Below are 57,671 nucleotides of genomic sequence, written 5' to 3'. Positions count from 1 at the left end.
CCATTTTACGGCAATGAAGTGATTTTAATGTTGCATGCGACAACCATTGCATTTACAGCAACAGTTCCTGATATTTTAAAAATTGCGCGTGATGTGAATGCGGCAACCTATGACACTTTCAATGCTTTTGGAATTGCCGCGGTGTTGTATGCAATGCTGGCTTTTATTTTGATTGGGCTATTTCGTAAGCTTGAAAAACGTTGGTTGGCATTTTTAAAGCCATCGAATCATTAGGAGACATAAATGGAACAAGTTGCAAAACTAGTGATTCGCGATTTACATAAGAAATTCGGCGATCATGAAGTGCTTAAAGGGATATCACTTGATGCAAATGCCGGTGATGTGATTAGTATTATTGGTTCATCGGGTTCAGGTAAAAGTACCTTACTCCGCTGCATTAACTTTTTGGAACAACCGAGCAATGGCACCATTAAGCTCAATGGTGAAAAACTACGCACAGTCTTTGATAAAAAAGGCAATTTAAAAGTAGTTGAACCAAAGCAACTACAAAAAATGCGTACGCAGCTCATGATGGTATTTCAGCATTTTAATTTGTGGTCACACATGACAGTGCTAGAAAATGTCATTGAAGGGCCCATTCACGTACTTGGGGTAAAACGTGCTGAAGCTGAAGAGCGTGCACGCAAATATCTAGGCAAAGTTGGATTACCTGAAACTGTTGAAAGTAAATATCCGGCATTTTTATCTGGTGGTCAGCAGCAACGTGTAGCGATTGCTCGTGCTTTGGCTATGGAACCAGAAGTTATGTTGTTCGATGAACCAACCAGCGCGCTTGATCCAGAGTTGGTGGGTGAAGTACTAAAAGTAATGCAGGGCTTGGCTGAAGAAGGACGTACTATGATTGTGGTGACACATGAAATGGGCTTCGCACGTCATGTATCTAATCAAGTGATTTTCTTGCATCAAGGGAAAATTGAGGAACAGGGCCATCCTGATGAAGTACTCAATAACCCGAAAAGTGAGCGTCTAAAACAATTTTTGACGGGCAGTTTGAAATAAGCTGTTCATACCGAGTAAGATGAAATTTTTTATAAAAAGAGTTTCATCGTACTCGGTTTATTTTTATTTATATTTTATAAATGGGTATTTTTAGAAAACACATTAATAATGATAATACCTGCAATCATTAAAGTAAGACCAATACAGGCCGCCAAGTCTAAATGCTGTTTGTAAAATATCCAGCCAATTGCAGAAATTAAAATAATACCCGCACCCGACCAAATGGCATATGCAATCCCGATCGGAATTGTTTTTAGCGTCAGGGATAATAAATAAAAAGCAATTGCATAGCCCACAACAGTAACGATGGACGGAATGGGAACAGTAAAACCTTGAGATGCTTTTAAAGCTGAAGTTGCAATGACTTCACAAGCAATCGCAATTGCTAAATAAAGATAAGACATGGGGAGCTGCGCCAGAATGATTTTTGATCAATCTACATGAAATGTTGAAATGGTTTGGCAGTTTTAACGATTGTTTAATTTTTTTGGTACAAAATGACCATTAAATCAAACTGAACTGATAAATTGATTTTATCACTAGCAAAGTGTTCTCAGCTATTTTATTCATTTATTTAATCATTGAGCTGCATAGTCATAAAAAGAGGATCAGCAACTTTAGCCTGATCCTCGATAGTCTTTTTAAGAAATAGATTCGCCGAGTAAATTTAACCCTTTAAATTTCTCTAGCAGTTGCTCTTTATTCTCAATATGCGCAGGGTCTGGTTTTATGCAATCCATAGGGCAAACTGCCTTACACGTAGGCGCATCATAAAAGCCTACACATTCGGTACAACGAAGTGGATCAATTTCATAAACTTTGTTGCCTTCAAAAATAGCTGTATTGGGGCATTCCGGTAAGCACATATCACAATTGATGCAGTCACTTGTAATCAAAAGTGCCATGTTTAACTCGCTGAATAAGCTAATGTTGAGGCAGTAATGTTTTCCTTGGCATGCGGCAAATTGCGTATGAGTAGGGCATAACTAACATCAACATCTTGTGAAAGTGGAATCTCAACAAAATGCCCCGAACCTTTAGCATCGGTAATTGGGTTACCTTTTAAATCGCGCATTTCGGTTAAAGTAAAGGTGATATTACCTTGAGGCGTCATCAGCTCAAGTGAGTCGCCCACCACAAAACGGTTTTTAACTTCAATGCGAATATAATCGCCGTGACGTTCTAAAACCTCTCCGCAAAATTGTTGGTAGTCAAAATGTGATGAACCATCAGCATAGTTTTGATATTCGCTATGCACATGCCGTCTTAAAAAACCTTCGGTGTAACCACGGTTCGCCAATCCTTCAAGTTGGGTCATTAAGCTTGAGTCAAATGGTTTACCTGCTAATGCATCATCAATGGCCTTTCGATAAATTTGTGCGGTACGGGCACAATAAAAATAGGATTTAGTACGGCCTTCAATTTTCAGAGAGGCGATGCCCATTTTGGTTAAACGATCTACATGCTGTACCGCACGTAAATCTTTGGAGTTCATAAAATAGGTGCCGTGTTCATCTTCTTCGGCAGCAAACATTTCTTCATCATTGCGTTGTACCAGCAGCGTTTGAGCCGAGGTTGTTTCTAATTGTGCTGATGAGCAGCAAGGCTTTTCTGACTCATTGAGCTGAGTAACTGGAATCACATCACCGTTTGCATCTTCTTGGGCTTCATACAACTTATAGTCCCAACGACAAGCATTGGTACAAGCACCTTGGTTGGCATCACGTTTATTCATATATCCAGAAAGTAAGCAGCGGCCTGAGTAAGCCATGCATAGAGCACCATGTACAAAAACTTCAAGTTCAATATCGGGTACGTGTTGCTGGATTTCTTCTATTTCTTCTAAAGATAACTCACGCGATAAAATCACACGGCTTAGACCGTAGTCTTTCCAAAACTTAACAGTGGCCCAATTAATAGCGTTGGCTTGAACCGATAGATGAATTTGCATTTCTGGAAAATGCTCACGCACCATCATGATTAAGCCCGGATCAGACATAATGAGTGCATCTGGTTGCATCGCTACAATTGGTTCAAGATCACGAATAAAGTTTTTTAATTTGCTGTTATGCGGTTGAATGTTCACCACAACATAAAACTTTTTGCCCAAAGCGTGGGCTTCATCAATTCCGATTTTTAGGTTGTCATGATCAAAAGCATTATTACGCACACGTAAGCTATAACGTGGTTGTCCTGCATATACGGCATCTGCACCATAGGCAAAAGCATAGCGCATGTTTTTAAGTGAACCTGCGGGAGAGAGAAGCTCAGTTTTCATAAAATAAAAGGCATAAAAAATATATGGTTTTATTTTATTAACTCTATATTTTTGATTCAACCTACTGAATTAGTAGGGATTTGATCTATATCTTTTTATACAGGTAGCATATTTTTTGCTAACTCTCCTAAACGCATCAAAGCATTTAACATTTTAGGATTTAACTCAAAACAAGCTGCAATACGTAAACAATGACTAAAACGTTTATCAGCCGAGCACAAAATTCCCGGCATACATAAGATTTTTTCATCCATGGCCTGATGAAACAGTTCTAGGGTATCAATTGATTCGGGTAGTTCTAACCATAAAATAAATCCCGCTTGTGGACGACTGACTCGAGTACCGACTGGAAAATAACGACAAATATAAGATTTGATGGTGTCAATTTGTTGTTGATAGCGTTTTTTGAGCTGACGTAAATGCAGGTCATAACCACCATTCTCCAAGAAAAGTCCTAAAGTTTCTGTGAGTAAAGCTGGCTCTGCAACAGTGGTTGTAAATTTAAGCTGCTGCACAATATTACGAAAGCGCCCAGCTTCTAGCCAACCAATTCGATAGTCGGGTGCCACAGTTTTTGTGTAGCTGCCACAGACCAAAACCCATCCATTTTGGTCAAATGCCTTAATGTTGGGTAGTAGAGGTTCGGTGAGTTGTAATTCGGCATACATCGCATCTTCAATAACAGGAATTTGGAATTGATTAGCGAGCTCTGCTAAACGACGTCGGTTGTTTTCAGGCATGCTAAAACCAAGAGGATTGTGTCCTGTTGGAATGGTTAAAATGGCTTGTACACTTTGAGATTTTAAGAGTTCTTCAAGTGCGTCTAGACACATCCCTGTATGCGGCGAAGTAGGCACTTCTACAATTTTTCGTCCTAAATTATTAAGGAGTGGATAGAGGTTGTGAAATGTAGGAATCTCAAGCGCTATGCTGTCACCCGCTTGAGTTGTTGCCATAATCGCGAGACTTAAAGCCTCCATCGTGCCATGAGTGAGCACAATATCATCTGCTGAAAGAAACATACCTAACTGTAAGCTTCGCCTAGCAATTTGAGTACGTAAACGTATAGAACCGGGCGGCAAGGTATAGCTTTTAAAAATATCTGGCTGTGTCCGTAAAACTTGAGAAGTTAAGCGTTTTAAGCGTTCAATTGGATAAAAATTTTCCCCAGAAGGGCAAGCTAGGGCCAAATTGACATAGTCGGGGTCCATTTGTTTTTTAACAATTTGTGCTAGAAAACAGCTAATTCCTGAAAGAGATACTTTTTCTTCACTGACATAACGCTCTTCGAGTTCTAATAAGTTTGAAGGCGCATGACAAACATAGTAGCCAGACTGTGGGCGAACGGAAATTAAACCTTGATCTTCAAGCTGGCGATAAGCTTCTTTTACGGTATTAATACTAACCTGATAATGCTGGGCACAATCTCGAATTGATGGCAACCGAGAACCAATAGGCTGCCTGCCATTTTGAATTTGCAGGGTGAGGTCATCACTCACTTTTTTATATTTGTACATGTTAATTCATTAAAAAGCCAAAGCAATGGATACACTTTATAGTGATATTTTATTTAACTCAAATATTCTGATTACTTTAGATTTTTCGGTTTATTTATAATTTAAAATTAGAAACTGTGTCTGTTATTTTTCATATGAACTGATACTGTGACCATTAAAAGTAAATCAGTAAGATCAAGAAATGGTGAGGACTTAAAAACCATATTTTAAATTACAAAATCAGTAGGAGAGGTCTATGTCTGTTGTTGCATTTAAACAAGTTGATGTTTTTACTTCACAAGCATTTAAAGGAAATCCTGTTGCGGTCATTATGGACGCCAGCACCTTAACGTCTGAGCAGATGCAAGCCATTGCGAACTGGACCAATCTTTCTGAAACCACATTTGTACTCCCTGCGACCGATTCACAAGCTGACTATCAGGTTCGAATCTTTACTCCGCAAAATGAATTGCCATTTGCAGGCCATCCTACAATTGGTACTGCCTATGCTTTGCTTGAGGCGGGGCTAATTAAAGCGAAAGAAGGGAAGCTGGTACAGCAGTGCGGGCTGGTTTGGTGACTCTGACTGTGAGTGAATCAAGTCATATTTCATTTGAACTACCTAAGCCTAAAATTACTCCACTAGATGCTATGCATACTGAGAAATTAGCAGAAATTTTAAAATGTGAAATTAATACTCAATGGAACGCTGCATTGGTAGATGTAGGGGCGCGCTGGATTGTATTACAAGCTGTTAATGCTGGGGCTGTTCTAGATAGCCAACCAGACTTTGCCGCTTTAAAAGAACATGATTTAGAAATGAAAGTTACGGGTGCGACAGTTTTTGGTTTTCATGAAAATAATGATGAACAAAAACACATAGAAGTTCGTTCATTTGCCCCTTCATGTGGAATAAATGAAGATCCTGTTTGTGGTAGTGGTAATGGTAGCGTAGCTTCATTTATTCGTTATTATGGGATTCTTCCTGCACAAAATGATGTCGTAGTTTCTTCACAAGGTGGGGCGGTAGGTCGAGACGGACAACTTCAACTTGAATTGTATCAAGATAAAATTTTGGTGGGTGGAACCGCTGTCACCTGTATCGATGGCACAATTAAGTTATAAAAACAGAAATAAAAAAACCGAGGACTTTGCCTCGGTTTTTTTATTTCTAGAAAAAATTATTTTTCTACGAACGCACGTTCAATGACGTAGTCGCCCATTTCACCCATACGAGGTGATTCAACTAAACCGTGTTGGTCAAGTAATGCAGCCACGTCTTTTAGGAATGCAGGGCTACCGCAAAGCATTGCACGGTCAGTTTCACGGTTGAAGCGTGGTAAACCGATTTTTTCGAATAAAGCGCCAGTTTCAATTGCAGTTGTTACACGGCCTTGAGTGTGGAAAGGTTCACGAGTAACAGTAGGGTAGTAAACAAGCTTGTCTTTAATACCTAACTCTTCAAAGAATTCGTGGTTTGGTAATTCTTTCAAGATAAGGTCTTGATAAGCTAATTCAGAAATATAGCGTGTACCATGAACAACGATTACTTTTTCAAAGCGTTCGTAAGTTTCTGGATCACGAATAATTGATAAGAATGGAGCAAGACCAGTACCAGAAGATAAAAGGTATAAGTTTTTACCTGGTAAAAGGTCATCATGAACCAAAGTACCTGTTGGTTTTTTAGAAACTAAGATTTCATCACCAACTTGTACTTTTTGCAAAATCGAAGTTAAAGGACCGTCTTGTACTTTAATTGAGAAGAATTCTAACTCTTCTTCGTAGTTTGCACTTGCAATCGAATACGCACGCATTAACGGTTTGCCATTCACTTCAAGTCCGATCATTACGAACTGACCATTTTTAAAACGTAAGCTGGTATCGCGTGTAGTTTTAAAACTGAAAAGAGTGTCATTCCAGTGGTGAACATGAGTAATGCGTTCAACGTTAAAAGCAGCCATTAAAGGTCTCGATCACGATTAAAAGAAAACAGATTGCTATTCTAATCTAATTTCATTCCCGATAAACTGAATATATTTAATTGTGTTTATAAGAAAAAGTGATGATCAATTCTGTCACCTTCCCCATCATTGGCCGCATGTGCTCTCCCTATCGTGAAAAATTTGGTATTCCACGCCAGCCTAATTTGGTCAATATCGAGTCTTATATTGACATGGTAGAACCATATAATGACTTGTTAGCATTTGAGGGAATTGAGCAATTTAGTCATCTCTGGTTAGTTTGGCAGTTTCATGACAATAAAAATCAAGGCAGTGCAGATAAGTTCCGTCCACAGGTTCGTCCGCCACGTTTAGGTGGTAATGAAAAAATTGGAGTATTTGCTACACGAAGTATGTATAGACCTTCTCCAATCGGGCTTTCAGTCGTAAAACTTAATAAAGTCGAAAAAGTGGGGAAGTCTGTGCGTGTCTATGTCACTGGAAGTGATTTATTAAATGGCACCCCAATTTTAGATATCAAACCCTATATTCAATATTCTGATGCAATTGCGGAGGCTCAAAGTGGTTATGCGCATGCAGAACCAGAACGAAAGGCAGTTATTTGGAATGAAACTGCGTTAACAGCTCAAAAATATTTTCTGCAAAATAAAGAAATAGATTCGCAATACATTGATGAGCTTGAGCAAGTATTGGCTTTAGATCCTCGGCCTGCCTATCAAGAAGACCCTGAAAGAATTTATAAAATGAAATTTTCAGACTTTGATATTCATTTTAAGGTCGATCAATTTGTAGTTACCGTCATTGATGTGGTTAAGACTAAGACTTCTTCGCTTACACAATAGATATTTTAAAACCAGTGGATGTTAAGCCAAAGTAAAGTAATAAAAATAGCCATATGAATGAGCTGGGCGGGAACGAAAGCAAGGGCATAGCGTAGTCCGCCCGAAATTGCAGAGTTCACACTTTTAGCAAGAGCATGAACTGCAAAACCTCCTAAAAAGGCAATTAATAAAGGTGTCATATGTGCGCTATCAGGTTCACCTTGCACAATGACCGCCGCTATAGCTGCATGTATTTCAAATAATGAAGCAAGTAAAGTCCCCGCGATTAATCCCGCATCGCCTAAAGATAGACTTAAACCATAAACACCTGCCTGAATGAGGGTGAGTGTGCCTGCAATAATAATGGCTTCTTTTAAGCTGAACATTCTTGAGTCAAGCTCGGGCGAAGCCGTACTAGGCTCGGCTTTACGTAATAAAATAAAGGCCCATACTGCTAAAACTACTAAGGCAATAAGTGTAGGAAATATAATCAGCTTGAACCAAGCAAAGCTAATACCGATCACAATAATTAAGGTTTGAATCAGTGTTGAAACGCAAGACATCAATGCAGCACCTGCATTTGTTGTTGCGTTGGCTTTGCCAGAGCGTACTTCTAAACCTAAACTGGCAATAGTTGCTGTACTAGACACAAATCCGGAAGCTAAAGAAGAAAGCAATAAAGCATTTTTAGATGACAAAAGTCGCTTTGCTATATGGGCGAGAGCTTGTACAAATAAGATTAAAGTCAGTAATTTTAAAATCACATGTGGATTTAAAACCGGCCCCCAAAAAGGCTTATTAGGTACTAAAGGCTGAGCAATTAATAGTAAGGCAAGTAGAAAAATACCATCACGTAATTCAGATTCAGTAATCCACTGACTGGCAATACCATGCATAGACTGCTTAGCTATTAAGATAGTTGTCATGATCACAGCTAGGCCAGCAGCGAGCGAAATATTCCAAATACAAAGTGCCCCAATGAAATAAGTCATAATAAAGGCGAGTTCGGTGGTCACGCCCGGGTCATTGGGTTGATTTTTGAGGGAAACAATACTAATGGCACCAATGAGTAAAGCACCCACAATTCCAATTTCAATGCCAAATAAAAAACAGACCGCTCCTAATAAAGCACTAATTGCAAAAGAACGGAAACCCGCAAAGGTTTTATATTCATGTTTAAGCTTGCTTCGTTCTCGTTCTAAACCAATTAATAAGCCACAACCAAGCGCCGCAGCAATCACTGTAATGAATTCTTCAAATGATGCTGTTTGTAATGACATTGTCATTGGAAGTTCCATATTACTTCCTCTTCGCTTATTGTTATATGTGGATTTGAATCATTTTAAAATCATGTATTCATATTCAGTTTATGCTTTTTATTATAGTGAGCATAGTGTCTTTTTTAGACAAAACTATGTAGAAAATATTTCTATAAATATGACCTGTGACACAAAAAAATATTAAGATGAGAATTGGTTTAATTAACTGATGTTAAAGGATATTTAAATATAAAACATCTCTGCTATATTATAAAAATATATTGGGGATAACGCATGAATGCACATGTAGAAATAGATACGTATTGGTGTCTAGAACAATTATTACAAGAAGGCCGTATAACAGAACGAGATAAATTACTGGTACAGACAAGTCACCGCCAAAAAGACCAGTTAAAGTGGCATCCATTACAGTGGATAGCACATTTTAATTTAAAAGATCAGCAACACACGCATGCCCATTTGAGTTTAAACCGCTTATGTTTATGGTTTGCAGATCGGGTTCAGCTACCTCTATTTGTGATCGATCCTTTAAAGGCAGATGTCAGTGCTTTAACGCAGGTCATGTCACAAGAGTTTGCCATTCGTAACCATATTTTAGCTGTTGAAATTCATGCTGACCGAATCGTGATTGGAACAGATCAACCATTTCAAACAGATTGGCTTAATAACCTTGAACGTAGTCTAGCGCCTAAAAAAATTGAACGGGTACTGCTTAATCCCGAACAGTTACAACGCTATTTGCGCGAATATTATCAGGTGAGTCGCGCGGTAAACTCTGCTCAAAAAGATGCAGCTCATGACCGTGACAGTAAAAATGTTGAAGCACTTTTGCAGCTTGGCGATAGTCAAAACCCAGATGCTAATGATCAGCATATTGTGAAATTAGTCGACTGGATTTTACAGTTTGCATTTGAGCAGAGTGCCAGTGACATTCACATGGAACCGCGTAAAGATAATGGTAAAGTCAGGTTTAGGATTGATGGCGTTTTACACACTATTTATAACATGCCTTCAAATACACTGACCGCCGTGATTTCTCGGATTAAAATTTTAGGACGTTTGAATGTAGCGGAAAAACGTAAACCACAAGATGGCCGGTTAAAAACACGGACACCTAAAGGGCAAGAAACCGAATTACGTTTATCAACCTTACCAACAGCATTTGGTGAGAAACTGGTCATGCGAATTTTTGATCCTGATGTGCTGGTGCGTTCTTTTCAGCAATTGGGTTTTGAAGAGCGTTTATTACAACAGTGGCAACAATTAACAAAAAATAGCCACGGTATTATTTTAGTCACGGGACCCACAGGCTCTGGTAAAACGACCACGCTATATTCATCTTTAAAGCAGCTTGCAACCGAGCAGGTCAATGTATGTACCATTGAAGATCCGATTGAAATGCTAGAGCCTAGTTTTAACCAAATGCAGGTCAATAATGCAATTGAATTAGGCTTTGCAGACGGTGTACGTGCACTGATGCGTCAAGACCCTGACATTATTATGATTGGGGAAATTCGTGATCAAGATACAGCGAATATGGCCATTCAGGCAGCATTAACAGGTCATTTGGTTTTATCAACTTTACATACCAATGATGCACCGTCTAGTTTGACTCGGTTGCATGATTTAGGTGTACAGCCATTTCTGACAGCTGCAACAATTTTGGGTGTTCTCGCGCAGCGCTTAGTCCGCCAACTTTGTCCACACTGTAAGAAAAAAACTCACATTAATGAGGATGAGTGGGAACACTTAACCTTTGACTACATTATGGAAATGCCTGAAACGGTTTATCAAGCGGTAGGCTGTGAAGAATGTCGTCATACAGGCTATAAAGGGCGAGTCGGTATTTACGAATTTATGCCGGTCAGTCTTGAGCTTAAACACCTTATTAGTAGTCATGTGACATTAAATGATTTAAGAACTCAAACTAAAAAAGAAGGTATAGAACCTTTAAGAATTGCAGGAGCCCGTAAAGTGATTGAAGGACTTACGACATTAGAAGAGGTCTTGAGGGTTGTGCCATTAAATTAAGTTTTTCTTAAGATTCACCTCATTTATGGTTGATTTAATTGCTTTATCCCAAGAGGGAACCATAAACAGAGGGTAATAATATGAATATGCTTAAAGTAATGTTGATGACTGCTGGTATGACTGCTGCTGGCGTAGTTGTGGCGAATACACCAGTGAATCAAGCTGCAATTGCTCCGGCAACTGTCACCACAGTAAAACAGGCATTAACCTCAAAAGATAATACACCGATCAAATTACATGGTCAGGTTGTAAAGTCTTTAGGTGATGAAAAATATCAATTCCGTGACAAAACAGGTAGCATTACAATTGATGTAGATGATGAACTTTGGCAAGGTCGCCCTATTTCAGCCAATACAAATGTAACTTTAATTGGTGAAGTAGACATTGACTATAAACCTTTAAAACGTGTAGAAATTGATGTGGATCAAGTTCAGTTCTAATGAATAAGGTCTATAGATCTACTACTTTTAGCCGCATTTAAATCATGCGGCTTTGCTTTTTTTATGAAGGCTTGGCAAGATCAAATCAGGATGTAACAGGAAAAATAGATGAGAATTTTGCTTGCAGAAGATGATCGCTCTCAAGCTGAAAGCATTCAATCATGGTTAGAATTAGACGGTTATCAGGTAGATTGGGTCGAAAGAGGTGATTATGCATTGACGGCAATCGAACAGCATGATTATGACTGTATTTTACTTGATCGGGGACTACCTCAACTGGCTGGTGAAAAGGTTCTCACTACCATCCGCCATAAACAAAAAAATGTTCCTGTTATTTTTATCACTGCACGTGACAGCATTCATGATCGGGTAGAGGGGCTAGATTTAGGCGCAAATGATTATTTGGTTAAGCCTTTTAGTTTAGAAGAGTTATCGGCTCGCATCCGCGCTCAATTACGCAAACAAACTTTGAGTCAGCAATCGGTTTTAACATGGGGTGACCTACAACTTGATACACAAGCGAAAGTCGTATTAAGCGCTGGCAAGTCTATCGATTTAACGGCAAAAGAATTCCAAATATTGCGTAAGCTTATGGTGCATCCCGAGCATATTATTACCCGTGATCAATTAGAAGAAGCACTGTATGCATGGGGCGAAGAAATTGAAAGTAACGCGATCGAAGTATTTATTTATCAACTTCGAAAAAAAATCGGAAGCAGCAGTATTAAAACCATACGGGGGCTCGGCTACCGTATGGGAGATTTAAAATGAAATCGAATCGCTCATCTTTGCAGTCGCAACTGGTTAAAACCACGATGTGGAGTAGTATCGTGGTGGGATTACTGGCTTTAAGCTTACTCACCATATTTTCTATCTATCACAACATGTCAGTGCAAGATGAAATCATGGATGAAATTTCAGATACTTTGCTGGTTTCTGATCTTTCTGAACATTCCATGAAACAGTTTGATGAGCTGAGTGATGAATTTGATATTCAGTATGAGTTATTAAACACAGGCCAAGTACTTACCCATTCTCATACCTATCAGCATGAACTTTTTGAACAAGGTAACTTATCAGAAGGTTTTTCGTATTTTTGGTTTGATGGCCAATTATGGCGTAGTCTGGCTGCACAACAAGAAGACTCTCAGCTACAAGTTGAAGTTTTTCAACCAATGAGTACACGTGTTGAAGAGGTACTCAAAGCACTTGCTGGATATAGCGGTCTTATGGTGTTGTTTTGGTTACTGCAATGGGTCATTGTAAGTTGGCGTACCGAGCATCAATTGGCTGCACTCAATTTACTTTCTAGACGAATTGCTCAAAAAACTGCATCAAATTTAGAGCCAATTCAAGAACCAGATGTCATTACAGAAATTCAACCTGTTATAGATGCATTAAATCAATTGCTTGCGAGATTGCAAAGGGCTCTTGTTGCTGAACAGCGTTTTACCGCGGATGCTTCGCATGAGCTACGTTCTCCCTTGTCTGCTATACAAATGCGTCTTCAGGTCTTGCAGCGTAAATACCAACATCTTCCTGAACTTCATCAAGATTTTGAACGCATACAAGAAGACGTTTCTAGAAGTACAAAAATACTTGAGAATTTACTTCTTCTGGCCCGCTTAGAACCTAATGAAGCTGAACAGCCCGAACTTCCTAAGACAGTTATCGATTTAAATTACTTACTGGCTAGAGTGATTGAAACTGTAGATTTAGATGCGAAAGCTAAACAGATGTTGATAGAGACCAATACTTTATCGACAGAAACTAAAACATATGCGAATGAAGAATTACTGTTTATTGCTTTTAGAAATTTATTTGATAACGCCATTCGTTATAGCCCGACACTAGGCTCTATTCATGTTGAGATTAGTCAGCATGAACAGCAAATTAAGGTGTCTATTGAAGACACGGGAAATGGAGTAGATGATGAAGTGCTATTACGGTTAGGGCAGCGTTTTTTTCGGGTGCTTGGTACTCAGCAGCAAGGTTCTGGCTTAGGAATTTCAATTACTCGAAAAATTATTGAATTGCATAATGGCAAATTACGTTTTATGCATGCTGACCAAGGTGGTCTGAGGGCGGAGATTATTCTTCCTTCATAAAAAATAGCATGGTTACCCATGCTATCCATTTTTTGTTTTCCCACGAATATTATTGAAACGCGAGTATGTTTTTTATTTAGTTAAAATTAGGCGATTGTTGCGAGTGAGGCGTAAACGATATTCCTCGCCAGCATGCATAATGCGAATTTCACGGCCTAATGCAAAGAGGTTATTAGAATGTAACATTGGTAAGGCGTGAGCTGTGTCATTGTTACGGGTAAATAAGCTAAAAGGTGCGTTCATTTGTTGTGCTCCGTGGTATGTTCTTGAACGATTTAAATGATAATCATTATCGAATAGATCTGTCAATGAGATTTTTAAGATTTTATAAAATGATAAAATTTGCTTACACTTGAGAAAAGTTTTAGAGAGTAAAAAGATGCCCAAACCAATAGTCGATGTCGCTATAGCAATCTTGATCCATCGTGGAAAAATCTTAGTTGGATGGCGCGAAGAGCAGCAACATCAAGGTGGAAAGCATGAGTTCCCTGGAGGAAAGGTTGAGCAGGGTGAAACACCAGAAGAAGCCTGCCGCCGTGAAATTTATGAAGAAGTGGGTATTGGTTTAAAAGATTGGCACCAGTTTGATTATATTCACCATGAGTATGACGACATTATTGTTAATTTACATTTATTCCATAGTTATGTACCTGACGAGTTATTAAATCTTATTCATCAACCATGGGCATGGTATACACGTGAACAGCTGCTTCACTTAAACTTTCCAAAAGCGAATAAAAATATTATAAAAAGGCTCTATTGGCCTCATCTCATCAAAATTAGCAATACGCTTTCAATGGTAAAAAGTAGTGATGCTTTATTGTATTGGCGTATAGAAGAAGATCCATCTGAGCAATATATAGAGCAATTAACTGCTTTAGATGAAGGGCAACGATCAAATTTAATTGTAAATGTAGATATTTGGCAGCAATTAAGCCCTGAATTACAAAAACAGATTAAGACTGTTCATTTAAAACAATCTCAGCTCATGAATTTGCATAAAGGCGATTTAACAGTGGGCGTACGATATATTGCTGCTTGTCATGATGCTGTTTCTTTAAAGCAAGCTCAGCAGATTGGTTGTGATGCTGTTTTTATTAGTCCTGTAAAATCAACAACGACTCATCCAGAAGCTGTAGCATTAGGTTGGGAACGTTTTAGTGATCTCGCTCAAAATAGCCAGATTCCAGTTTTTGCATTAGGAGGAGTGCACCCGGATGATTTAGCCACTGCACAGCAGCATGGTGCATATGGCTTAGCAGGTATTCGTAATTTCTAATGAGAAAATAAAAAAGCGTTAAAAGCTAAAGGGCTTTTAATGCTTGCTGTGCTTCTTGAACAGTTTTTTGATTATTGCGTTGTTGCCCAGCTTTTAAGATGACTAACCATAGCTGCTTTTTCATTGGCTGACTTTGGGCAAAACTCAAACCACGTCTTGCTAAAGACTCAGCATTAGAATATTGCTGTTTATGATTTGCCGTAAGCGCAAGAAATAAATAAGTCTCAGCCGCTTGTGGCGCTAAACGCTGTGCTTGAAGCGCATAGCGCTCAGCCTCTGACCACTGCTGATTTTTGTAAGCCTGCTGTGTTTTTTGCATTAAAACTTTAAATGCAGGTAACTGGCTACCATCATCACTAAAATGTTGAGGCTTTTTCTGTTGAGGAACAATCACCTGTAAATTTTTACGTTGAATTTCTGGGTGATCATAAGGTGTAATTTTTACACCTGATGGAGTTTCCGTCTTTTTGACTGGAGGAGTAGGTGTTTTCTCTTTGGAGTCAGAATGATCGGGCAGAGTTGTACAGCCGACCATAAGAACAGCACCAATATAAAAAACACCTTTCTTCAACATATCCTAATTTCCTGTTAACGCTTAGTTGTTATAACTACCACTTGAAATTACCCGTGAGTTGTTTGACAGATCTTGTTCCATCTGGTTTTCACTTTCACGAATATAACTGTCGGTATTATCATCCTGAGAGTCAGGAATTGTGTTATCACTTTGTGGCGTATATGTTGGATCAACTTGATAATAAGGTGCTCCACATGGCGTAGCACGGTGCGGAACCGTATGCGTTAGCATCGGAATATACATAGCACCATCACATGCCTGAGCAGATAAATCACCCGTTGCACGGTCAATCCATTGCCACTGTACAGTGTCTGGTTGGCGTAGGTTTACAGGCGTTTGACGTAATTGTTTCATCACATTAATCCATACTGGCAATGCACCCGATGAACCTGTTAATCCTGTTACTTTGTTGTCATCTAAACCTAACCAAACTACAGCAACGTGGTTACCTGAGTAGCCCGCAAACCATGAGTCACGTGTATCGTTAGTCGTACCTGATTTACCTGCCAATTTTAAAGCAGGAGACAAGCTATTATAAGCTGCGCGACCAGTACCCGAAGACATGACCTGTTGTAGACCATAATTCATGATATAACCAACAGATGGATCAATGGTTTGTTGAACATTCAGGCCATAACGGTCAAGCAGGCGACCATTTGCATCTACGACAGAACGAATCGCACGAGTCGGATATTTAAAGCCACCTGTAGCAAAGTTCTCATAAATTCCCAGAACCTCCATTGGTGACATATTGACTGCCCCAAGGAAAATAGATGGGTAGGCAGGAATGGTCGACTCAACACCAAACTTTCTTAAGTTGTTTGTAAATGTAGATAAACCAAACTCTTGACCCAAGCGCACAGCAGATAGGTTATATGAATTTGCCAAAGCTTCACTCAGGCTGACTACACCATGTCCGCCACCACTGTAGTTTTTAGGTGTCCAACTTTTGCCACCATCTACAGGGACACTAATCGGTGCATCTTCAATTTGGGTTGCCCAGTTGTAACGCCCAGATTCAATAGCACTTAAATAAATTACAGGTTTTAATAAAGAACCGACTTGGCGTTTCGCATCTACAGCGCGGTTAAAACCAGTAAAGTCTTGTGTAGAACCAACAGCGGCAACAAGCTCGCCGTTTTCTGGATGTGCAATCAGTACAGCACCCTGTAAGTTTTTCAAACGTGCTGGGTTGCTGTTTGCCAAGCGGTCTACTGAAGCTTTAAAAGCATTTTGAACTTGAGTTTGAGTAATTGGGTCTAAAGTCGTAAAAATACGTAAGCCCTGATTAGTTAAATCACTTTCTTGATATTCTGTGCGTAATTGACGACGCACGATATCTAAAAAGTCAGGGAATTTTGCAGGGCCTAAACTTGGCTTATTTAACACATTTAAAGGACGTGCAATTTCATCTTCATATTCTGCTTGAGTTAAATAACCCATTACACGCATGTTATTTAACACGGTATCGCGGCGTTTTTTTGCACCTTCAGGATTTTTCCAAGGATTATATAAAGAAGGGCCTTGCACTAAACCAACTAAATAAGCTTGCTGTGCAACGCTAAGTTCGCGTAACGGTAAACCAAAATAAAATTGAGAAGCCAAACCATAGCCATTAATTGAGTAGCTACCATTTTGGCCTAGATTTACTTCATTTAAGTAGGCTTCTAAAATTTCATCTTTGCTGTAATGCAGCTCAATGAGTAAAGCCATTAATGCTTCATTAACTTTACGTTTTAATGTGCGTTCAGGTGTGAGATAGAAGTTTTTAACTAATTGCTGAGTCAAGGTTGAACCACCTTGACGCTTTCCACCTGTGATATTACTCACTAATGCACGGGCAGTACCACGAATTGAGATACCGTGATGATGATAGAAATTACGGTCTTCTGTTGAAATTAAAGCTTCAATAAGTGGTTTAGGGACATTATTCAGTTTAATGAGAACACGGTCTTCATTATGTTGAGGGTAGATCCCTCCAATCAGAAGTGGCTCTAGTCGTGCAACACCAGTTGAAGAAGGTTTTGTACTTCTAACTTCAGCAACTTGGTCATTTGCAAAACTTAACTCTAGTACTTGTTCGGGTTCAACACTGTCGCCGTAATCAAAACCACGCGTGTGGATATACATATTGCTACCCTGAGCAACATAGGTTCCAGACTTGTCATAATTACTTGAAGTTTTGTAACCCAAGAGTTTTAATTCTTGAGTGAAATTTGCTTGGGTAATAGGTGCGTTATTATAAATTTCCAAAGGACGTGCAAACACTTTGGCGGGAATATCCCACCGTTGTCCTTCAAATTTTTCACGGATAATATTATCTAAACGAATCAGATAGATACTAAGAGCAATAAAAGCACCAATGACCAAAATGGAAAAGATTAGTGCAAAGAAACCGATACCACGTTCAAACTTCATAAAAATGAGATAAAACCCTAACAATGCCTGTAATGATGCGATAGCTTGTCATCAATTTGCAATGATAAAACTGTGAATAATTGGAAAACTTAGATTGAATTTTACAGCATCTTGTTGTTATGTTTTTTTAAATTAATCAGGTTAATGTTATTATAGCCAAGTATCGCAGCGGAGCTTACTCATTCGTGCAAATTTCACATAAGTCCTTCAGAAACGTCGGGTTAATCGGTCGACCAGATAAATCATCAGTAGTAGAAACACTATGTTTAATTCATGATCATTTGTTGAACCTAGGCTTAAACCCCATTTTTGATCAGGAAACTGCTGAATTAGTGCCTTATGATCATGCACAAATTGTAAGTCGTCATTTATTGGGTGAAGTTGCTGATTTAGTCATAGTTGTTGGAGGCGACGGTTCTTTACTCCACGCTGCTAGAGCTTTAGTTCGCTACAATACGCCTGTTATTGGTATTAACCGCGGGCGGTTAGGTTTTTTAACTGATATCAAACCTTCAGAAGCCATTTTCAAACTTGACCAAGTACTTCAAGGGCATTTCCAGCTTGACCGTCGTTTCTTGCTTGAAATGGAAGTACGAACAAATGGTGAAGTCATTTATGACGCGATTGCCTTAAATGATGTGGTTTTGCACTCGGGTAAATCGGTACACATGATTGACTTCGAACTTAATATTGATGGTCAATATGTTTACCGCCAACATAGTGATGGTTTAATTGTTTCGACGCCAACTGGATCAACGGCTTATGCATTGTCAGGTGGTGGCCCAATTTTACATCCAAGTATGGATGCTATTGCATTAGTTCCAATGCATCCCCATACATTGTCATCACGTCCCATCGTAGTCGGTGGTCAAAGCGAAATTAAAATCGTTATTCGCGAAAATCGGGTGTTACCAATGGTGAGTGCAGATGGACAACATAGTGTCTCGCTCAATGTTGGAGACAGTTTACACATCCGTAAACACCCATTTAAACTAAGTTTATTGCATCCACCAGGTTATGATTTCTATATGGCCTGCCGTACCAAACTTGGTTGGAACCAAGATTTTGAATCTTTTCAAAGAGATGAATCATGAATATTGAACAAATGCTATCTGTTTTAAACCCTGAAATTGTAGAGCGTTTAAAAACAGCAGTAGAAATTGGTAAATGGCCAAATGGCGTTGTTTTAACGAAAGAGCAGCGTGAAACTTGTATGCAAGCTGTAATCGCTTGGGAGTTGAAGAACTTACCAGAAGATCAGCGTAGCGGTTATATTGACCGTGGTACAAAAGAAGAAGGTGAAGAGTGTGATGATGATCATCACAAGCATGAACCAGAGTTTAAACCGATTCGTTTTGTTTAAAACTTAATAAGACAGAAAAATTATTTTTGGTTATTCCATATAGCCTTATATAGTATGTTTTTCATAAGTTATAGCATATAGGCTTTTATTACTTTTGAAGGATCAAAAGTAACAAAAATCCTTTGTATCACTGACGATACTTCCTGTATCGCAGTGATACGGTCGACATCCATGTCGACCTTCACGATAGCATTTGTTAACTACGAATTAAGATTGCTTAAATTTCGTGTTTCCCATAACACTTTTGCTTTTTGCATCGCTTCTTCAAAGCTAGCAACAACGCCCATGGTATATAGCGCGATTCCAATGGTTTCTGTTACTGCCATTTCTCCATATTCATGGTGCTGCTGACCAAGCCATACTGCTTTAAATGTTGCTAAATCTAATTCTTCTTCAATTGGGCTTCGCTCAGCTGTGAGCTTTGGCAACTCATGTTCATAAAGCTCACCATTTTTAATACCACAAATGAGTGTCTTAGCATCTGGATTTCGTTCAAATTCACCACCTTCACCTTTAATGACGGCACTATTTTGATAGCCTAAGCGTAACGCACTATGTTGATGTGAAGTTCTATAAGCAGGGTGGAATATTGCTTGTAAGCTAGCCTTAGCGTTAAAAGGATTAATTAAACGGGCCAAAGTATGAATAGGCGAACGCAATCCCATGACATTTCTTAGAGATATCAAGTCACTTAAAACTGGTGAAATCACATCTAGTGGTAAGTAAGCGAAATTTTGCTCTGCTAATTGTGCACGAACTTCTTGTTCAGAATGACAAATTTGATAACCAAGATATTCTAAGACTTGCTCTGTATAAACACGGTTAAGCGTGTGACCTGACGCACCATGCATAACAATTTTATGGCCATGCTGGGCAAGCGTAAGGGCGGCTAACAAAAACCATGGATAGTGTTTTCGCTTACCTGCATAAGATGACCAATCTAAATCAACATCTAAAGGTTCAAAATGAAGCTGATCTTTGGTCGCTTGCACAAATCCTGCAAGTTCATCAATCGATTCTTCTTTAACCCGAAGTAGCATTAAAAATGCGCCTAGCTGCACATCTAGCACTTCACCTTTTAAAATCATGGTAAATGCTTGATAAGCTTCTTCATAGCTTAAAGAGCGAGATCCAGTTTTCCCCTTACCTAAAATACGGACATATTGAGCAAAGGGATGTTCAGCATCTTTATAGATATTACGTTTAGTATTCATCGTAGTTCAAAACAATAAAAATGATGGGATGTAGGCAGCTCAAAATGAAATGTCCACAAGTATTTAATCAATATGACATAAAAAACTGCTGAAAAAATATCAAAAGTGTTTCTTATACTAAAGTCTTAAGGCTACCTGAGTGTTTTTTATGCGTATTAGCTAAAAAATTAACCGAATCGTTATTTAATTCGAGTAAACTTTCCCGTGCTTTTTTGAGCACTCATATCATAATTTTATGTGATTCTCCTATATCTTCAGCTTTTTATTGAAAAAGTAAGAGGTTATTTCTGGCTACTCAAAGTGGTTAGAAACTTCAGGTATTCTCCTGTTTTAGAAAACAGTTATTTTGTTTTCATTGAGGTAGTAGGAAGGTTTTTTGTTCACAAAAAACCATTTCCCTTTTGCGGTGTTAATGTGAAAGGTTAGGGCTGTGTATTCGTAAAGAATAGACGTTTCATTTTGGTATTTCCAACGGACTTGGAAATATAGATTGAAGTAAAGTTATGGCTAAAAAACCGATTTATAAATCACTTTATTTTCAGGTGATTATTGCGATTATTGCGGGTATCTTGGTAGGGCATTTTTCTCCAAGCTCAACGCAAATTGTCAATGGTGTCGAACAGCATATTCCGGGGTTAGGTGAAAAACTCAAGCCATTAGGTGATGCCTTTATTCGTTTGATCAAGATGATCATTGCTCCAGTTATTTTCTGTACCGTGGTAAGCGGTATTGCTGGCATGGAAAGCATGAAGTCAGTCGGAAAAACTGGCGGCGTTGCGTTGTTATACTTTGAAATCGTTTCAACAATTGCTCTTCTAATTGGCCTTGTTGTAATTAACATTGCTAAACCGGGTGTAGGGATGAATGTTGACCCTACCACTCTCGATACTTCGGGCATTCAAAAATACGTCAGTTCTGGTGAGTCACAATCTACCATTGATTTCTTAATGCACATCATCCCTGATACGGTGGTTGGTGCATTTGCAAATGGTGAAATCTTACAAGTCCTTCTTTTTGCAATCCTCTTTGGTTTTGCTTTACATAAGTTAGGTGATGCAGGACGTCCAGTTTTAAAATTTATTGATCAAGTTGCACATGTGTTCTTTAACATTGTGAATATGGTCATGAAATTGGCTCCGATTGGTGCATTCGGTGCAATGGCATTCACTATCGGTAAATATGGCGTTGGTTCACTCGTACAATTAGGGCAGCTCATTATCTGCTTCTATATTACGTGCTTACTCTTTATCTTCTTAATTTTGGGTACAATCAGCCGTATTAGTGGATTCAGTATTCTTAAGATGATTCGCCTGATTCGTGAAGAGTTATTAATTGTACTTGGTACATCTTCTTCTGAATCTGTTTTGCCTCGCATGTTACGTAAACTTGAAATTGCAGGTTGTGAAAAATCTGTAGTTGGTTTGGTTATCCCAACAGGTTATTCATTTAACCTTGATGGTACGTCAATTTATTTGACTATGGCTGCAATCTTTATTGCTCAGGCAACAAATACACAGCTTGATATTCAACATCAGATTACTTTGTTGTTGGTACTCTTAATTTCATCTAAGGGTGCTGCGGGTGTAACAGGCTCTGGCTTTATTGTTATGGCTGCAACTTTATCTGCTGTAGGACATATTCCAGTGGCAGGGCTGGCGTTAATTTTATGGATTGACCGTTTCATGTCAGAAGCCCGTGCATTAACTAACCTTGTTGGTAACTCATTAGCAACGATTGTTGTTGCAAAATGGGTCGGTGCTTTAGATAAAGATAAGCTAAATGATGCTTTAAATAATCCAGATGAAGTCGACAGAAAAATGATGGAGCAAAAAACTCCTCAAGTCGCTGAAGGTTTAGATTAATTCAAATAAACCTATATAAAAAAGGAAGCTTTGGCTTCCTTTTTTTATTGGCTGACTGAAAAGTACAGTTTTAATGAGCAGCTATGCCATGACAGTTGCTAAAAAAATGATTAGCATGCACAACAATTAGATTCGATAAAACAATAAAGCTGAAGGAAAATATTATGTTGGCATACGATGCAGATTTAGAATTATTCCGTGATAATTTTAAACGTTTTATGAATGAGCATATTGCTCCACATTATGACCAATGGGAACGCGAAGGAATCATGCCACGTTCTGTCTGGAATCAACTGGGCGAAAATGGCTTTTTATGTGTGGATGTTCCAGAAGAATACGGTGGTTATGGTGTGCCAACCTATTATTCATTAATGTTGGTTGAAGAATCGGCACGCGCTGGTTTTTGTGCATTATCAACAGCGATTTCTTGCCACTCTGAAATTGCTGCACCATATATTTTACACATTGGCACAGAAGAGCAAAAACAATATTGGTTGCCGAAAATGGTAACAGGTGAAGTAGTTGGTGCAATTGGTATGACTGAACCTGGAGCGGGTTCGGATTTACAATCAATGCGTACTAGCGCCATTTTGCAAGATGACCATTATTTATTAAATGGCTCAAAAACCTTTATTTCAAATGGACAACATGCTGATCTTGTGGTGCTTGCAGTAAAAACTGATCCTCAAGCGCGTGCAAAAGGCGTGTCATTATTATTGGCAGATACGCATCTAGAAGGCTTTAAAAAAGGCACAAATTTAGACAAAATCGGTCTGCATTCTCAAGACACATCTGAGCTATTTTTTGACAATGTTAAAGTTCCTAAAAACCAGTTACTCGGTCAAGCTGGACAAGGCTTTGCTTATTTAATGCAAGAGTTACCGCGAGAACGTACAGCTATTGCATCTACCGCAATTGGCGCTATTCGTGGTGCAATTGATTTGGCAACTGCTTATGTAAAAGAGCGTCATGCATTTGGTCAACCCATTTCACAGTTCCAAAATACGCGTTTTGTTTTAGCACAAGCAAAAATTGATGAGCTTGCTACAGCTGCTTTCTATGAGAGAAATGTTGCTCTATATCAAGAAGGCAAGCTAGATGTGGAAACTGCGGCAGCGCTTAAAAGCTTCAGCACTGACATGCAAATGAAAGTCGCAGATAACTTGCTGCAACTCTTTGGCGGTTATGGTTATATGACTGAATATCCAATTTCACGTTTCTTTGTAGATGCACGTATTCAACGTATTTACGGTGGTACAAATGAAATTATGAAAGAAATCGTAGCGCGTGGATTAATTGGCAAAGCTTAATTGAGCAGAGAAAAACAGCCTGTCCTAGAATGGGCTGTTTTGTTTTTAACTATTTGGTCTTCTGTTGAATGACAGGATAGTCTTGTTGTTTCGGTAATTGCTGTAATGTATGATTCATCTTTCTTAAAAACTCATCGGCTTCATCCTGATGGAATGAATCTTCTGTGTATTCACTACGTTCTTGAAAGACGACACCACAACCAGTTATTTTCATATTTTCAGGATTAAATGACCAGTCATTTGGATTCTTTAAGTTAATGTTTAAATCACTTTCACAACTTTTCCATAAACGTAAAAACTCATTTGATAATTCTGCTTTAAATCCTCGTGCTGGATAGACCGAGAAGCCTTTCATTTCGGGACTAGAAAACTGTATAAACATATCTACTGGCATACCGCCCCAAATGATTGCTGTACCTTCTTGTAAATAGATGCCTGATAAATTTTTCTCTTTTAAAGCATGTGTTTGCTCAAATTTCTGCCTGAAATTTTGGGACTGATAAGTCAGCTTGGTTTGGGGTGGGATTGGAATACCACGAACTTGATTACTGACAGTTGTCATATAGTACGGAGAATTATCAGTACCATTGCATCCTGCAATTAAGGGGCACCCGTCACAAGCCGTTAAACTAAAACTTGTAAGACCCAGTAAGCCTAAAACAATAATTTTATTCATTCTATTTTACTGTTGTTATGACATATTGGGTCAGTATAACCAATCTATATATTAAGAGGACTATCTTTAAGAACAACGAAATAATCATCTTTAAATGTAATTATGTTTTTACTTGGCTGGTTGCTGCAATGGCCCATCAAATAATGATTTACAGCTTTCTAAATTTTGACATGAAGCAAACATAAGTGCTTTAGGCAAGCTCGCATATAAATTTGTAATGTGTTGTTCAGCTGGATTATAAAAATGCCAATAACTAAATTGGTTTGAACGTTTATTCTCTAAAGCTTTAAAGAAATCTGTTTCATTAAATTTATTGTTAAGTTGAGTGTGAGGACCACCTTGCTCATGTGTACCGACTGTGGTCATGAGTAAAGGGGAATGATTTGGTTTCTGACTTTGCCAATGATTTAACTGCTGAAATAACATGCCTTGGTCAAACCAGAGGGAAGGGCTTGCAGCAAAGTAACGCTGAAATGCATCTGGCTTTTGAAAAAAATGATAAAGCACAAACAAACCTCCAAAAGAATGTCCATAAAGACTTTGCTGTTGGCTATTAATCGGAAATTGTTTTGCAATTGTAGGCTTGAGTTCGCTATTTAAAAAAGCAATAAACTGGTCAGCACCCCCATATTTATATTTACCTTGTGCTTGAAATTCAGTAGAAGGTTTTGGAGTGTAATCATAAGCACGCTTTTGCACATCAAAGGTTTTTTGCTGAGGGTAGCCAACCGCTACGATCATGAGTGGATCTAGTCCTAATTTGGTAGAACCAGCGCCAATCGACTGAGCAATATTGGCAGCACTTGGAAATGTAGCATTTCCATCTAATATATAAAGTACTGGATACCCATGTTGGGGCGGGGCGACAGGGGGTTTATAAATTTGAATAAGATAATCATGGCCTGTATTTTTAGATTTAATTTGAAATTGTGCCTGATTATTTTGAAAAACGATTTTTGGTTGATTTTGTATAGGCGTTTGGGCGAAGGTAGAACAGCTTATTAAAGTACTCAATAAAAAACTAGTAGATAAAAGGAAAAATGATCTTTGCATAATGGGCGATAATAAAATTTATTATACAAATGATAAATGAAAATCATTATCAAATAAAGTGATCAAGAAATGAAAGCAAAAAGGTTAATGAAAAAAGCTCTTACAGCTATATTGCCTAACAAATCAAAGCAGACTATTGTTATACTCTCGTTTAAAAGATGATTTTACTGAGGCTGCATTCTAATGATCAACGATGATCAAAACAAAACGACTTCTCTTAGTTTAGAACAAATTCGTGAAGATATTGATAGTGTAGATCAACAGATTCAAGAATTATTAAATCGCCGCGCAAGCCTTGCTGAAGCTGTTGCTAAAGCTAAATTTGCTTCTGAAGAGAATCCTTTGTTTTATCGTCCTGAACGTGAAGCACAAGTTTTACGCAAAGTCATGGAGCGCAACCAAGGTCCTTTGTCTGATGTCACCATGGCGCGTTTGTTCCGTGAAATTATGTCTGCTTGTCTCGCTTTAGAAGCTCCGCAAAGTATTGCATTTTTAGGACCGGAAGGGACTTTTACTCAATCTGCTGTACTTAAACACTTTGGTAAAGATGCAGTTGTTCGTCCATTACCAACAATTGATGAAGTGTTCCGTGAAGTAGAAGCGGGTAGTGCACATTACGGCGTAGTGCCAGTTGAAAACTCATCTGAAGGTATTGTGAACCATACTTTAGATTGTTTTAAAACATCGAATTTAAATGTGATTGGTGAAGTTGAATTACGTATTCATCATCAATTCCTCGTCTCTGAAAATACACGTAAAGACAGTATTAAACAGATTTATGCACACCAACAAACTTTAGCTCAATGTCGTCAATGGTTAGACGCGCATTATCCAGGTGTTGAACGTGTTGCTTTAAACTCAAATGCAGAAGCTGCACGTCGTATTCGTAACGAATGGCATTCAGCAGCGATCGCATCTGATATCGCAGCAGGCATGTATAACCTTGAAATCTTACATAGCAATATTGAAGACAATCCGGAAAATACTACTCGTTTCTTAGTGATTGGTCGTGAAAAGATTCCACAAAGTGGTAATGACAAAACTTCATTATTAATTTCAGCGCATGACCGCGCTGGTGCTTTATTAGAAATTTTAGCGCCGTTTGCAAAACATAATATTAGCTTAACGAGTATTGAGACTCGTCCAGCATTACCTGAAAAATGGGCCTATGTATTCTTTATTGATTTAGAAGGCCATATCGATCAAGAAAATGTTGCAGCAGCAATTAATGATATTCGTCCAATGGTAAAAGAGCTTCGTATTTTAGGTTCTTATCCTGCTGCTGTTCTCTAATTACTCATGTTGGAATAATGACATGCATCAAGATGGTCATGTCATTATGCTTAAAAACAAATTGCTCAAAGGTTTAAATCACGTTGAGCAAAAGCAAAGTTGAAGTTATGTCACAACCCCTATTTAAAAAAGTTGCATTTATTGGTTTAGGACTCATCGGGTCGAGTTTGGCACGGGTTATTGTTGCCGAAAAGTTGGCGACAACTATTGTGGCATCTACACGCTCACAGAAAACTTTAGAAGATGCAAAATCACTTGGCTTAATACAAGAAGGATTTTCTAATCCTGTAGAGGCTGTGAAAGGGGCAGATTTAGTTGTTTTAGCCTTGCCAGTACGTGCGACACAAAAAGTGCTTGAGCAAATTAAACCTTATTTGACAGAAACTACGATTGTAACTGATGTAGGAAGTACAAAAGGTAATGTCGTCGATGCAGCAAAAGCTGTATTTGGTGAAGATTTACCAGCAGGTTTTGTACCAGGCCATCCTATTGCTGGTAGTGAGCATACGGGCGTTCATGCGGGTAAGGTCGATTTATTTGCAAATCATAAAGTGATTTTAACGCCGTTACCCACAAGTGCAGAATGGGCTGTTGATAAACTGATTCAACTTTGGTCTGCTGCTAAAGCTGAAGTCATTTGTATGGACGTTGCCAAGCATGATGAAGTTTTAGCACATACAAGTCATTTACCGCACTTGATGGCATTTAATTTGGTTGAGCAACTTGCAAACCGTGAAGATAACCTTGATATTTTCCGCTATGCAGCAGGTGGCTTTCGTGACTTTTCGCGTATTGCTGCTAGTGATCCACAAATGTGGCATGACATTTTCTTTGCCAATAAAACCGCTATATTAAATGCTGTAGATGGCTTCGAGAAACAACTTACCGTACTTAGAAAATTGATTGAAAACGAAGATTCTCATGCATTAATGGGTTTACTCGGCCATGCTCAGGCAGCACGTCAGCATTTCAATCATATGTTAGCCAAAAAACCTTTAATGGAGAAAAATAAGGTGACACAGCAATTCAGTATCTTACCGGGAAATAAGGCTTTTAAAGGTAAATTTACCGTACCGGGTGACAAATCTGTGTCACATCGCTCTATTATGTTTGGTGCTATTGCAGAAGGCACGACTCATGTCACTGGCTTCCTTGAAGGTGAAGATGCTTTGGCAACTTTACAAGCTTTCCGTGATATGGGTGTAAGCATTGAAGGCCCTAAGAATGGGGAAGTGACCATTCATGGCGTGGGTATGCATGGTTTAAAAGCACCAGCGAGTGCCTTGTATATGGGGAACTCTGGAACCAGCATGCGTTTGCTTTCAGGCATGTTATCAGCACAAAAATTTGATTCAGTGATGACAGGTGATGCATCACTTTCTAAACGTCCAATGGAGCGTATTGCTAAGCCATTACGTTTAATGGGTGCGCAAATCCAGACAACAGGTGAGAAAGGTACACCACCTGTAAGTATTACGGGTAGCCAGCAATTAAAGGGCATTCAATACGACTTGCCAATGGCATCTGCTCAGGTGAAGTCGGGGATTTTACTTGCGGGCCTATGGGCTGAAGGTGAAACTTCAGTCACTGAGCCAGAACCAACTCGTGACCATACAGAGCGCATGCTTCGTGCATTTGGTTATGATGTTAAAACCGAAGGCAACAAGATTTCTCTTGTTGGTGGCGGGAAATTAGTAGGTACTGATATTCAGGTTCCATCTGATATTTCATCTGCTGCTTTCTTTATGGTGGGTGCTGCAATTACTGAAGGTTCCGATGTTGTTCTGGAAGCTGTAGGTATTAATCCAACACGTACTGGCGTAATTGAAATTTTAAAACAGATGGGTGCTGACCTGACTGTTGAAAATGAACGTATTGCCGGTGGAGAGCCTATTGCTGATATTCATATTAAAGGTTCACGCACGCTTAAAGGCATTCATATGCCAGAAGACCAAGTTCCTTTAGCAATTGATGAATTCCCAGCTTTATTTATTGCAGCAGCTTGTGCCGAAGGCCAAACAGTATTAACTGGTGCGGCAGAACTTCGTGTGAAAGAGTCTGACCGTATTCAGGTTATGGCTGATGGCTTAAAAATCATGGGTATTGACTGTACGCCAACTGATGATGGCATCATTATCGAAGGTAAAGGCAAATCTGGCGATTGGTCACCAATCTTTGCTGGCGGCGAAATTGAATCACATCATGACCACCGTATTGCTATGAGTTTTAGTATGGCAGGTCTTCGTAATTCTGGTCCGATTACAATTCATGGTACTGAAACTGTGGCGACAAGCTTCCCGACTTTCACTGAGTTGGCGAATCGTGCAGGCTTAACAATCGAAGTTAGCCAATAACTTTTGACCTGACACATTTTATAATTGCTAACACAATAGCAACGGCAGCAGCGGGCTAAAGGCTTGGCTGCTGTTTGTTTATTGCTTATGCTAAGTGCAGATAATGATAATAGTGTTAGGACAAAGGATGAAAAAATTACAATTTATTGCTAGTTGCCCACAGCATGGGGTGCTTGATCATCCACCAAATGAATGCCATATCACTCAAGAATATGTAGCGGCTTTACTGTTTAAGCAATTGGGGCATTATGGTTTTGATGCGCAGCACATTGTGCATGAACATGAAAAAGTAGAAGTCAGTATAGATAATCATCTTTTGCCATTATCTATTACTTGTCAGAAAACAGACCATGAAGGGCATTTGATGTGTGAAATCTCTGCCAATCCTGATGAAGAACAAGATTGGTTTGAGAAAATCGAAACACAAAGCATTATTCGTCAGCTTGCACAGGCAGTTGAAAATAGTTTGAAGGCTGATCATAGCTTTTCTCAATTTGTTTGGAAGTCTTAATCAATTAATTATATTTTATTAAGTAAGAGTGAACATATTTATTCACTCTTTTGACTTATTAATATTGATAAGAGTTATTTATTTTTGTAGCGACATTATTTAATAAAAATTAACAAACGAAAAAATAATATTGTTTGAATTTTGAACTAATTTTCTATTAATTTAAAAATACTTTTTAACAAAGAACAACTCAATTTCCTCTTCTTATTTATATTATTTTACAGAGAATTAACATGAATATAATTTCCAGTAATTATTTAAAAGGCTTTGGTATATTGATTATCTCCTTATTATCAGCGTGTAATAGTGATGATAAAGATACAACCATAAATTCAACGAACCAGAAGTTGTTAGAAGGAACAATTACTTCCTTAGAGAGTCTTAAGCAAAATCTAGTATGGCAAGAAAATCAGTGTGATAGTGTCTATTCTAAAGTTATCAGTGAGGCAGCAATTGCTCAAAAATCAGCGGCAGAACTAAGAGCTAATATCGCTAGTTCAAATAATTTGGGAGTTTTTCTTGATAATCAAATTATCCCGAAACTAGCTCAGCTTACCGATGAGTCAACTGTATTAAGAGCGAGGTGTAATGCTCCAGACTATGATGGAACAGGCGTAAGTATTGAACGACCTGCCATGCTAAGAGAAATGTTAAGTGAATGGCAAGGAACAATTAATTTATTAATTCATCAAATCAATAACCCGCCAAATATAAATCCTGAAATTAAATTAGCCTCATTAACCAACACCAATATTAATCAATCAACACTAGCAAAGTCTAAATTCAAAGATTGTTCAGATAGTTTTTGTCCAGAAATGACGGTTATTCCAGCTGGCAGCTTTTTAATGGGCGGAAATATAAATGAGCAAGAACAACAAAATGTACCAGCTCAATCTCGACCATACGAATTACCTCAGCACTTAGTACAAGTCGAAAAACCATTTGCAATGTCAACTTATGAAACAACAATTGCTGAGTTCCAGGCTTTCCAAAAGGAAACTGGATGGGAAGTCGAGGGGTGTCGTAATTGGGAAACACGCAATGGTGTCTTCAATATGTGGTATCGAGATGATTTAAATCCGAATAATTCTGGTATGAATCAAACACCTCAGGATCCTGTTGTATGTGTACGTCGTGAAGATGGAAGAGAATTTGCGAAATGGTTATCTAAAAAAACAGGTCAGACCTACCGTTTACCAACAGAAGTTGAGTGGGAATATGCGGCGCGTGCTGGAACGACAACAGCGTATTATTGGGGAGATGACCTTAATCTTGACCAAGCTTGTAAATACGCAAATGTATTAGATCCATCTACAGCGGCAGCATTACCCCAAACCAGTGGTTGGAGTCTATTTAAATGCACCGATGGTTATGCATTTACATCACCAGTAGGGAAGTTTTTACCAAACAATTTTGGTTTATATGATATGAGTGCCAACGCACGAGAATGGGTGGATGACTGCTGGCATTCAAATTATGAAAATGCTCCTAGTGTGAATCGTCGCTGGGGTGAAGAAAATAATGGACAGTGTAATTTCCCAGTTTTACGTGGAGGGGCATGGATATATAACACTTATAACGTGCGAACTGCTTATCGTAATGCGTATGTAACTTCACAAGCTCGTTCAATTATGTGGGGATTCCGTTTGGTTCGCGAAATTTAGCTTTGATTTTTATACCTAATATATTCTACATTTAAAGTCATTTTTTAATTTATCAGCGTCGATTTTAATAAAAAGCTAAAACTGCGCTGATAAATTCTTATCTTTCAATAAACCTACGTTTATTAAGAATATTTGTGAGAGTATAAATATATGGTGCCATTTGATTTTTCGAACTTATCTCCTCAAGTGGTTTGGCAGCATTTTCAAACACTTTGCACTATTCCGCGTCCCTCAAAGCACGAAAAGCAGCTTCGTGAGTTTTTAAGAAACTGGGCTGAAGGTCGAAATTTAGAAACTTACGTAGATGAAGTTGGTAATTTAATCATCCGTAAGAATGCGACCACGGGTAAAGAACATGTGTCTGGCGTTATTCTTCAAGGCCACTTAGATATGGTCACACAAGCTAACACTGGCACAGTACATGATTTCTTTAAAGACCCGATTTGTCCAGTCCTCGAAGATGGCTGGTTAATTGCTAAAGATACTACTTTAGGTGCCGATAATGGCATTGGTGTAGCCTTAGCTTTGGCAGTTTTAGACTCAAATGATATTGCTCATGGGCCAATTGAAGTTCTTTTAACTGTTGATGAAGAAGCAGGGATGAGTGGTGCGCGACTTTTACAGGCAGGGGTACTGAAAGGGAAGTGGCTATTTAATATTGATACAGAAGAGTGGGGCGAGTTGTATCTCGGATGTGCTGGTAGTATTGATGTTGAAGTTGAGCAACCGCTTAATTATGAACCAATTCCTGAAAATTTGAATATTGTTAATATTCAGGTGGCTGGTCTTAAAGGTGGCCACTCTGGCGTAGATATCCATTTAGGACGTGGTAATGCCAACGTTATTCTGGCCCGTTTTTTAAATCAGCATTTAGCGAAACTTGGTGGACGGCTTGTTGAGTTTATAGGTGGTACAGCTCGTAATGCTTTACCTCGCGAAGCTGTAGCAACTATTGCCATTTCATCTAACCAATTGCCTGAATTAGAAAAATTACTCGCTGAATATCAAACGACATGGAAAAACCAATTACAGGGTATTGATGACAACCTGCAATTAACTATTCAGCCTAATAGTGCTGAAGTGACCGAAGTGATTGCTCAACAACAGCAAAATGAATGGTTGCAAGCTTTAGCAACAAGTCCTTATGGCGTTGCAAGTATGAGTCAGGTTCTATCAGATGTAGTTGAGACTTCAAATAATATTGGAGTGGTGAGACTAAATAGAGACGGCGGAAAAGCTGTCTTAATGGTCCGTTCAATGGTGAACCAAGAAGCTCAAGACTTTGCAGAAAAAATTCAAAAACATTTCAGTCAATTTAATATCGGCTCTACACTTACGCCGTTAGTGTCGGGTTGGACACCAAATCCAGATTCGGCTGCTCTAAAGTGTTTACAGCAGGCCTATCAAAATGCATTTAACATTGAGCCAAATCTAAAAGTAATTCATGCAGGCTTAGAGTGTGGGATTATTGCCGAGCATTATCCACATCTACAAATGGTTTCTTTTGGACCGGATATTCAGGGTGCGCATGCACCAGGTGAACGAGTCAAAGTTGATACTGTAGAGAAATGCTGGAAGCTGTTGGTAACAGCTTTAGCATCTGTAGAGTAGTTTTTACAAATAAGAAGCTCAATTGTGAGCTTCTTAAACTTTAACTTTTACATGAAAATGATGTGGATTTAACTCGATAAACTCGATTTCACAATCAATAAATTTTTCAATCATGGCTGCTTGAGTACGAGTGTGTTCGCTAATACATTGTGCGGTGAATTCACCACCTTGACCTAGAGCTAAAGGTAGAAGTAATTGATCTGCCAAATACTCATCTACAACAGCCTGCGAAGATAAATATAGATTTACATCTTTTGCTAAATGATCAGCTATTTGCTCTGCACTTTTGCGCATCTCACCTAAAGCTGTAAACAGTTGAGTGTGATATTGATGAGTAACTTTCACATAGACTGTATTGCCTTGGCTAATTCCATTTAAATGAAATTGCTGCTGAGAGCTTAAGTTTAGTTTTTTACTTAATGTGGTTAATTCACGTTGTGCTATCTGTGCTTCTTCTGAAAGATTTAATACTGCTGCAAAAGCTTCATTGCATTGCAAAGCACCACGATCTAATAAATTTAAGCTCATTCGATCTCGCCATGGCTGAACGGTAATCTGAATTTCACCTGCACCAATTGGAAAGAAGCCAGCTTTATTTAATCTAAAATCGACGTTAATTCCAATCTTTGTTAGAGCAGGTAAAAAGCAGTGTTCAATAAAATCTGCTGTTGGTGCAAGTGGGTTATGTGTACCCCCTGAAATGGTGAGTTCGGTAGCTTCATTTTTTAATAACAAAACAGGTAGAAGTGTTTGTAAAACTAGTGTTGTACTCCCCGCCGAACCGATTTGAAATTGATATTTACCACTTTGAACATGCTGAGGTGCGAAATATAAACGCTGGCTATGTAATTCAGCACTCTCTACATAAGCTTGGCTAATTTGTTGAGATGCTTGTACGCAAACCAAATGTTGACGCATTAAACCTGGTTTTTTACGCCCAGCACGTATATTAATTAATTCAAACGGCTGACCTGTAATCATTGATAGGGCAAGGGCAGTTCTTAAAATCTGCCCACCGCCTTCACCTTGTGAGCCATCAATTTGAATGGCTTTTGGCATATTTGCCAAAACTGTATTCACTTATATTTTCCTTATTTTCTAATTTAATGAACATACTGTCAGTACATGGTAATGCGAAGTAACGCGTGACTTTGCTTTTGACAAAGGTTTACTAGGTGCATAGTGCTGAGCCTGATAAGTGAATATCGATGCACGGCTCACATGCTGCCATAGCCGCCTGAATTATTTTCAATCCCTCAGATCGGAGTAATGCAGGATCTTGTACTCGCCCAGTATGTCCAAACTTTGATTGTGAAAATGATTTCACAAAATCTATTGTTTAATCGATTAGATCAATTTGCCAATTAGCGGCCTGAATTTTAACGTTTAAGTCACGGAGTTTTGCACTGATATCATCCGCCTGCTTTTGTAAGCTAGAAACAGGAATGACTTTCTTCCACTTAATTTCACGTGAGCTATAACGATCAGGTTCTCGATGTGTATTGGCAATCGCATCTATTAAAATCTTATGCTGTTCAGCATAACTATCACGCAAGCTTAATAGGGACAACAATACTTTGCCATCTTCCAGTTTTGCTTGTGCATTGGTCAAGTGAATACGACAAATCAATTGATTGCTTTCCTGAGTTAAAGCGAATACTTGTTTGATGAGCTCATTTGGATCTTCACTAGGTTCATCACCTTCTTGTACCAATACATTGGCATTAATTCGTTGTTTTAACGAAGCAAGCTTTTTTTGTTGATCGCTTCGAAGTAAAAGTGCTTCTGCGAGTTTCATTCTTCTATCTCTATTTTATTCCAGTCAAAATTATCATCGGGTAGGAAATCTGAATAATGGGTTTGAGTATGCTGCATAAATTTAATAAACAAATTACTCATGTAATCAGGTTTTAAATGAATTAAGGCTGTTGCAGCAATAATGATTCGACTGATTGCAGCCTCTGTAAACTCTTGCTCACTTAGCTCGGTAAATGATTGATGACAACTCCCATGCTTTAACCAATTTCTGACTTTATTAATTTCTTTAGAAACTAGTTTTACTTGTAAGTTGTTGTTTATCTCAATATTTTCACTGACTTGATGAAATATATAGCCACTTTTAATTTCACCAAAAATACCTTCCGCAGCACCAGCTAAAGTAATAGCTGGTACAAATGCATTTTCATATAAATAGAGTTTTATTGCCCATTCAAATTGCACAATTCCAGTTTCAATTTGGTTCATTAGATCACCCTTTAACACACACCACTTGTCGTAAGGTATACACTACTTCAACCAAATCGCTTTGTGCTTTCATTACATCTTCAATTGGTTTATATGCCGATGGAATTTCATCAATAACAGCAGCATCTTTACGGCATTCCACACCTTCAGTTTGTGCAATTTGATCTTCAACAGTAAAACGTCGTTTTGCTTCAGTACGGCTCATAACACGGCCTGCACCATGCGAACATGAACAGAAAGATTCCTGATTTCCAAGCCCACGGACAATAAACGACTTCGCTCCCATTGAGCCTGGAATAATTCCATATTCACCTAAACGCGCACGAACTGCACCTTTACGAGTGACCATTACTTCTTCACCGTAATGCTCTTCCTTTTCCACATAGTTATGGTGACAGTTCACCGCTTCCAAACGTGCCTGAAAAGGCTTTGGTACAATCGTAGCCAAGGCTTTAATCGCAGATTGCATCATGATTTCTCGATTCTTCATCGCAAAGCGTTGAGCCCAACCTACCGCAAACCAGTAATCATCAAAATGTTCAGTTCCTTCAACCAAGTATGCTAAATCTTTATTTGGCAAATTAATAAAATGCTTCTGCATATCTTTACGGGCAAGTTCGATAAAATGATTACCTATAGCATTTCCTACACCACGAGAACCTGAGTGCAACATAATCCAAACATGATCATGCTCATCTAAACAGATTTCGACAAAGTGGTTTCCAGTACCTAAAGTCCCCAAGTGCTTGCGATTATTGGTGTTTTTTAAGCGTGGATGTTTTGCACAAATGTATTCAAAGTCCGCAACCAGATCGGTCCAAGCTTGATCTACCATTTCTGGTGGAGTTTCCCATGACCCACGATCACGTCCGCGCTTAGTCATTCCATGTGGAATTAATCGTTCAAGTTCAGTACGTAGAGCATGTAAATTATCTGGTAAATCTGAAGCAGTTAAGCTTGTACGGGTTGCCATCATTCCACAACCAATATCTACACCCACAGCAGCAGGAATAATTGCCCCTTTAGTTGGAATTACGCTACCAATAGTTGCTCCTAAACCGAAGTGTACATCTGGCATAACAGCCATCCATTTATAAATAAAAGGCATTTGAGCTGTTTGTAATAATTGTTGTTTTGAGTTGTCATCAACAAGCACGCCTTTAGTCCACATTTTGACTGGCATACTTTTTTCATTTTGCAGAACTTCATAAGAACGTTGTTGCTGCTTTTGTTCAAACTGAGCTTGTTGGTTAATTTCTTCAATGACAGACATTTTCTTTTCCTTTCAAAGCCTGCCTGCCAAGCGTTTGCAGGCAGGGGTTATTCACAAGATCCCAATGATGTTGTGTGCTTTGTACTATTGCACTGAGTGTGCCAACTTTTGAGGAGAATACTTGAAGTAGATGGTAAGTTATTAAAAATAATAAATAAAAATAATTTTAATCTATATCTAGTAAATTTTATTGGTGACTTTTAATGTTAAAAATATATCCATAAATATATTTAAATATCTTTTTGGATATATGTATTTAATTGGTCTTATGATTTTTATCGACTTTTAAAAGCTGTCCAGCTTCATTTAAAGTAAACTCATCAAAATCATTTGCTAAATAAAAATGACCTTTATAAAACTGGCGAACTTCTTCAGTAATAGCTTGTTGCCCAGCTTTATCTTGATGTCGGGGGCTAAAGTGCGTCAGAATTAGATTACTTAAAGATTGCTGTTCTGCAAATTCAGCCACCATTTGGGCTGAGCTATGCATTGGACCTTTGCCAACTTTATCTAAAACCGTTTGCAAGTATGTTGATTCGTGAATAAGGAGTTGCGCATCTTTGCAAGCGTTTGCTAACAGTTCAGGTTGGTCATTATCGCCACCTATAATTGCATGAACTTGTTGATTTTGTATTTTGATAAAGTCTTGAGCTTTTAAAGTTTGTCCGTCAAATTCGATATTGTAACCTCGTTTCAAATGGCCCCACATGTCGCCTTGAGGTACGCCAAGCTGAGTTAGAGCTTGGGTATCTAACTTCTTCTGAATAGATTTGATATAAATGCTAAAAGCAAAACTTGGAACACGATGGCTTAGTTGATGTGCTTGAACAATGAATTCGTCAGTGATCTGTTGTGGCTGCGTTGCTTCATTTACATCAATAAATTGAAGGGAATAGGGCAAATATAAATCTGTAAGCTGGGCAGTGATTTCAAACCATTGCTGAATTTCTTTCGGTGCAATCACGATTAAGGGTTTGCTACGGGCATTCATGCCTGCACTTGCCAATAAACCAACTAGACCATAACAATGGTCGCCGTGAACATGTGTAATACAAATGGCAACTAGGTTTTGTAGTGAAAGTTTGGCTTGTTGAATGCGATGCTGTGTCCCTTCGCCAGCATCAATTAAAATCCAGTCCTTATTTTTGCTGTTACGAACTGCTAATCCTGAAACATTACGTGTCAGGGTCGGTACACCTGAAGACGTGCCTAAAAAAGTAAAATGAAGCATATTCTTGGAATTTTTTGGTCAAATGCGTATTGTATATTATAGACACTTATAAAATTTTATAGAAATTATGAAGGATGCAAAGAAAACAGTCGTTATTGGCTTTGTCGGTTCTACACTTGATCAGGGGAGAAAGCCAGATCGATGGCAACGTTGGCGTCCTACGATTAGCCTGTTAATGCATGAAGATTTGCTTGTCGATGAATTGGTGCTGTTACATGATCGACAACATCATAATTTAGTTAAATCTATAGCAGCAGATGCTAAAGAGATCTCTCCACAAACTGAGGTTTCTGGACATAAGGTCAGTATAAAAGATCCTTGGGATTTTGCTGAAGTTTATGGTGCACTCTATGACTTTGTAAAAACTTATCCGTTTGATGTTGAAAAAAATAACTATTTACTGCATATCACGACAGGAACGCATGTTGCTCAAATTTGTTGGTACTTATTGGTAGATGCACATTATTTACCAGCTCAACTCATTCAAAGTTCACCTAACCAACACAAGACATCAGAAGGTGAGTATAGAATTATTGATCTGGACTTATCTCGATACGATGTTTTAAAACAGCGCTTCGATGATGAGCAAAAGCAAAATTGGCAACAACTTAAAGCCAATATTTCTACTCATAATAAAGCGTTTAATCAGCTTATTGAGGAAGTTGAATTAGTTGCAACCCGCTCTAGTGCGCCTATTTTAATTATGGGGGCAACAGGGGTTGGTAAGTCTCATTTGGCAAAACAAATTTTTCAGTTAAAGAAAGATAAATTTCAATTAAGCGGCCGTTTTATTGATGTTAACTGTGCAACTTTGCGTGGTGATAGTGCCATGTCAACTTTATTTGGTCATATAAAAGGTGCATTTACAGGAGCAGCTGCATCTCGTGCTGGTTTATTAAAAAGTGCTGACCAAGGCATTTTGTTTTTAGATGAAATTGGTGAATTGGGACTTGATGAACAAGCTATGCTGCTAAAAGCGCTAGAAGACAAAAGCTTTTTTCCCGTTGGAAGTGATAAGGAAATTCAGGCCGATTTTCAGCTAATCGCAGGTACTAACCGCGATTTACGTAATGAAGTTCAAGCTGGCCGATTCCGTGAAGATCTATGGGCTCGTTTGAATACGTGGACGTTCTTCTTACCAAATTTAAAAGACCGTGTAGAAGATATTGCACCCAATATTGATTTTGAGCTACAGCGTTTTGCTGCAATTCATCAAAGACAATTACGTTTTCAACGTGATGCTTTAGAAACATATTTAAAGTTTGCTAAATCAGTAGATGCATCATGGCAAGGAAATTTTAGAGATTTAGCAGCGAGCGTAACTCGTTTGGCAACTTTATCGCAAGGTGAGTTAATTCGCCGTGAAGCTGTAGAAAAAGAAATTCAACGTCTAAAGCAGCTTTGGCTTATTCAGGGTGAATCTTACAATGATAAAAATACAGATATTTTGTTGAACTATTTGGATTCTGAACAAATAGAGCAAATAGATGAATTTGATCAGATTCAATTACGAGGTGTGCTCAAAGTCTGCGAAAATTCAAAATCAATGGCAGAGGCGGGAAGACAACTCTTTTCGGTATCTCGCCAACAACGTAATACAACAAACGATAGTGACAGAGTGAAAAAATATTTAGCCCGTTTTGGGTTAAGTTGGAATAATTTTCAATAAGGACATGGCTTAAAAATGATGGGCATGCTCTCAAGTTATGCCCATCAAGTTACCGTTTATTTCATGATAATAAAACGTGTAATGATTTGGCGAAGCTGCTTTAAATAGCCTGTAAAGAAGTGGTTAGCACCCGGTAAAATTGTGATTGGATGTTTTTGTGGTTTTGCCCACTCAATTGCATCTGCAAGTAAAGTAATATCATCTTGCTCACCATGAATGAGTAGAATATCACCTTGAATTTCAGGAGTTTTATAGTGACGTAAACCTACTACAGTAGCTGTTGGTAAACCACATAAAATTAACTGTACAGGCCGTAATTCAGGTGCAAGCTGTGCAAAGCATTTTGCTAAAACATGTGAGCCAAAGCTAAAACCGCCTGCATAAAATGGTAGGCCTTCATGAAGCTTACGAACGTGCTCAATTACAGCTAAGATATCTTCAGTTTCACCATGGCCTTCATCATGAATGCCTTCACTGCCGCCTAAACCACGGAAACTAGGACGGTAAACAATACAACCATATTCATTAAAGATTTGGGTTAAAAGGGCAGGGACTTTATGTTGAGGGGTTCCACCTTGCAATGGGTGCGGATGACAAACAACCGCAAAGCCTTTGATTTCACCTTCAGGGCGGTCAACGAAAAGTTCAATTTTACCTACTGGACCCTGGATGAAAGTTTGCTCAGACATATAAGAACCGCTAAATAACAATACGTGATGCTATTTTACCGATAGTCGTCATTGAAAACACGAGTTAGCATTAAAAAATATCTACTGTTATAGTTGGTATTAAGAATAATTTTTTCAGGTTGTCTATGCTTGCTTTAATTTCTCCTGCAAAAACTTTAGATTATGAATCAGCGTTACCTACAGATGAGTTTACTCAGCCTCGCTTGTTAGAAAACTCAGCACAATTAATTGATGTTTGTCGCAAACTTTCTGCTTCGGAAATTGCGAGTTTAATGAGTGTCAGTGAAAAAATTGCCACACTAAATGCAGATCGATTTAGAGATTGGAATCTCGAATTTAATTTCTCAAATGCTCGCCAAGCAATCTATGCATTTAAAGGGGATGTTTACACTGGTTTAGATGCTTATCATTTAAAAGATAAAGATATTGATTTTGCACAGCAGCATTTACGTATGCTGTCTGGTCTATATGGTTTATTGCGTCCTTTGGATTTAATGATGCCTTATCGTTTAGAGATGGGTACTAAATTAAAAAATACTCGCGGTCATAATTTGTATGAATTCTGGGGTGATATCATCACTAACCAAATTAATGAAGACTTGGCAGCAATTAAATCTGAATTGCTGGTAAATCTAGCTTCAGATGAATATTACAAGTCTGTCAATGAAAAGAAAATTAAGGCTGAAATTGTGAAGCCTGTTTTTCTTGACCAGAAAAATGGCAAATATAAAGTCATAAGTTTCTATGCGAAAAAAGCACGCGGTTTAATGGCTCGTTTTATGATTGAAAACCAATTAAATAAAGCTGAAGACATCAAAGCGTTTAATACCGAGGGTTATTACTTTGATGCTGATAACTCATCGGCAAAAGAGTTGGTGTTTAAACGTGATGAACAATAATCTTAAGCGTGGTTAATTGATGATGCAGCTTTATTTATCAAAACTAAAGCATGTTTGGTTTGAGCTGCATCAGCATTATGATTTTTCTGAACCGCAGAAAATCTATGATGAACTTATTGCGGCTTATAGTGAAAAACAGCGAGCCTACCATACCGTCCAACATTTATATGAATGTTTGAGTTTAATGGAGGCGGTTCAATACGAATTAAATGATCCGTATGCTGTTGCATTGGCTCTTTGGTTTCATGATGCAGTCTATGATCCAGAAGCTAAAGACAATGAGCTTAAAAGTGCTGAGTTATTTGAACAATTGATGGCGCAAGATTTATCGTTCGATACCCTAGAGAAAATAAAGCGTTGGATTCTTGCGACTCAAAAGCATGCATTAACCGATGAAACAGATTTGCAATTTTTATTGGATATTGATTTAGCTATTTTGGCAGCAACACCTGAACGTTTTATCCAGTATGAACAACAAATTCAGCAGGAGTATTCTTGGGTTGATCCAGAAGTATATTCAATTAAGAGAAAACAAGTTTTAATACATTTTTATCAGTCTGAGCCACTTTATCAAACTGTATATTTCCAAAAGAATTTTGAGTTAAACGCCAAGGATAATTTAAGACGAATATTGGAATAGCCTAAGCATATTAGAATAAAGCGATATATTTTTAAAACGTAAAATGGTTATATGACAGGAGAGGAATCACTGGAAAAAGCAGTGATTCCTTGGAAATAAATTATTTAAAGAAATAACCTGTTTCTGGCGAGCTTGCATTTGCCATGCGTTTACGTGGCATACGACCTGCTAAAAATGCTTCACGTCCTGCTTCAACAGCTTTTTTCATTGCAGAAGCCATCAAAATAGGGTTTTGGGCAGCTGCAATTGCTGTATTCATCAATACACCATCACATCCAAGTTCCATCGCAATAGCAGCATCACTTGCTGTACCAACGCCTGCATCGACTAAAACTGGAACTTTTGCATTTTCTTTAATAATTGAAATGGTATGTGGATTTAAAATACCTAAACCTGAACCAATTAGACTACCTAAAGGCATAATCGCAACACAGCCCATACTTTCAAGTTCTTGAGCAATGATTGGGTCGTCAGAGGTATAGACCATAATCTCAAAACCGTCATCAATCAAAGTGCGCGCGGCTTTTAAAGTCTCGGTTACATTTGGATATAAGGTTTTTTCATCACCCAATACTTCAAGTTTTACTAGGTTATGACCATCGAGTAACTCACGCGCTAGCATACACGTGCGTACTGCGCTGTCAGCATCAAAACAACCTGCGGTATTTGGCAAAATTGTATATTTCTCTGGTGGGATGACCGAAAGTAAATTCGGTTGATCTGGATTTTGTCCAATATTCACACGGCGGATTGCGACGGTTACGATTTCTGCACCACTGGCTTGAATAGCTAAATCCGTTTCATTTAAGTCTTTATATTTGCCAGTTCCAACCAATAAACGAGATTGAAAAGAACGTGAACCAATAATGAGAGGGGTGTCTTGCATGGATAACTCCGACTTAGCCGCCGCCAACAGCGTGAATAATTTCGATACGGTCATGTTGAGCAATAGAAATTTGCTCTAATTTGCTTTTAGAAACGATTTGCTGATTGTGCTCAACAGCAAAACGTTTTCCTTCAAGTGCCAACTCCTGAATGAGTTGCAACAGGTTTTGGCTAGGCGTGTCCGTTAATTCGCCATTTAAATAAATTTGCATGATCACATTCCGATTATTTTGCGTATTTGAAAGCATTCCAAGCCAAGACTAGCCATCCCGCAATCATTAAGGCTCCACCGATTGGCGTAATTGCGCCTAATATTCGTGGTAAACCTAGCGCCATGATGTAAAGCGAACCACAAAAAAATAGAATACCAATTTGGATAAGCAAGAAAGATAACTTGATTGGGAAATGAGGAAGAACCTTACTTAAAATACCAAGAGCTAATAGGCCAAGCGCATGATAAAAAAAGTAGTCGGTTGCAGTCTGCCACCAAGCAAGTTGCTCAGGACCCGCGTGAGCTTTAAGACCATGTGCTCCAAAAGCACCCAACATGACTGCAAAAGCAAGATTAAGGGCTGAAATGGCGATCCACATAACAAAAAACGCAACTGAATAATGAAAGGCAACGTTAACATAGATTGGGTTGGCTAAACATAGCCAGATAAAACAAAAGGGCGATTCGCCCTTTTATTTTTTTCATTTATTTTAGCTTGCTGACATGGCAGTTTTGATTTTTTCCATCGCATTCTTTTCAAGCTGACGAATACGTTCTGCCGAAACATTATATTCAGCTGCTAACTCGTGAAGAGTAGATTTGTCATCATCTAACCAGCGGCGTTGTAAAATATTACGTGAACGGTCATCTAACTGGTCCATTGCATCATGCAAGGCTGAAGTACTTTGCTCTTCCCAGTCTTCGTTTTCGACTAAACGGGCAGGGTCGTAGCGGTTATCTTCAAGATACAACGCAGGAGCAGTATGAGGGGTGTCATCATCGTCATCACCTTGTGCCTCAAAAGCAGCATCATAGGCAGTTAAACGACCTTCCATTTCCAGAACTTGTTCTGGAGTTACATTTAAGTCATTAGCAATCGATTGAGCTTCTTCGAGCGTTAACTTTTTACTCGATTTCTTTAAACTACGTAAATTGAAAAATAATTTACGCTGAGCTTTTGTCGTGGCAATCTTGACGATACGCCAGTTGCGAATAACGTATTCATGAATTTCTGCCTTAATCCAGTGGACGGCAAAAGATACTAGACGCACGCCCATATTTGGGTCGAAACGTTTAACGGCTTTCATTAAGCCTAAATTACCTTCTTGAATAAGGTCGCCTTGTGGTAGGCCATAACCTGCATAGCTGCGCGCAATATGAACGACAAAACGTAAATGCGACATTACCAGCATTTTTGCGGCATCAAGATCTTGGTCATAATAATAACGTTCAGCAAGTTCTTTTTCTTGCTCGGCCGTTAAAATAGGAATCTGATTGACAGTACTGATATATGCACCAAGGTTTACACCGGGCGCAGACAATGACAGGGGCATCAATTGATTGCTGCTGTCACTCATGAGTTCTCCTTATAGGATCGAATGGGATAACCAATAAATTCATCTTAATTTGAATCAGCTTCATAATTAAGGAAAATTGGGTAGAGAAATGTAAAATTTTATGCAATTTCTAATCTTTTAGTTTAGCAAAGAATTATTGAGTTTCAATTAAATAGTGAAATTCTCTTTCTGATATGTGTATAGTTTGACACGTAAAATGATGTAAATCGCAGTAACGAGTTACATCAATTTCACTATGAGGATCTGAAGATTTTAATAAAAATTGTTGTTTGCCTGACGCTTTTTTAAGTTCACGTTTTAGCATTAACAATGGCATTGGGCAGGGTTGTCCAAGGGCATTAATTTCAATGGGTGCTGTATTAGAAGAAGTATTGCTCATTCATCATCAAAACAACTGAAAAAAATATTCTAACAAATTTTTAATAAATACAGCATATTTTATGAAAGAAGATGCAGGAATTTCTATAAAAAATATTGTAATAAGCTGTTTAAAAAAAGAACTAAAAATAGGGGAAATATTTGAAAAAAATTCTATTAATTGTCATAAACCCGTGTTAAGCTCGAACCGTTTTAGGATTTACCACACAATCAAATTGATTTAATAACCCTATAACAAATGGATGTAACCGGAAATTGTTGATAGTTTTACAGAATGATTACAAGCTTTAAGATTATAAATATTTTAAAACCTTGTTTGCTCTGCTGTTTGCAACACCGGAAGGTCCTTTTTTCAACATCTGAGGATTGACTTATGACAGCTCGTGAACAAGGCGTAGTAAAGTGGTTTAATGACACTAAAGGCTTTGGTTTTATTCAACGTAACGGCGGCGACGATGTATTCGTTCACTTCCGTGCAATCGTAGGTGACGGTCACCGTTCTCTACGTGATGGTCAACGCGTAGAGTTTAGCGTTGTACAAGGTCAAAAAGGTTTTCAAGCTGAAAACGTTCAGCCTTTAGACTAAGACTAATTCATCTTTTTGATGAATGATGGACGCTCCAATTTTTGAATTGGGGCGTTTTTGTTTATAATGATCTTCTCATTCGAGAGATTGTTTGTTAGAGCGCGTATTTATGACATCTGGTTTTGAAACCTTGAATTTACATCCGCAACTTAAAAAGGCGATTGATGCTTTAGGGTTTACTCAAATGACCCCAATTCAGCAAAAGGTTTTAAAATATACATTAGCCGGGCATGATGCAATTGGGCGAGCACAAACAGGAACAGGTAAGACAGCTGCCTTTCTGATTAGTGTAATTAATGATTTACTCAATAATCCGATTCAAGAGCAACGCTTCCGTGGCGAGCCTCGTGCTTTAATCTTGGCGCCTACTCGTGAGTTGGCATTGCAAATTGAAAGTGATGCGAAATTTCTCACAAAATTCTCTAATTTACATTTAGTGACCCTATTAGGTGGTGTTGATTTCGATAAGCAGAAGAAGCAACTTGATGCTAATTTTGTCGATATCATGGTAGCCACACCTGGGCGATTAATCGATTTTGTAGAACAAAAAGAAGTCTGGCTCGATCAAATTGAATTTTTAGTTATTGATGAAGCTGACCGTTTATTAGACATGGGCTTTATTCCTTCCGTAAAACGTATTGTTCGTTATTCACCACGCAAGGAACAACGTCAAACACTCATGTTCTCAGCGACGTTTAGTTATGACGTCTTGAATTTGGCAAGACAATGGTTATTTGAACCTGTAACTGTTGAAATTGAGCCTGAACAAAAGACCAATAACGATGTAGAGCAACGTGTTTATGTTGTAGCTAAACAAGATAAATATCGTTTATTGCAAGATATCTTGCGTGAAGAGCCAATCGATAAGGTCATGATTTTTGCTAATCGACGTGACCAAGTCCGCCGTCTTTATGATCATTTAAAGAAAGATGGATATAGAGTTGGTATGCTTTCTGGTGAGATTGCTCAAGATAAACGTTTAAAAATGTTAGAGCAATTTAAGCAAGGTAAACATAATATTATGATTGCGACGGATGTTGCTGGTCGTGGTATTCATGTCGATGGCGTGTCGCATGTCATCAACTTTACGTTACCTGAGCAGTCTGATGATTATGTACACCGTATTGGTCGTACAGGTCGCGCTGGGTCACAAGGTGTAAGTATTAGTTTTCTTTCAGAAGATGACGCCTTTTATTTACCCGAAATTGAAAAAGCAATTGGTAAAAAATTACCACTGACCAGATTAGATGGTTATTGCTAATAAAAAAATCCCAATCATTTGATTGGGATTTTTTTTGATTAATTAATTTTACAATAGAAAGTAAGCGTTGTTTGGTAGTCATCATCTTTTGCTAAAGATGCATTTTTACCAGTTAATGTACCAATAACCCCTGCTGCTGCTTCAACCATTTGACCGGTTTTTTCACTTACAACATCTTTTAATACACCGTTATATGTTGTTTTTTCATCTACAACGACTGGTGTAGTGTTTTTTGAGCAAGTTTTTTGAGCTGCAGTAATTGCATTATTTTTCGCAATTAAATTGGTTTTGCCAATACCTGTAACTTCAAACTGATTATTTTCTTTTTGAACTGCTAAAGTATTTTTAGGAGTAGTTGCGCAAGCACCAAGTAATAAAACAACACCGCTCATTGCGCTTGCTAAAATTATTTTTTTCATAATGCACCTAAAGTTAATCGCTAAAAGACATAGCTATTTGAACATAAGTTTTCTAGTTGATTTTGAAGACGTTGTATGAGTTTTGATGTTTTGTATTAAAAAATGTCAAAGTGAGAGTTCGCTAATTTTATAAGCTAGATTCAATGGTGGATTAACGGTAGATTATGCTAATCTATTTTGAATTTTTGAGTTAGATCAATATTAATGACGGAATCAGCAATACAAATAATTCACCAAAATATTCATCAGCGTCAGTCTATTGGCCAATTAGTTGAGCCGGCTCCAAGTACAGAGCAATTAGAGTTAGCTTTCCAAGCAGCTTTGACTGCTCCAGATCATCATAGACTTAAGCCAACGCGTTTTGTAGTTGTTTCAGGCGAACAACGTGGTGCTTTTGGTGAAGTTTTAGCAAAGGCTCTAGCAGATTTAGGTGAAACTGATCCCGCTCAACTCGAACGTGTTAAACAACATCCTTTTCGTGCACCATTACTCATTTTAGCGCTTACACAACTACAAGATCATCCGAAAGTGCCGCATTTCGAACAAATCTTAAGTACGGGTGCCGCAGTACAAAATCTTTTATTATCTCTACAAGCTCAAGGTTTTTCGACCATGTGGCGTAGTGGTGCAGTTGTTGAATCAAATTGGTTAAAACAGCATTTAGGTCTGCAACCTCGTGATTTAATTTCAGGTATTATTTACGTCGGCACAGCAGCTAAAGTAATTGCACCGCGTGCAGATATTGAAAGTAAAGAATTCGTAAAAGTTTGGCAGGCTTAAACGTCTGTAGAAGTAAGAAATAGGATAATAAAAGATGGCTGAATTTAAGTTTACAGATTTGGTGGAACCTGTTGCGGTTGATAAAAAAACTGCTTTACGTATTACCGTTCTAGGGGGAGGAAGCTTTGGAACGGCTATGGCAAATTTAGCTGCACGTAACGGTTGCGATACCATGATCTGGATTCGTGACGGCGAAACAGCTGAGGAAATTAATAAAACACACATTAATAAACGTTATTTGCCAGATTTTATTTTAGAGTCATCATTACGCGCTGTATCTGATCTTGAGCAAGCTGTATGTGACCGAGATATTATTTTAGTCGCAATTCCAAGTCACTCATTCCGTGATGTTTTAAAACAAATCGCTCCTTATATTACTGCACAAGCGGTTGTGTCTTTAACTAAAGGCGTTGAAGCTAAAACTTTCAGCTTCATGAGCGATATTATTCGTGAAGAATTACCTGAAGTTCCCTATGGTGTGCTATCAGGTCCAAACCTTGCAAAAGAAATTATGGCAGGGATGCCATCTGGTACTGTTATTTCCAGTGATTCTGAGTTAGTTCGTTATGCTGTGCAACATGCTCTGCATAGTGCTTTATTCCGTGTTTTTGGTAGTGATGATGTACATGGAGTGGAGTTAGGTGGTGCGCTTAAAAATATTTATGCGGTTGCAATGGGAATTGGTGCCGCTTACAAAATTGGTGAAAACACCAAGAGTATGATTTTAACGCGTGCTTTGGCTGAGATGAGCCGTTTTGCAGTAAAACAAGGTGCAAATCCGCTTACATTCTTGGGGTTGTCAGGTGTTGGTGATTTATTCGCGACTTGTAATAGTCCTTTAAGCCGTAATTATCAGATTGGTTATGCTTTAGGTTCGGGTAAAACGCTGGATCAGGCAAGTAAAGAGTTGGGGCAGACAGCAGAAGGCATTAATACAATTGTTCAGGTGCGTGGTAAAGCAGAAGAACTAGATGTTTATATGCCTATCACTAACGCTTTATATGAAGTTATTTTCGAAGGGGCGCCTCCTTTAAATATTGCATTATCTCTTATGAAAAACGGACACCGTAGTGATGTTGAATTTGTTTTACCTCATCACGAAGTCTGAAGAAGAAATGTCATAAATTGTGGTTATAATGCAGGAATTATTAACAAGGAAAATTTATGCAACTGACATTGGTTCGCCATGGGGAAGCCGCTCCACCTGTAAATGGTAACGACACTAAACGCCCTCTTACTGCTCGTGGACATGCTCAAGCAGAACAGACAGCAACATTTTTAAAAGATATTGTTAAGCCTGATATTTTTGTAGTTAGTCCTTTGTTGCGTGCTCAAGAGACATTGGCACATATTCAAGCGTACTTTAAAGATGTGCCTGTGTTGTTATGCGATAAAATTAAACCGGATGATAACGCCAAAGAGGCAGTCGAGTGGTTGTCTCAGATTCCTTATGAGTCAATTGTGGTCGTGTGTCATATGAATGTAGTAGGGCATATTGCTGAACTGCTGACCCATGAAAACTTTAATCCATTTGCGTTGGCTGAAGCTCGAATTTATGATCAGGCTGTGATTGCAACTGGTTTATCAACACAAAAAAATAGTTTTATACCCACAATATAAATAAAAAGGTTATTTAGCCCATTATGCTGTATTTATGGATGCCTGAAACCAATGGAATATGGCATTGGTCTAACGGAGAAAACTGGTTGCAGGCTGAAAGCCTCGATCAATTAATACAAGACCTACAATTGCACCAAGGAAAAGAGGCTGTTGTCTTTTTTCCTAGTCGTCATGCTCAGGTATTCCAGCAACAAATAGCAAAGTCTCATTACAAGCAACTCGGAGCAGATGGTGTTAAATATTTGCTTGAAGAGTTTGTAACTTTGCCTATTGATCACATGAAAGTAGTTCATCATTTTCATGCTGATCAATTAACAATATTGGGCGTTGCAAAAACTACTGTGGAAACATGGCAACATGCGATGAATTTGTTGCCAATCAAGCTGGTTGCTTTGTTGCCAGACTTTTTGATTTTGCCAGAACCACAAGAGCACCAAGTTATCCTGTGTAATATTGACCAAAAATTACTGGCGCGCGAAAGTAAATGGGTGGGTAACTCACTAGATGATTTGGGATTGTTTTTGGAATTCCAGCCAGTTGAAACAAACTATCAATATAGTGGATTAACGACAGAACAATTAGAAAGCTTAGAAGCAGCTTCTAGTGTTGAGCAACGTTCAGAATTTTTTTATCAGTTTCAGGGCTTAGATAAACTTAAACAGCATCCTTTTAACGTTTTACCAAAAGCCAAAGGGCAAGAGCAAACGGTTTCTGGGTACTGGAAAGCATGTGCGGTTATTGTTTTAGCAATCATTGTAGTTCAGTTCAGCTATGATTTGTTGCGTTGGGTAAAATTAAGAAATGTAGCAAATCAAACAGCTGAGCAGACAATTGAGCAATATAAATATTGGTTTGGTCCTTCTAGTCGCGTAAATGAACAAAATATAAAAAGCCAATTTGAAAGTCATTTAAGAATGAGTAAACAAGGCGATACACAAGCACTTTCTTTATTGAGTCGTGTTGGACCTATTTTGATGCAAAGACAAATTTTAGCTCAGCAATTAAATTATGATGCTTCTACACTAACCATGGCCTTGAAAGCAAAATCGGCAGATGATTTGCAAGCTTTAACACAGCAGCTTAATCAGCAAGGATTTAAGGCGGAGTTAGGTAATGTTCAAGCCGATGGTGGTGGGGCTATTGGGGTGGTGAAAATACAATAATGAAAATGTTAGCTCAATTGCAAAACCGCTTTGATCAGTGGATCGAACAAGTTAATCAATATTTAGACCGTTTGACTGTCCGTGAACGTATCATGGTAGTCTTTACTACAATTTTTGTTGTAGTGGCTATTATTGGGGCTTCACTTTGGAAAATGCATTCCTTAGCAGAACAGCAGCAACAGCGCTTAAATGATTTAAAAGATTTGATGGTGTGGATGCAAAGTAATGCAGTCACTATGAAACCTGCGAGTGAGCTTGAGCTGGGGCAGGCAGAAAAAATACAACGTGTAGCTCAACAGCAAGGTTTAACGGTTACTTCTCAGCAAAATGGCGAGCAGTTACAAATTATTGTTACTCATCAGAATTACGCAATTTTAGCTAACTTTTTAACCCAACTGGCACAAATGGGCTTAAGTATTGAAAAAATGGAAATGGTTTCAAGTGAAGGTCAGATTAAATTAACAGCGACGGTTCAATAACATATTAAAATATGCTGGTCTTAAGCATGGTGTTTTGTGCTCCCTGTGCCTATAATATGCCTACCTAAAATCAGTAGATTGTGATTGGTATGTTATATTCACTTGCTCGCCCGATGTTGTTTAGTTTAGCACCAGAGCGTGCCCATGAATTAACATTATCTATGCTTGATAAAGCACATAAGTTCGGCTTACTCCGTCAGAGCGTAGAAGCGAAACCGACGACTTGTATGGGAATTGAATTTCCAAATCCAGTAGGTTTGGCAGCCGGTCTTGATAAAAATGGTGCACACATTGATGCTTTAGCTGGGTTAGGGTTTGGTTTTATTGAAATTGGAACCATTACACCTCGTCCTCAATCGGGTAATCCGCAGCCGCGCTTATTCCGTATTCCTGAAGCTCAAGCCATTATTAACCGTATGGGGTTCAATAATGATGGTGTTGATAAGCTGATTGAAAATGTAAAAGCTTCAAAGTTTAAAGGAATTTTAGGCATTAATATTGGTAAGAATGCTGATACTCCTGTAGAAAAAGCTGTTGATGACTACCTGATTTGCCTTGAGAAAGTGTATAACTACGCTTCTTATATTACCGTTAATATTTCATCTCCAAATACTAAGAACTTAAGAAGTTTACAAAGTGGCGATGCATTAACTGAACTATTGCAAACCTTAAAAGAAAGACAACTTGAGCTAGCTGAACAAAATAATCACTATGTTCCTTTGGTTCTGAAAGTTGCACCTGATTTAACAGCGGAAGATGTTGAATTTATTGCAGCGCAGTTAGTACAGTTTAAAATTGATGGCTTGATCGTTACTAATACGACCTTATCAAGAGAAGGTGTAGAAAATCTTCCTTATGGTAATGAGTCGGGAGGTTTATCAGGCGCGCCTGTTTTTGAAAAAAGTACAGAATGCTTACGTTTGTTTTCCCAAACATTAAAAGGACAAATCCCGTTAATTGGCGTGGGTGGAATTTTGTCGGGTGAACAAGCAGCAGTCAAACAGCAAGCTGGAGCAACATTAGTACAGATCTATAGTGGGCTAATTTATACAGGTCCTATTTTAGTGAAACAATGTGTTGCAGCTATGTCTTAAGTGAATATGAACACAATTGATATCATTATTCTGATACTTTTGCTCATTGGGGGGCTAAACGGTTTGCGACAAGGATTTATTAAAGCCTTTGCGAACTTGGTAGGATGGGTCATTGCATTAATTATGGGTGCAAAATATGCTGTCCTTCTTGCTCCGTCTATGTCGGGTTTAAGTCATGATCCAGTTGTTCAAAAAATTGCAGCTTTTGCATTTATAGCGCTTTTGATCATTGTTTTAACATGGATCGTCTCTGCATTTTTAAATGGCCTCTTGAAAAGTCTGAAATTGGGGCCATTAAATCGTTTAGCAGGTGGTGCTTTTGGTTCTTTAAAGGGCTTGTTGGTTGTACTAATTACAATGCAGGGTGTAGGACCTTGGGTTGAAAGTTCACCGCACTGGAAACAGTCCAAATTTATACAGTTTTTATTGCCTTATGCGCCTTTGGCTACCGAGTTGTCTAAAGATGCTGCAAGTGAGGCATTTCATCAAATAACATCTGGAGGTAGTGCATCAGGCACTCCTTCAAAACCAATGGACGAATCGGAAGATTTAGAAAACCGATCCGACCATTCGACAAAGAATCCTTTTTATTAATTCCTAGCTTGTCTGCGAGGTTGCTATGTGTGGAGTTGTTGGTATAGCCGGTAAATCGCCAGTGAACCAAATGTTGTTTGATGCTTTAACGATGTTGCAACATCGTGGGCAAGATGCAGCTGGAATAGTAACCTGCCATGAAGGCCGTCTTTTCCTTCGTAAGGATAACGGTATGGTGCGTGATGTCTTTCATACTCGTCATATGAGAGCATTACTTGGTAATTATGGTATTGGCCATGTACGTTACCCAACTGCTGGTTCTGCGAGCAGTGCTGAAGCACAACCATTTTATGTAAACTCACCTTACGGTATTACGCTTGCACATAATGGTAACTTGACCAATGCAGAAGAAATTCATGATGACCTGTTTAAAACAGATTTACGTCATATGAATACTGATTCTGACTCAGAAGTTCTTTTAAACGTATTCGCACATGAATTACAGAAAAAAGGCACTTTAAATCCTACAGCTGACGATATTTTTCACACGGTTTCTCGTGTGCATGAGCGTTGCCAAGGTGCGTATGGTGTAGTAGCGATGATTACTGGTCATGGTTTGGTTGGCTTCCGTGATCCGAATGGTATTCGCCCACTTATTTATGGTTCGCGTGTGACTGAACAAGGTGAGATGGAATACATCATTGCTTCTGAATCGGTGGCTATTACTGCTCTTGGTTTCAAAATTGAGCGTGATATTGAACCAGGTGAAGCAATTTTCATCAATGCAAATGGCGAGTTGTTCTCTAAACAATGTGCTGCTAATCCGAAATACCGCCCATGTATTTTTGAATACGTTTATTTTGCTCGTCCTGATGCGATTATTGATGGAATCTCGGTTTATAAAGCGCGTTTAAAAATGGGTGAAAAGCTTGCTCATAAAATTTTACGTGACTGGGGCGAGGACCACGATATTGATGTGGTGATTCCAATTCCAGATACGAGCCGTACTTCAGCTTTAGAACTTGCAAATATTCTAGGTGTGAAGTTCCGTGAAGGTTTTATGAAAAACCGTTATATCGGCCGTACCTTTATTATGCCGGGTCAACAGCAACGTAAAAAATCTGTACGTCAGAAATTAAACCCTGTTGAGTTAGAATTCAAAGGTAAGAACGTTCTGTTGGTGGATGACTCTATTGTACGTGGTACAACGTGTAATGAGATTATTCAGATGGCACGTGATTCTGGTGCAAAAAAAGTATACTTTGCGTCAGCAGCACCGAAAGTAATGTATCCAAACGTTTACGGTATTGATATGCCTGCTAAAGCTGAGCTTATTGCTTCAGAACGCAGTGTGGAAGAGATCCAAGAAATTATTGGTGCTGATCGTTTGATTTTCCAAGAATTGGAAGACTTGAAAAATGCTGTACGTACCAGCAAAGTGCCTGACTTAACTGAGTTCGATTGCTCAGTATTTGATGGAATCTATGTAACAGGTGATATTGATGGTAACTATCTAAATAATTTGGAGCAGAAGCGTAATGACTCTGCTAAGAAGAAAAAAGATGGTTATATTGACGTTAATGTCGATGCTGCTTCTGTAGATTTAACAGGCATCAAAGAAGAATAGAAATAGCCGAAAAAAGCGGGTATTTCCCGCTTTTTTCTTTTATGATGAAACCTAACAATGTAATTGGGAATATTTACATTGAAAGAAGTAAGCCACTATCTCATCGAAAATAAAAATATGGCGTGGTCCATCACTATGTGTTTGGTTGCTGTGCTGCTTACTATTTTTATCTTAAATTTAATTTTAGGTTTACTCGTTCATTTTTTTGATTATAGCCAGCCAATTTGGTGGCATACCTTAAGTCCTTACTTCGTTGCACTATTACTTTTTATTATGGTTTGGTCGGTAGTTACTGAACTTTATATTCTGCGTAAAGGTGGACACTCTTTAGCAAAACAACTTAAAGCACGTCGTTTGGTGAAAGAGGAGAGTACTCCCGAAGAACTCGCGGCATTAAAAATTACAGAACACTTAGCCCAAAATTTTTCACTTAAAGTTCCAACAGTATATGTATTACCTGATGAAGTTGGTGTAAATGCACTTACGGCAGGTTTTCATCCCAAAGATATCGTAATTATTCTGACATGGGGTGCTTTACAGAATCTGGATAAGCTTGAGTTATATGGTTTATTGGGCCATGAGTTTAATCAGATTTTATCGGGTGAGGCTGTTGAGAATACTAAATTAAAGATTTTATATAGCGGCTTAACAACTTTTAGTCAGTGGGGCAGTAAATTAGCCAAGCAGGGTTTTAAGCGCTATAGCCCTGGCTATAAACATAAATTTGAAACAGTTTTTGTTGCAGTGGGTGGAGTCATTTGGTTGGCTGGAAGCCTAGGTGTGCTGATTACTCGTTTTATTAAGTATTTGACTTTGAGTGGGCGCACATTTCGTAATGACCAAAAAACAGTACGACTATTAAAAAATAATGCGAATACCCAAACTTTATTGCGTATTTATGTTCACCACTCTGGTTCGCAAATTCATAGTGCTTATTCCGAATCAATCGCACATATGTGTTTTGCTAACTCGCTAAGCCCGCAAAGCTGGATGAATATTCACCCGAGTATTCGTGAACGTATTTATGAGTTAAATCCTACTTTGCTACAAGATTTACAATTAGAAAATTTAAAGAAACTTCGCAACCGTCCGTTGTTTAGCTTATTTCATTTCTTAGAAGAATCTGAGAAAGAAATTTATATTCCGTGGTCATCTCCACAGCCTTTACCTTTATTAAGGTTGTCACCAATTAGTTTTGCATTAAATGATGCCATTAAGCCCCTGAGTAGTGATGTACGTCGAAATAAAAAGCGTCCTGAATTAATTCAGCGAGCACTACAAACTGCGACTGGTTCACGTGAAGTGATGGTTGCTATTTTGATGATTCGCCAATATCGGGAGTTTATTCCAAAAGATGCACCTGTGAGTCATGCCATTATCGATGCATTATTGAATTTGGATGGACGTATTCATATTCAAATATTTCATGATGCTTGTAAAAATATTGGGCATATACCCGCAAGTATTGCTCGGCAATTTCTTACTAAGCTAGCGCTTATTATTCAAGAAGATGGTGAAATTGGGTTGTTAGATGCACTTTTACTGGAGCGGGTTAAACATGAGTTGAACTTGATGCCGTTACATTTACCGACTGCATTTGAAGAAGTGAAACCCCAAATTGTTCGTTTAATTGATGCTTTACTTCATGTTCAGCAAATTAATAGCCCAAATCAATTAGAAGTACGTGAGCGCATTTTACGTTCGCTGCTCAATCCCGATGAAATGTATATCTATGATGAAATTTCAGATGAGCCATTAGATCTGGCTGAAATTTTAAATGATATTGCTGGTTTATTATTACGTGACCGGCTAAGTATTCTAGCTATTGCAGAAATGTGTTTGTGGAGCGACCGTATTATCACGCAAGATGAACTCGATGTGCTTGAATTGCTTTATTGGCGTTTTGGCTTTGAGACAGAAGAAATTGTGGATCAAATGCAAAAGAGAAATAGTGTGATGATTATTTAAAAGACATCTACGATTATAAAAACATCTGAATGAAATAAAACACTGAAAAAAAAACTCAAGCCCGTTAGAATGTAGATAGAGTAGAGGTATTGATTTACAGATGATTGGGCAGCAAAGAAATATATTGGCAACTTTAGGAATTGATGTATGGATTCCTAAGACACAGGTGTGCCAAAAAAATAATGCTCAAAGTCTCTGGCGAGATCAAGCTGCGCCAGAAGGTGAACCAATTATATTGCCTTCTAAGAACAATCCAGTTGTTGAGCAACCGACAAAACCACAAGTCAACGAAGTTCCAAAAGTTGAACCTGAAATTGCGGTACCACTTCCAGTAGAAGTTCCGCCTGTTGTGTCGCCTCGTACTGAAGTACAAGCTCCAGTGGTTACGATTGCTTCATTTGAGTTACAGGCTTTTGCGCTTGAAAAATGCGTTATTTTTTTAGATGTTACCAATTTAAGTGAAGAAGAAAAGCAGCTTTGGAATAACATTCAAAAAGCAAAAATAGGGCAATATGCTGAACTAAAATGGCCGTTCCCTTTAGCTAACTATCAAGATCAACGTGGTGCAGGTTCATATATTCAAGGATTTTTAGATGCTGTCGCAGCAGACAAGAAAATCTTGTGCCTTGGGGAATGTTCTTATATTCAACATGCCAATATTATTCATTTGGCGAGTTTAAAAGAGATGTTGGAGAAACCACTCCTTAAAAAAAGGTTATGGCAATTAATGCAAGATAACAACGAGTAGTAGGGATTTACATGAAAAAAGTTGTAGTTTTTAGCCAAATTGATGAAGAAATTTTGTCTCGATTACAACAGGATTATCATGTTGTAGTTCTTAATCCAAAACTGGGTGATATTAATGAGCAAATTCGCCAACAAGTTGTAGATGCTGATGGGATGATTGGTGCTGGTCGACTTCTTAATGAAAGTAATCTTGCGCCTGCTCAAAAACTCAAAATTATTTCATCTGTAACAGTTGGCTATGACAATTATGATGTGGCTTATCTAAACCAAAGAAAAATCTGGTTATCAAATACCCCTCATGTTTTAACTGAAACAACGGCTGATCTTGCTTTTACATTATTACTAAGCGCTGCTAGAAAAGTTCCTTTTCTTGATCATTGGACGAAACAAGGTGAATGGAAAAGAACTGTTGGGCCTCAGCAATTTGGTTTAGATGTTTTTGGAAAGACGCTAGGAATTATTGGGCTTGGTAATATTGGTGCTGCAATTGCACGCCGTGGTTTTTATGGATTTAACATGAATATTGTTTACCATAACCGCCGTGAAAAACCTGAATTGGCAGAGCCTTTAAAAGCACAATATCTTGGTTTAGATGAGTTATTGCAACAGTCTGATTTTGTGGTAACCGCAGTTGACTTAAATAATGAATCGAAAGCCTTGATGGGGAAAGCTCAATTTGAGCTTATGCAAAAGCACGCTATTTTTATAAATATTGCGCGTGGTTCAGTAGTTGATGAGCAAGCTTTGATTGAGGCCTTACAAAGCGGGGAAATCTTTGGAGCTGGTCTGGATGTATACGAGAAAGAACCTTTACAAGATTCAGAGCTTTTTAAACTGCCAAATGTTGTTACTTTGCCTCACGTAGGATCTGCGACTGCAGAGACCCGTAAAAAAATGGCAAATCTTGCTTATAAAAATCTAGTTGAAGCTTTGGAGGATAAAACTCCTAGATATTTGGTAAACCCAAACTTTGCATAAATGATTAATAACACTTCATTGCAAAACTAAGCGATCTCGAGTGATATATTAAAAGTCTATTGATTGAACATAATTTTTTATGTTTTATATCGTTAGACTTTTTTTGATGGTTTAATTTTACTAGAGAAAAACTTTTGAGATTTTTGCCAATTATTTTAAGTACGGCTTTTATAACAAATGCTTCGTACGCACAGCCTTTCGATCCTCAGCCTTCTGTAAATCAGGTAGAAATTCCAAATATTGGAAGTGGGATTGGTTTGCTTGATCAACAAAAAGAAAAGTTCATTGGCGAAAAAGTTTTTCGTGAAGTTCACAAACAAA

General features: G+C 38.3%; 58 protein-coding genes and 1 pseudogene (2 of these 59 running past the window's edge). 35 read left to right on the top strand and 24 right to left on the bottom strand.

The features are described from left to right. Nucleotides 1-234, top strand: partial view of an ABC transporter permease gene (locus tag J690_RS10445; protein ID WP_032035675.1) — the final stretch only. The gene continues 480 nt to the left of window position 1, outside the view; only the last 234 of its 714 coding nucleotides appear in the window; its start codon lies off the left edge, out of view; it ends in the stop codon at nucleotides 232-234. Between the two features lie 9 nt (nucleotides 235-243). Beyond that, nucleotides 244-1,020, top strand: coding sequence for an ABC transporter ATP-binding protein (locus tag J690_RS10440; protein ID WP_032035673.1), 777 nt, complete (start codon nucleotides 244-246; stop codon nucleotides 1,018-1,020). A gap of 74 nt (nucleotides 1,021-1,094) precedes the next feature. On the opposite strand, the gene abeS is transcribed toward J690_RS10440, so the two are convergent. The 4 genes from abeS to J690_RS10420 form a co-directional block, all read right to left on the bottom strand. Continuing rightward, complete coding sequence (abeS, locus tag J690_RS10435; RefSeq protein WP_004700493.1) at nucleotides 1,095-1,424, bottom strand: multidrug efflux SMR transporter AbeS; 330 nt, start codon at nucleotides 1,422-1,424, stop codon at nucleotides 1,095-1,097. 237 nt (nucleotides 1,425-1,661) lie between these two features. Next, nucleotides 1,662-1,925: a YfhL family 4Fe-4S dicluster ferredoxin gene (locus J690_RS10430; protein WP_032035670.1), complete on the bottom strand. Its 264-nt coding sequence runs from the start codon at nucleotides 1,923-1,925 to the stop codon at nucleotides 1,662-1,664. A gap of 2 nt (nucleotides 1,926-1,927) precedes the next feature. Then, on the bottom strand, nucleotides 1,928-3,298 hold the full coding sequence (gene trhP, locus J690_RS10425; RefSeq protein ID WP_032035668.1) for a prephenate-dependent tRNA uridine(34) hydroxylase TrhP: 1,371 nt from the start codon (nucleotides 3,296-3,298) through the stop codon (nucleotides 1,928-1,930). A gap of 95 nt (nucleotides 3,299-3,393) precedes the next feature. Beyond that, nucleotides 3,394-4,821, bottom strand: coding sequence for an aminotransferase-like domain-containing protein (locus J690_RS10420; RefSeq protein WP_081405120.1), 1,428 nt, complete (start codon nucleotides 4,819-4,821; stop codon nucleotides 3,394-3,396). A 229-nt stretch (nucleotides 4,822-5,050) separates the two neighbouring features. Between J690_RS10420 and J690_RS0104225 the strand changes: the two are divergent. After that, nucleotides 5,051-5,919, top strand: a pseudogene (locus tag J690_RS0104225) (PhzF family phenazine biosynthesis protein). Between the two features lie 56 nt (nucleotides 5,920-5,975). Here the strand turns inward: J690_RS0104225 and J690_RS10415 are convergent. Beyond that, a complete protein-coding gene (locus tag J690_RS10415) occupies nucleotides 5,976-6,755 on the bottom strand; it encodes a ferredoxin--NADP reductase (protein WP_032035662.1) in 780 nt (259 codons plus the stop codon). Between the two features lie 101 nt (nucleotides 6,756-6,856). Here J690_RS10415 and tsaA point away from each other — a divergent pair, with 101 nt between their 5' ends. Next, on the top strand, nucleotides 6,857-7,597 hold the full coding sequence (gene tsaA / locus J690_RS10410; RefSeq protein ID WP_068906696.1) for a tRNA (N6-threonylcarbamoyladenosine(37)-N6)-methyltransferase TrmO: 741 nt from the start codon (nucleotides 6,857-6,859) through the stop codon (nucleotides 7,595-7,597). Nucleotides 7,598-7,602: 5 nt separating this feature from the next. On the opposite strand, the gene J690_RS10405 is transcribed toward tsaA, so the two are convergent. Beyond that, nucleotides 7,603-8,874, bottom strand: coding sequence for an MgtC/SapB family protein (locus J690_RS10405; protein ID WP_002118218.1), 1,272 nt, complete (start codon nucleotides 8,872-8,874; stop codon nucleotides 7,603-7,605). 255 nt (nucleotides 8,875-9,129) lie between these two features. Between J690_RS10405 and tfpB the strand changes: the two genes are divergently transcribed. The 4 genes from tfpB to J690_RS10385 all read left to right on the top strand — a co-directional run bounded on the left by tfpB (nucleotide 9,130) and on the right by J690_RS10385 (nucleotide 13,435). After that, nucleotides 9,130-10,887, top strand: a complete 1,758-nt coding sequence (gene tfpB, locus J690_RS10400) for a type IV pilus assembly ATPase TfpB (RefSeq protein WP_032035660.1) — start codon at nucleotides 9,130-9,132, stop codon at nucleotides 10,885-10,887. A gap of 80 nt (nucleotides 10,888-10,967) precedes the next feature. Continuing rightward, nucleotides 10,968-11,327, top strand: a complete 360-nt coding sequence (locus tag J690_RS10395; protein ID WP_002118236.1) for a NirD/YgiW/YdeI family stress tolerance protein — start codon at nucleotides 10,968-10,970, stop codon at nucleotides 11,325-11,327. Nucleotides 11,328-11,435: 108 nt separating this feature from the next. Next, nucleotides 11,436-12,098: a response regulator transcription factor gene (locus J690_RS10390; protein WP_002118246.1), complete on the top strand. Its 663-nt coding sequence runs from the start codon at nucleotides 11,436-11,438 to the stop codon at nucleotides 12,096-12,098. Then, nucleotides 12,095-13,435 carry a sensor histidine kinase gene (locus J690_RS10385; RefSeq protein ID WP_032035657.1) on the top strand — a complete coding sequence of 447 codons (1,341 nt, stop codon included), beginning with the start codon at nucleotides 12,095-12,097 and terminating at the stop codon, nucleotides 13,433-13,435. The genes J690_RS10390 and J690_RS10385 overlap by 4 nt, the downstream gene beginning before the upstream one ends. A 72-nt stretch (nucleotides 13,436-13,507) precedes the next feature. On the opposite strand, the gene hemP is transcribed toward J690_RS10385, so the two are convergent. Then, entirely contained in the window at nucleotides 13,508-13,678 is a 171-nt protein-coding gene (hemP, locus tag J690_RS10380) for a hemin uptake protein HemP (RefSeq protein WP_002118129.1), read from the bottom strand. Between the two features lie 136 nt (nucleotides 13,679-13,814). On the opposite strand from hemP, the gene J690_RS10375 reads away from it, so the two are divergent. Beyond that, nucleotides 13,815-14,714, top strand: a complete 900-nt coding sequence (locus tag J690_RS10375) for an NUDIX domain-containing protein (protein ID WP_032035654.1) — start codon at nucleotides 13,815-13,817, stop codon at nucleotides 14,712-14,714. Nucleotides 14,715-14,739: 25 nt separating this feature from the next. Here J690_RS10375 and J690_RS10370 read toward each other — a convergent pair whose 3' ends face one another. After that, nucleotides 14,740-15,288, bottom strand: coding sequence for a tetratricopeptide repeat protein (locus J690_RS10370; protein ID WP_002118198.1), 549 nt, complete (start codon nucleotides 15,286-15,288; stop codon nucleotides 14,740-14,742). 21 nt (nucleotides 15,289-15,309) lie between these two features. Then, nucleotides 15,310-17,706, bottom strand: coding sequence for a penicillin-binding protein 1B (mrcB, locus tag J690_RS10365; protein ID WP_005073474.1), 2,397 nt, complete (start codon nucleotides 17,704-17,706; stop codon nucleotides 15,310-15,312). A 185-nt stretch (nucleotides 17,707-17,891) separates the two neighbouring features. Here mrcB and J690_RS10360 point away from each other — a divergent pair, with 185 nt between their 5' ends. Both J690_RS10360 and J690_RS10355 read left to right on the top strand, forming a co-directional pair. Further along, the gene (locus J690_RS10360) at nucleotides 17,892-18,800 is read left to right on the top strand and encodes an NAD(+) kinase (RefSeq protein ID WP_005073476.1); all 909 of its coding nucleotides are present in this window, start codon (nucleotides 17,892-17,894) and stop codon (nucleotides 18,798-18,800) included. Then, the gene (locus J690_RS10355) at nucleotides 18,797-19,069 is read left to right on the top strand and encodes a YeaC family protein (RefSeq protein ID WP_002118245.1); all 273 of its coding nucleotides are present in this window, start codon (nucleotides 18,797-18,799) and stop codon (nucleotides 19,067-19,069) included. The genes J690_RS10360 and J690_RS10355 overlap by 4 nt, the downstream gene beginning before the upstream one ends. Nucleotides 19,070-19,269: 200 nt before the next feature. On the opposite strand, the gene J690_RS10350 is transcribed toward J690_RS10355, so the two are convergent. Continuing rightward, nucleotides 19,270-20,283 (bottom strand): glycosyl transferase family protein, encoded by a 1,014-nt coding sequence (locus J690_RS10350; RefSeq protein ID WP_032035652.1) that lies wholly within the window; start codon nucleotides 20,281-20,283, stop codon nucleotides 19,270-19,272. A gap of 503 nt (nucleotides 20,284-20,786) precedes the next feature. Here J690_RS10350 and J690_RS10345 point away from each other — a divergent pair. Together J690_RS10345 and J690_RS10340 are read left to right on the top strand one after the other, a co-directional pair. Next, a complete protein-coding gene (locus tag J690_RS10345) occupies nucleotides 20,787-22,145 on the top strand; it encodes a dicarboxylate/amino acid:cation symporter (RefSeq protein ID WP_032035650.1) in 1,359 nt (452 codons plus the stop codon). A 164-nt stretch (nucleotides 22,146-22,309) separates the two neighbouring features. Further along, entirely contained in the window at nucleotides 22,310-23,455 is a 1,146-nt protein-coding gene (locus tag J690_RS10340) for an acyl-CoA dehydrogenase family protein (protein WP_017386519.1), read from the top strand. 49 nt (nucleotides 23,456-23,504) lie between these two features. Here the strand turns inward: J690_RS10340 and J690_RS10335 are convergent, their stop codons facing one another. After that, on the bottom strand, nucleotides 23,505-24,131 hold the full coding sequence (locus tag J690_RS10335; protein WP_032035648.1) for a hypothetical protein: 627 nt from the start codon (nucleotides 24,129-24,131) through the stop codon (nucleotides 23,505-23,507). Between the two features lie 108 nt (nucleotides 24,132-24,239). Then, nucleotides 24,240-25,184, bottom strand: a complete 945-nt coding sequence (locus J690_RS10330; protein ID WP_032035646.1) for an alpha/beta hydrolase — start codon at nucleotides 25,182-25,184, stop codon at nucleotides 24,240-24,242. 183 nt (nucleotides 25,185-25,367) lie between these two features. On the opposite strand from J690_RS10330, the gene pheA reads away from it, so the two are divergent. The 5 genes from pheA (at nucleotide 25,368) to J690_RS10305 (ending at nucleotide 32,617) form a co-directional block, all read left to right on the top strand. Then, nucleotides 25,368-26,477, top strand: coding sequence for a prephenate dehydratase (pheA, locus tag J690_RS10325; protein WP_002049199.1), 1,110 nt, complete (start codon nucleotides 25,368-25,370; stop codon nucleotides 26,475-26,477). 107 nt (nucleotides 26,478-26,584) lie between these two features. Then, on the top strand, nucleotides 26,585-28,831 hold the full coding sequence (locus J690_RS10320; RefSeq protein ID WP_032035643.1) for a bifunctional prephenate dehydrogenase/3-phosphoshikimate 1-carboxyvinyltransferase: 2,247 nt from the start codon (nucleotides 26,585-26,587) through the stop codon (nucleotides 28,829-28,831). Nucleotides 28,832-28,958: 127 nt separating this feature from the next. Then, nucleotides 28,959-29,342: a hypothetical protein gene (locus tag J690_RS10315; protein ID WP_002118252.1), complete on the top strand. Its 384-nt coding sequence runs from the start codon at nucleotides 28,959-28,961 to the stop codon at nucleotides 29,340-29,342. Nucleotides 29,343-29,575: 233 nt separating this feature from the next. Continuing rightward, nucleotides 29,576-31,006, top strand: a complete 1,431-nt coding sequence (locus tag J690_RS10310) for a formylglycine-generating enzyme family protein (RefSeq protein WP_171073729.1) — start codon at nucleotides 29,576-29,578, stop codon at nucleotides 31,004-31,006. A gap of 150 nt (nucleotides 31,007-31,156) precedes the next feature. Then, entirely contained in the window at nucleotides 31,157-32,617 is a 1,461-nt protein-coding gene (locus J690_RS10305) for an aminoacyl-histidine dipeptidase (protein ID WP_032035639.1), read from the top strand. Nucleotides 32,618-32,650: 33 nt separating this feature from the next. Here J690_RS10305 and rtcA read toward each other — a convergent pair whose 3' ends face one another. The 5 genes from rtcA to J690_RS10280 all read right to left on the bottom strand — a co-directional run bounded on the left by rtcA (nucleotide 32,651) and on the right by J690_RS10280 (nucleotide 37,365). Continuing rightward, entirely contained in the window at nucleotides 32,651-33,697 is a 1,047-nt protein-coding gene (gene rtcA, locus J690_RS10300) for an RNA 3'-terminal phosphate cyclase (RefSeq protein ID WP_032035638.1), read from the bottom strand. 259 nt (nucleotides 33,698-33,956) lie between these two features. Next, on the bottom strand, nucleotides 33,957-34,415 hold the full coding sequence (locus J690_RS10295) for a DIP1984 family protein (protein WP_005073494.1): 459 nt from the start codon (nucleotides 34,413-34,415) through the stop codon (nucleotides 33,957-33,959). Continuing rightward, nucleotides 34,412-34,861, bottom strand: a complete 450-nt coding sequence (locus tag J690_RS10290; RefSeq protein WP_005073496.1) for a hypothetical protein — start codon at nucleotides 34,859-34,861, stop codon at nucleotides 34,412-34,414. Before J690_RS10290 ends, J690_RS10295 begins: the two co-directional genes overlap by 4 nt. A 4-nt stretch (nucleotides 34,862-34,865) precedes the next feature. Next, complete coding sequence (locus J690_RS10285) at nucleotides 34,866-36,134, bottom strand: RtcB family protein (RefSeq protein ID WP_002115268.1); 1,269 nt, start codon at nucleotides 36,132-36,134, stop codon at nucleotides 34,866-34,868. A gap of 256 nt (nucleotides 36,135-36,390) precedes the next feature. Beyond that, nucleotides 36,391-37,365 carry a ribonuclease Z gene (locus tag J690_RS10280; protein WP_032035637.1) on the bottom strand — a complete coding sequence of 325 codons (975 nt, stop codon included), beginning with the start codon at nucleotides 37,363-37,365 and terminating at the stop codon, nucleotides 36,391-36,393. Nucleotides 37,366-37,432: 67 nt separating this feature from the next. On the opposite strand from J690_RS10280, the gene rtcR reads away from it, so the two are divergent. Further along, nucleotides 37,433-39,034: an RNA repair transcriptional activator RtcR gene (gene rtcR / locus J690_RS10275; RefSeq protein WP_032035636.1), complete on the top strand. Its 1,602-nt coding sequence runs from the start codon at nucleotides 37,433-37,435 to the stop codon at nucleotides 39,032-39,034. A gap of 56 nt (nucleotides 39,035-39,090) precedes the next feature. Here rtcR and J690_RS10270 read toward each other — a convergent pair whose 3' ends face one another. Beyond that, the gene (locus J690_RS10270; RefSeq protein ID WP_032035634.1) at nucleotides 39,091-39,723 is read right to left on the bottom strand and encodes an alpha/beta hydrolase; all 633 of its coding nucleotides are present in this window, start codon (nucleotides 39,721-39,723) and stop codon (nucleotides 39,091-39,093) included. 125 nt (nucleotides 39,724-39,848) lie between these two features. Between J690_RS10270 and yaaA the strand changes: the two genes are divergently transcribed. Together yaaA and J690_RS10260 are read left to right on the top strand one after the other, a co-directional pair. After that, nucleotides 39,849-40,622 (top strand): peroxide stress protein YaaA, encoded by a 774-nt coding sequence (yaaA, locus tag J690_RS10265; protein ID WP_032035633.1) that lies wholly within the window; start codon nucleotides 39,849-39,851, stop codon nucleotides 40,620-40,622. A gap of 16 nt (nucleotides 40,623-40,638) precedes the next feature. Further along, the gene (locus tag J690_RS10260; protein WP_032035632.1) at nucleotides 40,639-41,262 is read left to right on the top strand and encodes an HD domain-containing protein; all 624 of its coding nucleotides are present in this window, start codon (nucleotides 40,639-40,641) and stop codon (nucleotides 41,260-41,262) included. Nucleotides 41,263-41,362: 100 nt separating this feature from the next. Here J690_RS10260 and J690_RS10255 read toward each other — a convergent pair whose 3' ends face one another. From J690_RS10255 to J690_RS0104215, 5 genes are all read right to left on the bottom strand, one after another. Next, nucleotides 41,363-42,148, bottom strand: a complete 786-nt coding sequence (locus J690_RS10255; protein ID WP_001154366.1) for a thiazole synthase — start codon at nucleotides 42,146-42,148, stop codon at nucleotides 41,363-41,365. Nucleotides 42,149-42,161: 13 nt separating this feature from the next. Continuing rightward, nucleotides 42,162-42,359, bottom strand: coding sequence for a sulfur carrier protein ThiS (thiS, locus tag J690_RS10250; protein ID WP_002115323.1), 198 nt, complete (start codon nucleotides 42,357-42,359; stop codon nucleotides 42,162-42,164). Nucleotides 42,360-42,372: 13 nt separating this feature from the next. Continuing rightward, the gene (locus J690_RS10245) at nucleotides 42,373-42,738 is read right to left on the bottom strand and encodes a DUF423 domain-containing protein (RefSeq protein WP_002115263.1); all 366 of its coding nucleotides are present in this window, start codon (nucleotides 42,736-42,738) and stop codon (nucleotides 42,373-42,375) included. A 111-nt stretch (nucleotides 42,739-42,849) separates the two neighbouring features. Continuing rightward, entirely contained in the window at nucleotides 42,850-43,716 is an 867-nt protein-coding gene (rpoH, locus tag J690_RS10240; protein ID WP_002115267.1) for an RNA polymerase sigma factor RpoH, read from the bottom strand. Nucleotides 43,717-43,849: 133 nt separating this feature from the next. After that, nucleotides 43,850-44,095: a sulfurtransferase TusA family protein gene (locus J690_RS0104215; protein WP_032035630.1), complete on the bottom strand. Its 246-nt coding sequence runs from the start codon at nucleotides 44,093-44,095 to the stop codon at nucleotides 43,850-43,852. A gap of 372 nt (nucleotides 44,096-44,467) precedes the next feature. Here J690_RS0104215 and J690_RS10235 point away from each other — a divergent pair, with 372 nt between their 5' ends. Together J690_RS10235 and rhlB are read left to right on the top strand one after the other, a co-directional pair. Next, a complete protein-coding gene (locus J690_RS10235) occupies nucleotides 44,468-44,680 on the top strand; it encodes a cold-shock protein (RefSeq protein WP_000126912.1) in 213 nt (70 codons plus the stop codon). Nucleotides 44,681-44,789: 109 nt separating this feature from the next. Further along, entirely contained in the window at nucleotides 44,790-45,941 is a 1,152-nt protein-coding gene (gene rhlB, locus J690_RS10230; RefSeq protein WP_002115257.1) for an ATP-dependent RNA helicase RhlB, read from the top strand. A gap of 38 nt (nucleotides 45,942-45,979) precedes the next feature. Here the strand turns inward: rhlB and J690_RS10225 are convergent, their stop codons facing one another. Then, nucleotides 45,980-46,360 (bottom strand): putative periplasmic lipoprotein, encoded by a 381-nt coding sequence (locus tag J690_RS10225; RefSeq protein WP_005073503.1) that lies wholly within the window; start codon nucleotides 46,358-46,360, stop codon nucleotides 45,980-45,982. 204 nt (nucleotides 46,361-46,564) lie between these two features. Between J690_RS10225 and J690_RS10220 the strand changes: the two genes are divergently transcribed. From J690_RS10220 to J690_RS10165, 12 genes are all read left to right on the top strand, one after another. Continuing rightward, nucleotides 46,565-47,140, top strand: coding sequence for a nitroreductase family protein (locus J690_RS10220; protein WP_005073504.1), 576 nt, complete (start codon nucleotides 46,565-46,567; stop codon nucleotides 47,138-47,140). Nucleotides 47,141-47,174: 34 nt separating this feature from the next. After that, nucleotides 47,175-48,248, top strand: coding sequence for an NAD(P)H-dependent glycerol-3-phosphate dehydrogenase (locus tag J690_RS10215; protein WP_032035628.1), 1,074 nt, complete (start codon nucleotides 47,175-47,177; stop codon nucleotides 48,246-48,248). 56 nt (nucleotides 48,249-48,304) lie between these two features. Beyond that, entirely contained in the window at nucleotides 48,305-48,760 is a 456-nt protein-coding gene (locus J690_RS10210) for a SixA phosphatase family protein (protein WP_005068324.1), read from the top strand. Between the two features lie 23 nt (nucleotides 48,761-48,783). Beyond that, complete coding sequence (gene gspL / locus J690_RS10205) at nucleotides 48,784-49,923, top strand: type II secretion system protein GspL (RefSeq protein WP_032035627.1); 1,140 nt, start codon at nucleotides 48,784-48,786, stop codon at nucleotides 49,921-49,923. Next, the gene (gspM, locus tag J690_RS10200; RefSeq protein WP_005073507.1) at nucleotides 49,923-50,402 is read left to right on the top strand and encodes a type II secretion system protein GspM; all 480 of its coding nucleotides are present in this window, start codon (nucleotides 49,923-49,925) and stop codon (nucleotides 50,400-50,402) included. The genes gspL and gspM overlap by 1 nt, the downstream gene beginning before the upstream one ends. 89 nt (nucleotides 50,403-50,491) lie before the next feature. Then, nucleotides 50,492-51,496: a quinone-dependent dihydroorotate dehydrogenase gene (locus J690_RS10195; RefSeq protein ID WP_032004644.1), complete on the top strand. Its 1,005-nt coding sequence runs from the start codon at nucleotides 50,492-50,494 to the stop codon at nucleotides 51,494-51,496. A gap of 6 nt (nucleotides 51,497-51,502) precedes the next feature. Then, complete coding sequence (locus J690_RS10190; protein WP_002115251.1) at nucleotides 51,503-52,090, top strand: CvpA family protein; 588 nt, start codon at nucleotides 51,503-51,505, stop codon at nucleotides 52,088-52,090. A gap of 25 nt (nucleotides 52,091-52,115) precedes the next feature. Continuing rightward, a complete protein-coding gene (gene purF / locus J690_RS10185; protein WP_005073509.1) occupies nucleotides 52,116-53,657 on the top strand; it encodes an amidophosphoribosyltransferase in 1,542 nt (513 codons plus the stop codon). 78 nt (nucleotides 53,658-53,735) lie between these two features. Continuing rightward, nucleotides 53,736-55,625, top strand: a complete 1,890-nt coding sequence (locus J690_RS10180) for a M48 family metalloprotease (RefSeq protein WP_005068334.1) — start codon at nucleotides 53,736-53,738, stop codon at nucleotides 55,623-55,625. 100 nt (nucleotides 55,626-55,725) lie between these two features. Beyond that, nucleotides 55,726-56,373 (top strand): hypothetical protein, encoded by a 648-nt coding sequence (locus tag J690_RS10175; protein WP_017480785.1) that lies wholly within the window; start codon nucleotides 55,726-55,728, stop codon nucleotides 56,371-56,373. Between the two features lie 11 nt (nucleotides 56,374-56,384). Next, nucleotides 56,385-57,350 carry a 2-hydroxyacid dehydrogenase gene (locus tag J690_RS10170; RefSeq protein WP_017398569.1) on the top strand — a complete coding sequence of 322 codons (966 nt, stop codon included), beginning with the start codon at nucleotides 56,385-56,387 and terminating at the stop codon, nucleotides 57,348-57,350. Nucleotides 57,351-57,493: 143 nt separating this feature from the next. Further along, on the top strand, nucleotides 57,494-57,671 hold the 5' end (the start) of the coding sequence (locus J690_RS10165) for a M48 family metalloprotease (RefSeq protein WP_081405130.1). Its footprint extends 1,250 nt past the window's final position; only the first 178 of its 1,428 coding nucleotides appear in the window; the start codon lies at nucleotides 57,494-57,496; its stop codon lies beyond the right edge, outside the window.

The organism is Acinetobacter sp. 742879 (assembly GCF_000588535.1).
In the GTDB taxonomy this organism is placed as follows: domain Bacteria; phylum Pseudomonadota; class Gammaproteobacteria; order Pseudomonadales; family Moraxellaceae; genus Acinetobacter; species Acinetobacter pittii.
Note: the sequence above shows the minus strand (reverse complement) of the source record. Positions and strands in the feature narration are given on the sequence as shown.

Bases quoted from the DNA above. Each gene is read 5' to 3' on its own strand.
- J690_RS10440 (WP_032035673.1), top strand. From the start codon at position 244: ATGGAACAAGTTGCAAAACTAGTGATTCGCGATTTACATAAGAAATTC.
- abeS (WP_004700493.1), bottom strand. From the start codon at position 1,424: ATGTCTTATCTTTATTTAGCAATTGCGATTGCTTGTGAAGTCATTGCA.
- J690_RS10430 (WP_032035670.1), bottom strand. From the start codon at position 1,925: ATGGCACTTTTGATTACAAGTGACTGCATCAATTGTGATATGTGCTTA.
- trhP (WP_032035668.1), bottom strand. From the start codon at position 3,298: ATGAAAACTGAGCTTCTCTCTCCCGCAGGTTCACTTAAAAACATGCGC.
- J690_RS10415 (WP_032035662.1), bottom strand. From the start codon at position 6,755: ATGGCTGCTTTTAACGTTGAACGCATTACTCATGTTCACCACTGGAAT.
- tsaA (WP_068906696.1), top strand. From the start codon at position 6,857: ATGATCAATTCTGTCACCTTCCCCATCATTGGCCGCATGTGCTCTCCC.
- J690_RS10405 (WP_002118218.1), bottom strand. From the start codon at position 8,874: ATGGAACTTCCAATGACAATGTCATTACAAACAGCATCATTTGAAGAA.
- tfpB (WP_032035660.1), top strand. From the start codon at position 9,130: ATGAATGCACATGTAGAAATAGATACGTATTGGTGTCTAGAACAATTA.
- J690_RS10395 (WP_002118236.1), top strand. From the start codon at position 10,968: ATGAATATGCTTAAAGTAATGTTGATGACTGCTGGTATGACTGCTGCT.
- J690_RS10390 (WP_002118246.1), top strand. From the start codon at position 11,436: ATGAGAATTTTGCTTGCAGAAGATGATCGCTCTCAAGCTGAAAGCATT.
- J690_RS10385 (WP_032035657.1), top strand. From the start codon at position 12,095: ATGAAATCGAATCGCTCATCTTTGCAGTCGCAACTGGTTAAAACCACG.
- hemP (WP_002118129.1), bottom strand. From the start codon at position 13,678: ATGAACGCACCTTTTAGCTTATTTACCCGTAACAATGACACAGCTCAC.
- J690_RS10375 (WP_032035654.1), top strand. From the start codon at position 13,815: ATGCCCAAACCAATAGTCGATGTCGCTATAGCAATCTTGATCCATCGT.
- J690_RS10370 (WP_002118198.1), bottom strand. From the start codon at position 15,288: ATGTTGAAGAAAGGTGTTTTTTATATTGGTGCTGTTCTTATGGTCGGC.
- mrcB (WP_005073474.1), bottom strand. From the start codon at position 17,706: ATGAAGTTTGAACGTGGTATCGGTTTCTTTGCACTAATCTTTTCCATT.
- J690_RS10355 (WP_002118245.1), top strand. From the start codon at position 18,797: ATGAATATTGAACAAATGCTATCTGTTTTAAACCCTGAAATTGTAGAG.
- J690_RS10350 (WP_032035652.1), bottom strand. From the start codon at position 20,283: ATGAATACTAAACGTAATATCTATAAAGATGCTGAACATCCCTTTGCT.
- J690_RS10345 (WP_032035650.1), top strand. From the start codon at position 20,787: ATGGCTAAAAAACCGATTTATAAATCACTTTATTTTCAGGTGATTATT.
- J690_RS10340 (WP_017386519.1), top strand. From the start codon at position 22,310: ATGTTGGCATACGATGCAGATTTAGAATTATTCCGTGATAATTTTAAA.
- J690_RS10335 (WP_032035648.1), bottom strand. From the start codon at position 24,131: ATGAATAAAATTATTGTTTTAGGCTTACTGGGTCTTACAAGTTTTAGT.
- J690_RS10330 (WP_032035646.1), bottom strand. From the start codon at position 25,184: ATGCAAAGATCATTTTTCCTTTTATCTACTAGTTTTTTATTGAGTACT.
- pheA (WP_002049199.1), top strand. From the start codon at position 25,368: ATGATCAACGATGATCAAAACAAAACGACTTCTCTTAGTTTAGAACAA.
- J690_RS10320 (WP_032035643.1), top strand. From the start codon at position 26,585: ATGTCACAACCCCTATTTAAAAAAGTTGCATTTATTGGTTTAGGACTC.
- J690_RS10315 (WP_002118252.1), top strand. From the start codon at position 28,959: ATGAAAAAATTACAATTTATTGCTAGTTGCCCACAGCATGGGGTGCTT.
- J690_RS10310 (WP_171073729.1), top strand. From the start codon at position 29,576: ATGAATATAATTTCCAGTAATTATTTAAAAGGCTTTGGTATATTGATT.
- J690_RS10305 (WP_032035639.1), top strand. From the start codon at position 31,157: ATGGTGCCATTTGATTTTTCGAACTTATCTCCTCAAGTGGTTTGGCAG.
- J690_RS10295 (WP_005073494.1), bottom strand. From the start codon at position 34,415: ATGAAACTCGCAGAAGCACTTTTACTTCGAAGCGATCAACAAAAAAAG.
- J690_RS10290 (WP_005073496.1), bottom strand. From the start codon at position 34,861: ATGAACCAAATTGAAACTGGAATTGTGCAATTTGAATGGGCAATAAAA.
- J690_RS10285 (WP_002115268.1), bottom strand. From the start codon at position 36,134: ATGTCTGTCATTGAAGAAATTAACCAACAAGCTCAGTTTGAACAAAAG.
- J690_RS10280 (WP_032035637.1), bottom strand. From the start codon at position 37,365: ATGCTTCATTTTACTTTTTTAGGCACGTCTTCAGGTGTACCGACCCTG.
- rtcR (WP_032035636.1), top strand. From the start codon at position 37,433: ATGAAGGATGCAAAGAAAACAGTCGTTATTGGCTTTGTCGGTTCTACA.
- J690_RS10270 (WP_032035634.1), bottom strand. From the start codon at position 39,723: ATGTCTGAGCAAACTTTCATCCAGGGTCCAGTAGGTAAAATTGAACTT.
- yaaA (WP_032035633.1), top strand. From the start codon at position 39,849: ATGCTTGCTTTAATTTCTCCTGCAAAAACTTTAGATTATGAATCAGCG.
- J690_RS10255 (WP_001154366.1), bottom strand. From the start codon at position 42,148: ATGCAAGACACCCCTCTCATTATTGGTTCACGTTCTTTTCAATCTCGT.
- thiS (WP_002115323.1), bottom strand. From the start codon at position 42,359: ATGCAAATTTATTTAAATGGCGAATTAACGGACACGCCTAGCCAAAAC.
- J690_RS10245 (WP_002115263.1), bottom strand. From the start codon at position 42,738: ATGTGGATCGCCATTTCAGCCCTTAATCTTGCTTTTGCAGTCATGTTG.
- rpoH (WP_002115267.1), bottom strand. From the start codon at position 43,716: ATGAGTGACAGCAGCAATCAATTGATGCCCCTGTCATTGTCTGCGCCC.
- J690_RS0104215 (WP_032035630.1), bottom strand. From the start codon at position 44,095: ATGAGCAATACTTCTTCTAATACAGCACCCATTGAAATTAATGCCCTT.
- J690_RS10235 (WP_000126912.1), top strand. From the start codon at position 44,468: ATGACAGCTCGTGAACAAGGCGTAGTAAAGTGGTTTAATGACACTAAA.
- rhlB (WP_002115257.1), top strand. From the start codon at position 44,790: ATGACATCTGGTTTTGAAACCTTGAATTTACATCCGCAACTTAAAAAG.
- J690_RS10225 (WP_005073503.1), bottom strand. From the start codon at position 46,360: ATGAAAAAAATAATTTTAGCAAGCGCAATGAGCGGTGTTGTTTTATTA.
- J690_RS10220 (WP_005073504.1), top strand. From the start codon at position 46,565: ATGACGGAATCAGCAATACAAATAATTCACCAAAATATTCATCAGCGT.
- J690_RS10215 (WP_032035628.1), top strand. From the start codon at position 47,175: ATGGCTGAATTTAAGTTTACAGATTTGGTGGAACCTGTTGCGGTTGAT.
- J690_RS10210 (WP_005068324.1), top strand. From the start codon at position 48,305: ATGCAACTGACATTGGTTCGCCATGGGGAAGCCGCTCCACCTGTAAAT.
- gspL (WP_032035627.1), top strand. From the start codon at position 48,784: ATGCTGTATTTATGGATGCCTGAAACCAATGGAATATGGCATTGGTCT.
- gspM (WP_005073507.1), top strand. From the start codon at position 49,923: ATGAAAATGTTAGCTCAATTGCAAAACCGCTTTGATCAGTGGATCGAA.
- J690_RS10195 (WP_032004644.1), top strand. From the start codon at position 50,492: ATGTTATATTCACTTGCTCGCCCGATGTTGTTTAGTTTAGCACCAGAG.
- J690_RS10190 (WP_002115251.1), top strand. From the start codon at position 51,503: ATGAACACAATTGATATCATTATTCTGATACTTTTGCTCATTGGGGGG.
- purF (WP_005073509.1), top strand. From the start codon at position 52,116: ATGTGTGGAGTTGTTGGTATAGCCGGTAAATCGCCAGTGAACCAAATG.
- J690_RS10175 (WP_017480785.1), top strand. From the start codon at position 55,726: ATGATTGGGCAGCAAAGAAATATATTGGCAACTTTAGGAATTGATGTA.
- J690_RS10170 (WP_017398569.1), top strand. From the start codon at position 56,385: ATGAAAAAAGTTGTAGTTTTTAGCCAAATTGATGAAGAAATTTTGTCT.